The following is a 57,671-nucleotide window of genomic DNA, read 5'->3' on the forward strand; positions in this document are numbered from 1 at the left end:
TCGTAACAAATATAAGATTACTAGAATTAATATCTATTTATATGACAAAATTAAGTGTAAATATCAATAAAATAGCGACGCTTCGAAATGCTCGAGGCGGAAATGTTCCAGATTTATTAAAAGTAGCAACAGATATTCAGCGATTTGGCGGACAAGGAATTACAATTCACCCACGTCCAGATGAGCGTCATATTCGTTATCAGGATGCGCGCGATTTGAAAGCAGTTGTTACAACAGAATATAATATTGAAGGAAATCCGCAGCATAATTTTATTGATTTGGTTTTAGAATGTAAACCAGATCAGGTTACTTTGGTTCCAGATGCAATTGGAGCAATAACTTCGTCTGCAGGTTGGGATACCATCAAAAATCAAGAATATCTGACTGAAGTAATTCAGGAATTTCAAAAAAATGGAATTAGAACTTCGATCTTCGTAGATCCGATTTTAGAGATGATCGAAGGCGCTAAAAAAACAGGAACAGATAGAATCGAATTATACACAGAATCTTTTGCGCACCAATATAGTTTAGGAAACGAAAGAGGAATTGATCCTTATACAAAAGCGGCAATATTGGCAAACGAATTAGGTTTAGGAATCAATGCGGGACATGATTTGAGTTTAGATAATATCAAATTTTTCAAAGAGAATATCCCAAGTTTATTAGAAGTCTCTATAGGCCACGCTTTAATTTCAGAGGCACTTTATCTAGGTTTGGATAATACTGTTAATATGTATTTAAATAAATTGAAATAATATTCAGCTTAAAAACAATTATAACCTATATAATTGGGTTATAATTGTTTATTTTCGCACTTTTCTTATTAAAATTAAGTGTTGAAAATATTTACCTTCTTCTTCTGTTTTATCTGTTTTTCTGGTGTATTTGCGCAATCAAAGGCCACTATTTCGGGTAATATAAAATCTTCTGAAAATGAAAATTTAGTTGGTGCAACTTTAGTTTTTGCAGCAAGCGATTCTCAAGTTTTTTCCACAGCCGATTCTTTTGGCAATTTCTCGGCAACTATTCCTTTAGGGCAAGTAAAAATTAAAATCGATCAAACAGGATATATTCCACAAAACATTCAATTTGAAGTAAAGAAAGACACTTTCATTTCAATTATTTTAGAAAAAGACATAGCGCATTTAAAAGAAGTTGTGATTGCTAACAATAAAAAAAGTGCAATAACAAATCTTTCTAACGGAAAACTTTCTTTTAATGTTAAAGAATTATCGGCTGTTCCAAGTGTTATGGGGACAACGGATATTCTGAAAATTTTGCAGTTAACTCCCGGCGTTCAAAATTCGGGTGACGCAAATGGCTATTTTTATGTGAGAGGAGGAGATCCCGGTCATAATGCAATCTTGTATAACGGAACTCCCATTTATGGAATGTCTCATTTGCTAGGAATTTTTCCTTTTTACAATGCAGATCATATAAAAGATGTGGAGTTTGATAAATCAAGTTCGAATGCAAAATATGGAGGAAGATTAAGCTCTACAACTTTGCTGAATTCAAATAGAAAAATGCCTTCAGAATTTGAAATTCAAGGAAATGTAGGTATTTTGGCTTCTCAATTAAGTCTTGCTGTTCCGTTAAATGATAAAAATGCATTTTATATTTCTGGAAGAAAAACCTATATCGATGAAATTGTTGGGCCGCTATTAAAATCAGGAAAGAACAACGATGTTAAAAATATGAAATATGGTTTTTCTGATGCCAATTTTACTTTTCTCTCTCAATTGTCAAAAAAGAATTTGTTTGTTGTTGAAGCATTTGCAAGTGGCGATGAATTAAAAATAAAAGATGATAATCTGGCACTTAGAACGAGTTTGAAATGGAGTAATTTTACCATATCTCCCTCTTTGAACACCGCAATTTCGCCGAATGTCAGCATGTCAAATGCGGTTTATTTTAGCCAATATTCTAATGATTTAAATATGGAACAGGCTACAATTCAATTTGCAGTTTCTTCCTATGTGAAAGATTTCGGATTTTCAAATTCGGTGAAATATGCAATAAAAAACATTCCTGTAGAATCTGGTCTTCAATATGTTTATCATAATTTACAGCCACAAAGAGTAAATGTTGACAATTTTGCAACAATCGATAATGAGTCTCCAAAAATCATTAATGCTAATGAAGCTGCTGTTTTTACTACATTAAAACCTAAATTATCTGAAAAACTATTTGCAGATTTAGGGCTTAGAATTAATTATTATACATCTGGAGCAGATTCTTATTTGCATTTTCAGCCGCGCGTTGTTTTGAATTATCTGCCAACGGAGAAGTATTCTTTTTATGCTTCTTATAACAAACAGTATCAATATTTAAGTTTGATCACTACCTCGAGTGTGGGAATTCCGACAGATTTTTGGATTGCAAGTTCTGATGGAATAAAACCACAATCTTCAAATGAATTTTCTATCGGTTCAAATCAAAATTTATCAAAAAATTGGTCGTCTTCATTGGGAGGATTTTATCGTTTGATGAAAGATTTACTCGAATATCCTTATGGTGTTACGCAATTTAATGAAGTTACAACTTTCAAGAACGATTTGTATGTTGGAGAAGGAAAGGCTTACGGATTTGAAACGATGGTTAAAAAAAGCAACGGAAGATTTACTGGTTGGTTGAGTTACACGTTAAGTTGGTCTGATCGAAATTTTGACGAATTGAATAATGGTAAGACCTATTTTGCGAAATACGATAGACGTCATAATCTCTCCTTGGTCGGAATGTATGATTTGAATTCAAAATGGAACTTCGGACTTACTCAAGTATTCAGTTCTGGAAATCGATTTACAATGCCTACTTCATGGTATTTCATCAATAATAATCCGGTTAAAGAATATTCAGGATATAATAATGCGCAAATGCCGAATTATATTCGAACAGATATTTCGGCTAATTATTATTTTATAAAAACGGCTAAAAAAGAAAGCGCATTAAACTTTTCAATTTATAACACTTTTAATATTGGAAATCCTGTTTACGTAGTTTTAGACGTTCAAGTAAGTGAAAATAAAGACAAAGTAGTGGTGAAGCAGGAAGAAAAAATATTATACAGAATATTACCTTCAGTTAGCTGGAGATTTAAATTTTAAAACATGAAAAAGCATTTACTCTTTCTATTGGGTTTAGTTTTAGTAAGCTGTTCAAATGATAATTTTAGCAGTGAGAAAAGCTTAGAATCTAAAATTGTTGTGGAAGGCTGGATTGAAGAAGGCGATTTTGCAAATGTTCTTTTGTCAAGCAGTATTCCGGTTACAGATGTAATTGATTCGACAAATGTCTTGAATCGCGTAATCAGGTCTGCAAAAATTACAATTTCTGATGGAGAAACTTCAGAAGTTTTAAGGGTCAAAAACGATAAAAACCGCATTCCGCCATTTGTCTATTTTGGTTCTACAATAAAAGGGCAAGCTGGAAAAGAATATTCGTTAAAAATAGAATATTTAAATCGTGTTGTTACAGCGGTAACGAGAGTTCCAGAAACTGTAACGTTAAAAAGCGCAGAGTATATAAAAACAAATCCTTCTGATACAACAGGCTATGTTTTTGTGAAATTTGATGATCCACCGAGCCAGAAAAACTATTACCAGCTCGCGACAAGACTTGACAAGGAAGAGCCTATTTTTGTGCCTGCTTTTTATGGTAATTTGGATGATAAAAACTTTAAGGAGTCTTCTGTTTCACTTCAAATTAATAGAGGAGTCTTACTTTTTCCTAAAACTAAATTCACACCTTATTTTGCTGATGGAGATTTAATACATGTAAAATTAAGAACTCAAACCAAAGAATCTTTAGACTTCTGGAACAGTTGGCAAAATGAAATTGTAAATAGTCAGAATCCAATTTATCCGGCAAACATCAGTTTAAAATCAAATATAAATGGAGGAATAGGAATTTGGGCAGGCTATGGGCAAAGCACTATAACTGTTAGAACTCCACCTAAAAAAGAAAAGCCGATTTGAATTATTCAAATCGGCTTTTAAATTTATGGTACTTTAAAAGTATTATTTATTGAAAGCTGCAATAAAGTCCTCAAATTTAGCTTCAAATTTATCAAAACCTTCAGAGAAATAAGCGCTCATTTCAACTTCAGTGTTGTCACTGAATTTTAAATAAAGTACGCTGTCATACTCTTGAATTTTTACAGCTGTACCTTTAGGAACCCCACCATTAAAGTCAAATACCCATTTTCCACCGTATTTAGTGTCTGTAGCATCAGCAACCCAATATTCATATTCTTCTGAGTAAAAGCTATATCCAGCTTCTGCATGATATACGATATCAGCAATTTTAGTTCCATCTTTTTTAGAAACTAAAATTAATTTTGCATTTTTATTAGAATTAGCAACACTTGCTTCAACAGTTTTTTTGTTGTAAATGTTTAAATCTGTATAAAACGTTTTTGCTCTACGATCAGGATATGGAGCGCTAGCTTCTGCAGCGGTTTCACCTTTTGCTAATTCAGCAAGATCCGTATCAGCAACAATTACAAAATTGTCCATTAATTGGAATAAACCATTAGCTTTTCCTCTGTATTGAACAAGTTCATCGTTATCAATTAATTTGTCAACTTCAGTAGAGCTACCAGCATTAAATGAAATTAAATTTTTTCCATTGTAAGTAAGTGAAGCTTTTGAAGTGTTTCCAGTTGCTTTTGTACCGCTCATTTCCCAAGTGTATCCATCATTTAAACTCATTTTGTATGAGAATTCAGTAGGCACTTCTTTTCCGTTAGCATATTTTGCAGTTTGAGTAAATACAGCTGCTTCTTTACTGTCAATAGTTAAAGTTGCGTCTGAAGTGTTAGGAAGGAAAAAATAATCGTTTATTTCTACAGATCCGTTTTCTGACCAAGTATAAGTATCATTATATTTTACTTTAATGTCAGAAGAAGTGCTTTTAGAAGAGAAAACAGCGTTATTTGTAGTTTGAGATTCTTTTGCAGGGAAAACAAATTTCAATTCAGTTGTAGAAGCAGTTTTAGCCCATTTTTTTCCAGCGTTATCCCAAGTGTAAACACCGTAAACACCAGATACGTTTAAAATATCTTCAACTTCATTGTCATTTTTTCCGTTAAAAATATCAATGCTGCTTACATCAAGAAGACGGTTTAAGTTTTCTATTGCTTCAATAGCGCTAGAAGATTTAGATTTGTCTAATTGAACTAACATGTCATTAGCTTCTGCTTCTAATTTAATTTTTTGTTCAGCAGGAGTCAATTTTGAATATGGCTGTTTTGCCAAGTTTGCAATTTGCTCTTCAAGAGTTAATTCTTTTTCTGGTTCTGTTGTTGGATCGTCATTGTCACTAGAACAAGAAATAGCTAGTTGTGAAACAACTAATGACATTAAAATAATTTTTTTAATCATGATTTGGTTGTATTAAAAAATTAAGGTTGAAATTTTGGCGAAAATACCGAATGTTTTCTACATAATTTTACGGCTTTCCGTAAAAACTGTAAATTTTTCTTTATTAAATAAAATTTAAAAAGATTTACTTTAGAACTCATACACTTACAGGTTAAAATGGATAAGTTAACTACATTTGTAATCAGAATTTTTTAAAAGTAAATAAATGTTATACTCAAAAATAGAAGGCGAAGGAAAACCATTTGTCATCATGCACGGATTTCTCGGAATGTCTGATAACTGGAAAACACTCGCAGGACAATATGTAGAAGCAGGATTTCAAGTTCATATTTTAGATTTAAGAAACCACGGGCGCAGTTTTCATTCAGATGAGTGGAGTTATGAAGCTATGGTTCAAGATGTGTACGAATACTGTCAGGCAAATAATCTAACTCGAATTGATCTTCTTGGACATTCGATGGGGGGGAAAGTAGCTATGCTTTTTGCAACAACGTACCCAGAAATTGTAGACAAATTAATTGTGGCAGATATCGGGCCGAGATTTTATAAACAACATCATCAAGATATTTTGGCAGGATTAAATGCCGTTGACTTTTCGGTGAAACCAAGCAGAAATGATGTAGAATCAATTTTATCTCAATATGTTTCAGATTTTGGAACGCGTCAGTTTTTGCTAAAAAATCTATATTGGAAAGAACCTGGACAATTGGCTTTTAGATTTTATTTGAATGCTTTTAATAATAACCTAGATGCAATTGGAAAACCTTTGCCAGAAGGTTTAGTTTTTGATAATCCAACATTGTTTATTCGTGGAGGAAATTCTGGCTACATTCAAGACGAAGATCTGGACGCAATTCGTCAGCATTTTCCAAATTTAAAATTAGAAACAATTCCAAATGCAGGCCACTGGCTTCACGCAGAAAACCCTCAAATGTTTTTTGAATTGACTGCGATGTTTTTAAAAGAATAAAACAGTTTTGATGAAAATTTTATTACTTTTAATTAAAATTTAAACCTTAAAAACTATGAAATTATTACTTAGACTTCTTGTTACGGCTGCCTTAGTTTTATTATTGTCTAACATTTTAACTGGGGTTCACGTTGCTAGTTTTGGTACGGCTGTAATTGTTGCAGTAGTTTTAGGATTGCTGAATGTCTTTATTAAACCAATTTTGGTGTTACTAACTCTGCCCGTAACATTTGTTACGCTTGGTTTGTTTTTATTAGTGATAAACGCTGTAATCATTCTGTTGTGTACAAAAATCGTTGGAGGTTTTGTAGTAGATAGCTTCTTAACGGCATTAATATTCAGCGTTATTTTGTCTATACTTCAATCTCTTACTTATAAAATACTAGGAGACGACAAATAAAACAATGGAGCAGATTAAAACTGCTTCAAATACAATAGATTAAAAAGTTGGTTGGGTTGCAAAAATTTTATAATTTTGCAACCCAATTTTATTATGTAAATTAAAGAAGAAGATGGATATTAAAAGAGTAGCAATAGACGCTGTAAACGAGACGATCGTTATGAACGTTGTTCATATGGATTATAAAGGTCAAGTAGCAAAAAGAATTAACGAAAAAATGCCTTTAGCGCAAGTAAAAGGATTTAGAAAAGGGGCAGTGCCTAAAGATCTTGTTGAAAAACAATACGGAAAAGCTATTAAGCAAGAAGAGATCAAAAAAGTAGTTGATTTGGCTTTAGAGCGTTATATTCAATCTGAAAGATTAAATCTTTTAGGAACTCCTCTTGCTAAAGTAAACGAAGATTTTAACTGGGATGCTGAAGAGTTAACTTTTGAATACGAAATTGGTTTAGTGCCAAACTTCGAAATTAATTTAGAAGCTAAAAATGATATCGTAAAATATATCGTTACTGCTGATGATAAATTAATCGACGGACAAGTAGAGCGTATCCAAAAACAATTTGGAAAAGCAATTCCTCAAGATAAAGCTGACGCTGATTCAGATTTAACTGGAACTTTCTCAAGCGAAGAAAACGGAATCAACAATACTACTACAATTGCAGTTAGCGCTTTCAGCAAAAAAGCTGGAAAACAATTCGTAGGTAAAAAAGTTGGAGATGTTGTTACAGTAAGCACAAAAGGTTTATTTGATGACGATCACCAATTAATGGATTACTTAAAAGTTGGTCACGAAGGTGTTCACGGTTTAGATGTTGAAGTAAACTTCACAATCGAAGCAATCAACGGTTCTGAGCCAGCTGAATTAAACCAAGAATTATTCGACAAACTTTTTGGTGAAGGAAATGTAGCTTCTCTAGAAGATTTAAAAGCTAAAATTAAAGAAGATGCTGAAGCACAATTCGCACAGCAATCTGAGCAAAAATTATTATTAGATGTTCAGGATTTCTTAATCGAAAATACAAAATTCGATTTACCAGCTGAATTCTTGAAAAAATGGTTGCAAACTGTTGGAGAGAAAAAATTAACTCCAGAAGAAGCTGAAGTAGAATACGCAAGATCTGAAAAAGGTTTACGTTTCCAATTAATCGAAGGAAAAGCTTTAGCTCAAAGTAATATCCAAGTTACATTTGAAGACTTGAAAGAGTTTACATCAAACGCTATCAGACAGCAAATGGCTCAATTTGGTCAAACAAACCCAACTGAAGAAGAAGTTCAAGGAATCGTGGCTAGAGTTTTATCTAACCAAGACGAAGTGAAAAGACTTTCTGAGCAAGTTGTAGGATCTAAAATGTTAGATATCTTCAAAGAAAAAGCTAACCCAACAACTAAAGAGGTTACTTACGAAGAATTTATCGCTGCATCTTACGGAGAATAAATTTTAGACTGAAAGTAGAAAGTTATAAGGTCGAAAGTTAAGAAATATACTTTTTTAAAAATTAAGATTTTATTACAGAAACTGAAAGATAAAAATAATTATATTTGAACGTCAATGGAAGTTTTTCTTCTATTGACGTTCTTTTTTTGTTTCAAGTTTAAGGTTTCAGGTTTTAAGTTCTCTTTAGTTAACTTGAAACTTTAAACCTGAAACAAAAGAAACTTTTTCAGACAAATTGGCATCCTTTATAAAAAGGTATGAACTTTGTTTTATCCGTTTAAGTCAATTTCTGACTTTAGACTTTTCAACTTTAAACTAAAAATATGAACTACGGTAAAGAATTCAAAAAATTTGCTACAAAGCACCAAGGAGTAAACGCAATGTATTACGATAAAATCGTAGCAGCAATGACTCCAACAAACATGACTCCATATATTATCGAAGAGCGCCAATTGAATATTTCTCAATTAGACGTTTTCTCAAGATTAATGATGGACAGAATCATCTTTTTAGGAACTGGTATTGACGATCAAATCGCTAATATCGTTCAAGCTCAGTTATTATTCTTAGAAAGTGCTGATGCTTCAAAAGATATTCAAATTTACTTAAACTCTCCAGGAGGAAGTGTGTATGCAGGTTTAGGAATTTATGATACTATGCAATACATCAAACCAGATGTAGCAACAATCTGTACAGGAATGGCGGCTTCTATGGGAGCAGTTTTATTATGTGCAGGAGCAGCAGGAAAACGTTCTGCATTGCCTCATTCAAGAGTAATGATTCACCAGCCATCTGGAGGAGCGCAAGGTGTTGCAACAGATATGGAAATCAACTTACGCGAGATGTTGAAATTAAAAGATGAATTATACAATATTATTTCTCACCACTCAGGTCAGACTTTCGAAAGAGTTCACAAAGACAGTGAGCGTGATTACTGGATGAAAGCTGATGAAGCAAAAGAGTACGGAATGATTGATGAAGTATTAAGAAGAGGATAATTCTTAAAGTTAAATTTTGTTTCAGGTTTCAGGTTTCAAGTTAGTTTGATTAACATGAAACCTGAAACTTTAAACTTTAAACAAAAAAATATTAAGCTGTAAAGAGCTAAGTTTTTAAGTTTTAGGTCAAAAAGCTTAGAAACTTAGTATCTTTGCAGCTTAGTAACATAAATAGAATGGCAAAAGTAGTATTAGAATGTTCGTTTTGTGGAAGAAAAAAGCCAGAAACTAATTTATTAATTGCTGGTATCAATGCGCACATTTGTGATAAATGTATTGAACAAGCACACGGAATTGTTTTAGAAGAATTAAAATCTAGCGGAAGCGCAAAATTAGTTGGGGACTTAATTTTAAAGAAACCAAAAGAAATCAGAGCTTTCTTAGATCAATATGTTATTGGTCAAGATCAGACTAAAAAAGTAATGTCAGTTGCGGTTTACAATCACTACAAACGTTTAATGCAACAGCAATTAGACGACGAAGTTGAGATTGAAAAAAGTAACATCATCATGGTTGGTCAAACCGGAACAGGAAAAACATTAGTAGCAAAAACGATTGCTAAAATGTTAGACGTTCCGTTGGCAATTGTTGATGCAACGGTTTTAACTGAAGCTGGTTATGTTGGAGAAGACGTTGAAAGTATTTTGACGCGTTTGCTTCAAGCTGCAGATTATGACGTAGCAAAAGCAGAAAGAGGAATCGTATTTATTGACGAAATTGATAAAATTGCTCGTAAAAGCGATAATCCGTCAATAACTCGTGACGTTTCTGGAGAAGGTGTTCAGCAAGCTTTATTGAAATTATTGGAAGGAACAGTTGTAAACGTACCGCCAAAAGGAGGACGTAAACACCCGGATCAAAAATTTGTTGAGGTTAATACTCAAAACATCTTGTTTATTGCTGGTGGAGCTTTTGATGGTGTAGAGCGTATTATTTCAAAACGTTTAAACCGTCAGGCAGTTGGTTACTCAACTTCTAAAAATGTAGATAATATTGACAAAGACAATTTGTTGCAATATATTATTCCAAAAGATATCAAAGATTTTGGTTTGATTCCTGAAATAATTGGTCGTTTGCCAGTTTTAACGCATATGGATCCTTTGGACAAAGCGACGCTTCGTGCAATTTTGACGCAACCAAAGAATGCATTGATCAAACAATATCAGAAATTATTCGCAATGGATGATGTTGAGTTTACGATTACAGACGAAGCTTTAGATTTTATTGTAGATAAAGCTTTAGAGTATAAACTTGGTGCTCGTGGATTGCGTTCTTTATGCGAGGCAATCTTGACAGATGCAATGTACGAACTGCCTACTTCAGACGATATAACTTTGACAATCGATAAAGAATATGCAGAGCATACGTTAAGTAAAAACTTATTGAAGCGTATGGAAATTGCTTCTTAATGATTAAAAATATATTTTCTAAAAACCTGTTCATTTTTTTGAGCAGGTTTTTTTTATGAATATCTATTCTTAATTTGCAATTTAAAATCGTAATTAAATTTTGAAATTTCATTAAAAAAAATGACAGCTAAATTGCAATACATACTATTTTTTTGTTTTGCTTGTTTTTTGCCTTTTAGCCAAAAAGCACAAATAAAAAAGGATACTCTATTTTTCAGTTTCGATAAATATTACACTATTTTGTCTGATAATGGGACTTCCGACTATTTAAATTGGATTAAAGAAACGAACGAACAGATGAGTCATACCAAAACCAATGGATATGTATATATTAACTCACATAGCGCGCCAGTTAAAAATTTACAGCCTAAAAAAGTGTTGTCTATAAAAGAATATTTGGAGAATAGAAACTTTTACTTTGACGGAAAATATAATAGAATAGTTGAAAGCAGTAAAGTAAAAAGATTCTTAACAGATAAATATTTCATTTTTCTTGTTAGAGGAAATGAATTTATAGAAGCTAAGAATTTAGAATATGCTTCTTATTATCCAAGACGTGATAAAGATTGGAATGTCGTAGAAAATCATGTAAAAGATGCTCTTTTCTTTAAATTAGATACAAGTTATATTTATAAAAGTGAGCATTTTCCGGGACAATATTTTTTGAGAGAAAAAGAAAATGAAGGATCGTTTTTTTTAGAAGAAGTAAAAACACATAAAAATTTAAGACTAGATAATAATATTCTCGATCTTAAAAATTTTATTAGATCCTCTTCACTATATAATAAATCTACTAATCAGTTTAATGTTTACAGATTATGTACATATTTATACGAATACAAAATCATTTTGGTGAGAACAGAGGAGAATGAAGTTCAATATATTGAAGTGAGTGCTGGACAAGCAATAGAATAAAAGTTTTTGAGGTGGATTATTAAGTCCTGAACTATTGTTGTTATGAAAACAATAGTTCTTTTTTAGCCCTGATCGAAACGACATCCTTTTGCTCTGGGGTTCAGAGCAAAAGATATAGTGTAGAGCAGGACAAGAGTTCTTTTGAAAACTAATGTTCTGCTTCTAAAAATTACTGAACTCTAAATTTCTCTCGATATTCAATTGGCTTCATTCCGACCATTTTATAGAATACTTTTCTAAAAGCTTTCGGATCATTATAGCCTGTTTTTTCGATAATTTCCGAAATTGAAAGTTGAGTTTGTTCTAAGTATTTCTTCGAACTTTCGACTCTAATATTTTGCAGATATTCGATTGGCGGAATTCCAGTCACTTGTTTAAAACGACGTGTCATGTTTCTGGCACTTGTTGGAATGTCCTTCGTAATTTCTTCCAGTTTTTCAATCGTATGATACTGACTTTCAATTTTTTGTTGTAACATGGCAACCAAAGTGTCATTGTGTAAATGATTGGGTCTGAAAGTACTAAAATAGCTTTGTTTGTATCGGTTTAAATCGATAGAAAATATTTTTGCGATTTTGACAGCCATTTCGTTGCCACAGAATTTCTGAACCAAAAGAATCAATAAATGAAAAGTTGAGGTTGATCCTCCGCTTGTATACAAACTTCCGTCGGCAGTTAAGGTTTCTTCTGGTTTTAATTTCACCATCGGAAAAGCTTTTGTAAAAGCACTGCAAGCATCAACATGTGTTGTGGCTAATTTTTCGTTTAATAAACCAGAGGCTGCAAATAGAAATGCCCCAGTGCAAAAACTAGCTAGCTCAGCACCAGCTTGATGCTGTTTTTTTAACCACGGAATAAAATTTTTATTCTTCTTAATCATCTCGCCCATATTATCAGTTGTAAAAGCGGGAATTAAAATGAGATCTAATACAATATCAGAAGTCTCAATTTCGTTTGAAGTATAACCAAAAATATTTCCCTGATCCGATTGTTCTTTGGATTGAAAAATCATGATTTCGAATGGTTTTTCTGTTCCTGAACTCAATTTATTGGTCGTTTCAAATACTTCTAAAATTGCCGCAATACTCAATAATTTGTAGTCGTGAGGCACGATTAATCCTAATTTCTTGCTCATGATATTTGTGGTTTTTTTGGAATCTCAATTGATACAAAAATAAGCAAATTGTCTTAAATGCCCCTAAGTTTGACTTTTATTGTCATTTTAAACTAATCTTAAAATTTTACATTTGCTTTGATTAATTTGTAAATTTATAAACATGAAAACAAAGATATTCTTAAATCTTGCGGTAAAAGATTTAAATCGTGCGGTCAAATTTTTTAATGAACTTGGGTTTTCTACGAATCCAAAGTTTACTAATGAACAAGGAGCTTGTATCGTAATTAGTGACGACATTTTTGTGATGCTTTTGGTTGAAGAGTTTTATCAAACTTTTACCAAAAAACAAATTTGTGATTCTACAACAACAAGCGAAGTGCTGATTTCTCTTTCTATGGAATCGCGTGAGAAAGTAGACGAAATAATTGAGAAAGCGGTAAAAGTTGGAGGAACAGATTATCAAGAAGCGAAAGATTATGGTTGGATGTACCAAAGAACGTTTCTAGATTTAGACGGACATCATTGGGAAGTTTTCTTTATGGATGAAAGTCAGATTCCAAGTAATATGTAATAACTAATTTTAAAAAGATATAATGATCACAATAAAAAATACAGTAAAAGCATCTGCAGAGAAAGTTTGGAAATTTTGGAACACGCCAGAACACATTACAAAATGGAGTTTTGCTTCTCCAGATTGGCATACGCCTTACGCTGAAGCGGATTTAAGAGAAGGAGGGAAATTTAAATCGACTATGGCTGCTAAAGACGGAAGCATGAGTTTTGACTTTGAAGGCGAATTTACGTTAGTAAAACCAAATGAAGCGCTTTCTTATATTATGGGAGACGGAAGAAAAGTCGAAATTACTTTTACAGAAATTCCAGACGGTGTAGAAATCGTAGAAAGTTTTGATCCCGAAACTCAAAATCCAGAAGAAATGCAGCGTGCTGGCTGGCAGGCAATTTTGGATAATTTTAAAAATTATGTTGAGACGAACTAGTTTTTAGGTTCAAAGACTCAAAGAGGCAAAGGTTTAAAGGTTACACTTAATTTACTTACGTTACTTATATGGTTTAAAAAGAAGAAAAAAAATATCTAACCCAACAAAAAAAAACAAAAAATGACAAAACAAATATGGTTGAATCTTCCTGTAAAGGACGTAGCAAAAGCGAAAGATTTTTTCTGGAAAATAGGTTTTTCGTTTAATGAACAGCATGACACACCAAGTTCGACGTGTATGATTGTAGGTGAAGGACATTTTGTAGTGATGCTTTTTGAAGAAATGCTTTTTTCTAGTTTCTCTCAAAATAGTCTTACTGATACTAAATCGAGTTCAGAAGTCTTGATTTCGATCGATGCAGAAAGCAGAGAAGAAGTTGATGAACTGGCTGAAAAAGTTAAAGAAGCTGGCGGAACTGTTTTTGCTCCTCCTGCAGAAAGCCAAGGATGGATGTATGGCTGTGGTTTTGCCGATTTGGATGGTCATCGTTGGAATGTTTTATTTATGGACTTTAGTAAATTACCGGATTAATATGGAAAAATTAATTTTTGATATCGATGTAAAGGCTTCCAAAGAAAAGATTTGGAAGGTCTTATGGGACGACGAAACTTACAGAAAGTGGACAAGCTCTTTTTGTGGAGAAAGTTACGTGCAAACAAGTTGGAACGAAGGCGATAAAATTTATTTTTTAGGGTCAGGAGGAGAAGGAATGAATAGCATCATTGAAAGTAAAATTCCAAACGAATATATGGCGTTTAAGCATATGGGAGAACTAAAAGATTTTAAAGAAGTTCCGCCAAATGAAGAAACACAAAAATGGGTTGGAGCAATGGAAACGTATCGTTTAGATCAAAAAGGAGATGTGGTTAATCTTCATGTAGAAGTTGACGTAATCGAAAAACACATAGACTTTTTCAAAGAAGCTTTTCCAAAAGGATTGGATGCGATTAAAGAGTTGTCTGAGAATTAGAGATAAAAGAAAGAAGCAAGAATAAAAACTAGATTTTGAATTGACAATTTATAATTAACAATTAATAATTTAAAAAATGGCAGCAATAAATCCATATTTAATGTTTAACGGAACTTGCGAAGAAGCGTTCCTGTTTTATAAATCAGTTTTTGGAGGAGATTTTCCTTATATCGGAAAATATAAAGACGCTCCAGCAGAAGAAGGAGAGGTGCTTTCTGAAGAAGCATTAAATCGCATTATGCACGTTTCGCTTCCAATTGGGAATACCATTTTAATGGGAAGTGACAGTCATCCTAGATACGGAGATGTAGGTTTTGGAGATAATTTCTCGATTTCTATCAATACAGAAAGTACTGAGGAAGCAGATAGGATTTTCAACGGACTTTCAGCTGGAGGAAAAGTTGAAATGCCAATGGACAATACTTTCTGGGGATCTTATTTCGGAATGTTCAAAGATAAGTTTGGTGTAAACTGGATGGTGAGTTTTGATAAAAATATACCAAACCCATAACCAAAAAGTTACGTTATTTTAATAATAAAACAGAAATGTTAAATTACTTGAAAAAGCACATGAAAATGTGCTTTTTCGTTTCAAAAAAACAAGGATTATTCTTTTTTATCAACGAGAGATTGCCGATTTTTGTCGCTTCAAAATAAGAAAGAAAAATGGCAGCAGAAGATAAAGAGATAATTTTATTAAAAGTTTCTGGACACGATAAAATTGGAGTTACAGCAGGTTTAACAGCTGTTTTAGGAGCATACGATGCTAATATATTAGATATCGGTCAAGCCGATATTCATGACACACTTTCTTTAGGAATTTTGTTCGAAATTGCTGCTGGTTCTTCATCAGCGCCAGTTTTAAAAGATCTTCTTTTCAAAGCTTACGAATTAGAAATCAAAGTAAAATTTATTCCGATTTCTATCGAAGATTACGAAACGTGGGTAAAATCACAATCTAAACAACGCTACATCATCAATATTTTGGGTGAAAAATTGGCGGCTTCTCAATTGGCAGCAGTTACCAAAATCATGTCAGATCAAAACCTGAATATCGATTCTATTATCCGCTTGACGGGAAGAACTTCAATCGTTGAGAAAGAAGAATATCCGCGTTCTTGTATTCAATTGTCTGTAACGGGCGAAATTGTAAACAAGATTATCATGACTGCCAGTTTTATGGAAGTTTCTAGAGCGCTAAATGTCGATATTTCTTTCCAAGAAGATAATATTTATAGAAGAAACCGCCGTCTGGTTTGCTTCGATATGGATTCGACTTTAATCCAAACCGAAGTAATCGACGAATTAGCAGAGTTAAATGGAGTAGGAGATCAAGTTCGCGCCATTACAGAATCGGCTATGAATGGTGAAATCGACTTCAACGAAAGTTTCAAAAAACGTATGGCGCTTTTAGAAGGTCTTAGCGAAGAAGTTTTACAAAACGTTGCCATCAATTTGCCAATTACACAAGGAGCACATCGTTTGATGAAAGCCTTAAAATACTACGGTTACAAAACTGCAATTCTTTCAGGAGGATTTACTTATTTCGGAGAATATCTTCAAAAAGAATTAGGAATAGATTACGTTCACGCCAATCAATTAGAAATAAAAGATGGTAAATTGACAGGTAAATATTTAGGTGATATTGTCGACGGTCAGAAAAAAGCAGAATTCTTAAAAGCAATTGCCGAAAAAGAAGGAATTCACATCAACCAAACTATCGCAGTTGGAGACGGAGCAAACGATTTGCCAATGCTAAACTTAGCAGGTCTAGGAATCGCTTTCCACGCCAAACCAAAAGTAAAAGAAAGCGCTTCAACCTCAATCTCAAGTTTAGGTTTAGACGGTGTTTTATATTTATTAGGATACCACGACAGATATATCGATATGATGTAATTTGCTTTGTCACCCTGAGCGAAGTCAAAGGGCTCAACTCAATTTTTGTCATTTCGACGAAGGAGACCCGAGCGATAGCGAATAGGCGAAGCAAATCTCCGCGAGTAGTCAACAATCAAAATAAAAAAAACAAAACCTCAGTTCTTCAAAAAGAGCTGAGGTTTTTTATATGGGCATGTCCCTCCGGGTCGGGCTATCCGTTACAATCTTTTGTGCCGAACCCCGGCACAAAAGGATTTCCACTTCTATCCCTCATGCGGGTTTAGTGGAATTAACGTTCTATTCACGAGATTCCAATTCTCGTTTAATCTCTTTTAAATTTTTCAGATTTAAGTAAAGAATAGGCAATAAAGCAATCGGAATAATATTCATTGCGCTAAAACCTTTCATAAAAACAATAAATAAGTTAAGAACGAATAACATAAAAAGCACAACACAAAAAATAGTATTCACAGTTTTTAATGTTTTCTGATTCTTAATCAGTTCTTCAGTTGTCATATCGCTGAATTTCGTATCCTTCATTTTATAGTAATTATTTGTAATGAGTAATTTTTAAAACTTTAGCATTCCTTGCGTCAATTATAATTAAAAATGTTCCGCCTTGTTCTCCCACCATTAACGTTCCGTTAATAACATAATGATTATTAACTAGATTTACTTCGTAAGGCTTTTGATGTTTGATTTTATCCTCACCATAAATCTCAAAAAGAATAGGTTCTGCAATTTTGATAGCAGTTTGGCTGTCGTTAATGAGTAATTTTTTGTTATCAACAAAATTGTCCTTACTTGGATTTTCAAGAGCATCCTTTAACTCGAATTCAGCCTGATCACTTCCAAAGTTTGAATGAGAACAGCAACTGAAAATAAGAATTAAAAGAAGACTAATTAAAATTCTAAGATCAATTTCTCTATTAGATAAAACTTTCCTTATCAAATGACTAAGATATAAATTAACACATTTCCTTTAACTGCTCCAAATAATCTCTCTGATTCGATAATCTAGGAATCTTATGCTGACCGCCTAATTTGTCTCTTTCTTTCAACCAATCATAAAAAAGATTCTCGCGAGCAACATTAATCACCAAAGGATTTAAAGTCATATTGTTGTAACGTTTTGCTTCGTAGTCAGAGTTTAAAGTCTGCAACGTTTCGTCTAGAACTTTTTGGAAAAGGCCAACATCAGCAGGATGTTTCTTAAACTCAATCATCCATTCGTGAGCGCCTTTTTCTTTGTCTTGCATAAAAATAGGAGCAACGGTATAATCGATAACTTCAGTTTGTGTAACCTGGCATGCTTTTGCAATTGCTTGATCAGTGTTTTCAACCATCAATTCTTCACCAAAAACATTAATATGATGTTTGGTTCTTCCCGTAACTCTAATTCGATACGGATTTAAAGAGGTAAAACGAACTGTATCGCCAATCAAATAACGCCACAAGCCAGAATTGGTAGTAATAACAATTGCGTAGTTTTTATTCAATTCGACATCTGCCAAACGAATTGCTTTTTGGTTTGGAGTTCCAAAAGTTTCCATCGGAATAAATTCATAGAAAATTCCGTAATCCAGCATTAATAATAAATCATTAGAATTATTTAAATCCTGAATGGCAAAGAAACCTTCAGAGGCATTATAAATTTCGTAGTATCTAAAATCTTTACTTGGAAGAATGTTTTTGTATTGGTCTTTATATGGAGAAAAACTCACGCCGCCGTGAAAGTAAACTTCCAAATTAGGCCAAAGTTCCAATAAGTTTTGTTTGCCTGTATTTTCCAAAACCTTATTCATCAAAACCAACATCCAAGACGGAACTCCAGCAAAACTGGTTACGTTCTCATTTTTGGTTTCGTTGATAATCGCTGCGATTTTGCTTTCCCATTCGCTCATCAACGAAGTTTTACTGCTTGGCGTACTGCTGAATTCTGCCCAAATTGGCATATTTTCAATCAAAATTGCTGATAAATCTCCGAAGAAAGTATTGTTGTTTTCATAAATCTGAGAGCTTCCGCCTAAGCGAAGGCTTTTTCCTAAGAACAATTCAGAATCTTCATTATTATTCAAATAAAGGCATAAAAGATCTTTACTTCCTTTATAATGGCAATCTTCCAAAGCTTCGTTACTTACCGGAATAAATTTACTTTTTGCATTTGTAGTGCCGCTCGATTTGGCAAACCACTTAATTGGTGTTTCCCAAAACACATTTTGTTCGCCCAAACGGGTGCGTTCGATTAGAGGTTGCAATTCTTCGTAAGTGGCAATTGGAACTCTTTCAGCAAAAGTCTGATAGGAATTAATGCTCGAAAATTCATATTTTTTTCCAATAACCGTATTTTCAGATGCCGTCAATAAGTTGTGCAATAATTCTTCCTGAACTTCATTAGGATATTTTAAAAAAAGTTCTATTTGATGAATCCTTTGTTTTAGGACCCAAGATGCAAACGAATTGATAATTGATAAAGGCATGAATCTGGTTTTTGGTTAATTGATTTTAGGTTTTAAATCTCACAATCTGCACAAAACAAAAAACTTAAAATTTGAATTTCGAGAGACAAATAGTAACTTTGTCTTCATATCAAAAATAATATATTTTTGTAAAAAACAATTCGATTTAAGGTAAAGATTCTACCTATTAAGTCGAATTTTAACACAAAAATTTTTAAAACTTTTGATAGATCTAAATCAGCAAATTATAAATAAAAATACGAATGCAATATCAAGGCGTACTGACAAAAATGCAAACAGAACTTGGAAGTCCAATTCAATATTATTTGGTCTTCGAAGATAGTTTCCTAAATGTTAATCAATTAGTAGATAAAGAAATTGAAATCAATTTTGTAGGCTGTCAATGTTTGAATTGCGGTAAAAAGAAAAAAATATACCGACAAGGTTTTTGTTACGAGTGCTTTTATTCAAGCCCTGCAGTTGGAGATTGGATCATGAGGCCAGAATTGAGCACAGCGCATTTAGGAATTGCAGACAGAGATTTAGAATATGAATCAAAAGCGCAGCTACAGCCGCATGTTGTATATTTAGCTTCGGCGTGCGAAATAAAAGTAGGGGTAACTCGTAAATCGCAAGTTCCTACCCGTTGGATCGATCAAGGTGCTTCTCAAGCCATTGCAATTGTTGAGGTTCCAAACCGATATTTGGCAGGAATAACAGAAGTTGCTTTAAAAGATTATTATACAGACAAAACCAATTGGAGAAAAATGCTGCAAAATTCTGTTGAAACTTTTGACTTGATTGCAGAAAAAGCTAAAATTGAAAGTTTGATTCCAGCAGAAGTTAGAGATTATTTTTATGCTGAAAAAAATGATGTTTACGAACTTCAATATCCTGTTTTGAGTTATCCTGCAAAAGTGAATAGTTTAAATTTAGACAAAACACCTTCTTTCAGCGGAAAATTAACTGGAATAAAAGGCCAATATTTGTTGTTTGAAAACGGTACAGTCTTTAATGTCCGCGGTTCGGAAGGTTATGTGGTTACAATAAATGTCTAGGTTTTTTAGGGATTTGTCGATGTTTTTTGTTTGTCGATCTATTAATTTGTTAATTAGTTGATAATTTGTTGTAATTTTAACTCAATTCCAAAAACAGAGAAGTGTAAATAATGATACATTTGATTACAATTTTGTAACAAATGCTTATTGGAAGAATTTATTTTTAGAAAATTAAAGTAGGTAGATTTGAGTCTACCACTATTTCTAAAATTTAATTAAGATTTTAATTTATAAATTATTCCATAAATGAGTGTTTTAAGCAAAATAAATGTACACAGACGTAGCATAATGCGGAATCTGACTAAGAATGTTGGAAAAACAAATATGCAGGACGATTTTATTTTGGTCGATAAAAGCGAAATCAAAAGAGTTCTGATCTGTAGACCAAATGGAAGGCTAGGAAACCTTTTATTGATTACGCCACTTGTTCAGGAAGTGTCTGAAATGTTTCCAAATTGTAAAATTGATTTATTTGTTAAGGGAACATTAGCTCCAATTATTTTTGAAAAATACGATGTTGTTGGCAAAATAATTCATTTGCCTAAAAAACCATTTAAGAGTTTGCTAGCTTATTCAAAAGTTTGGATTTCGTTAAAGAAAACGCCTTATGATTTAGCGATTAATGTAGATCAAAACTCATCTTCAGGCCGATTAGCAGTTCAATTTTCAAATGCCAAATACAAGTTTTTTGGAGATTCAAATGAAGAGGTAGAGCATAAAAGTGATTTTGAACATATTGCAAAGTATCCAGTTTATAATTTTCGAAATTATTTGGCAAAACTGAGAATGCCAACAAACAGCAACAAAATAATTGCTCCTTTAGACCTTAAATTAACTGCCTCTGAAATTGCAGAAGGAAGAAAAATATTAGGAGAACTTACAAATAACGATAAAAAAACGATTTGTATTTTTACCTACGCAACAGGAACAAAATGCCTTTCAGAAGAGTGGTGGGAAAAGTTCTATTCTCAACTTACCGACGAATATAAAGATTATAATATTATTGAGATTTTGCCTGTAGAAAATGTGTCTCAAATTGGATTTAAAGCACCGACATTTTACAGTAAAGATATTCGAGAAATAGGTTCTGTTATTGCAAATGCTGATTTGTTTATTGGTGCCGATAGTGGAATTATGCATTTGTCAAGTGCAGTACACACACCAACGGTTGGACTTTTTTCTGTATCAAATTTGAAAAAATATGAACCTTATGATAATTGCAGTATCGGAGTAGATGTGAATCTGTATACGCCAAAGGAATACATAAAAACGATAAATTCTATTTTGAATAACGGTAGATTAAATAGTTATTCAAAAGCAATATAAAAACAAAAAAAATCCTGTTCGAAAAGAACAGGATTTTTTTTGTTAAGCTTCTAAGCTTCTAAGTTTCTGAGATCCTAAGATTCTAAGCTTTTAAATAACTCAGGATCTTAGAATCTTAGTGTCTCTTTATGGATTTTTCTTCTTAAACAATCCATTCAACAAATCACTAGCTTTTTTAGTTACTTCTTGAGTTTTTTGCTCTTTCTCAGTTTTAGCAGCCTGAGTTGTATCTTTTGCTTTTGTGTTTTTGTTGATCAGATCTGTAAGTGCTGAAGTTCCTTTTTGAGTCAGTTTTTCTTTTTGTTGATTAACCAATTGTGTAGTTAAATTGCTTACAGCAGCTTTCATATCTGTACTGATTTTCGGATTTGAAAAGTTACCAGTCATTAAAGCATTAATTGGGATATTCTCCAATTTTGCAGCATCAGCAGGAGATAATTTTGCAATTAAATTATTGGCTTCAGTTCCTAAATATTTAGCAGGAACATCAAGCTTAATTGTGTAATTCATATTTTGGTCAAAACCGTGAGTTCCGCCAACTGTAGCTTTAATGTCTTGATATTTAATATCGAATGGTTTTACATTTACTTTTCCATTGTCAAAAGTCAATGCCATTTTCAAATCGTTTAGATTCAATTTGTTTAAATCTAAGAACTTAACATTTGAAGTAAGCGAATTTAAAACTGTTGAGTTTTTAGCATTTACTGTAGTCGATAACAATTGCCCTAACAAATCTCCTGAAATTGATTTAAGATCTGGAGTCAATTCTTTTGCATCCAAATTACCATTCAATTTGATAGTCGAATTCAATTTTCCGTTAATGATTCCTGCAATTGGAGCGATTTTTTTCATCATTTCCAATTGCGTGAAAGTCTGTGCAATATAAACTTGATTGAAGCCTAAGTTCATGTCAAAAGTTGGCACTTTTTCTTTAGTAGAAACAGCTCCGTTAAGACCAATTGATCCTCCAAAAATATTTGTTTTAAAGTTTTGAAGAGTTGCTTTTTCGTCCTTAATAATCAATGTTCCAGCAACATCTTGAAGTTTTAAATTATCGTATAAAACTGTCGTTGCTTTAGCATTTAAAGTACAGTTTAAGAAAGCTGGAATTTTCATGGCTTCAGCTGGTTTTGCTTCCGTTTTTGTTTCTGCTTTTGCAGGCTCGCCAGAAGTCATAAAATCATCAACAGCCAATTGTTTTGAGCTCATGTTGAAATTTCCTTTCAGCTCTTGTTTTTTAAACATAAAACCATAGAAATTCTCTAAAACACCATTAATGCTGATGTCACTTTTTCCAGTTGTAGCATCAAATTGTTTTAAGTTGATTCTGCTCGGATTAAATTCAACCAACGCTGTGCTGATGTTCATCGATTTGTTGTTTTCGTCAGTATATTTAAATCCTGACAAACTCATTGTACCAGCGTTTTTGATGTTTTGATATTCGCTTTTTTCTACAGAAGCCATATCAAAATTTGTTGTAACGTCAGCTTTTAAAATACCAGCCAAAGGTTTATCCATTTTAATAGGATATGCTTTTGAAAGATTAGCCAAGTTGATTGTTCCTTTTAAAGCAGCGTCAATAATTGGATTTACGGTTATGTTTTTGATATTCGCTTTAGCGCTAAAAACATCTTGATCAATTCTGAAAGATAACTTATCTAGATTTACATAAGTATCGTTTAAGATTCCAGTTTCGTTGATGATTTTGGTATCAATTACAATATTCTGAACCGATTTTGGAAGGTTAGGATATTGGAAAGAAGAATTGTTTGAAGCAATTTCGATATTGAATTTAGGAACCGTTGTATCTGTCAGTTCCCCTTTTGCAAAACCATTTACCGTAAAATCTCCAGTCGTTTTAACACCTTCTAAACTAGATGCGTATGCCGAAGGAATTAAACCTAAGAAATTGGTAAACGATGAAGTAGGAGTTTTAAATTTTAAATCGTAAATCTGAGCTTTTTCAGTCATTTGAATAAATCCGTCAAACTCCAAAGGCAATTGATTGATTAAAGCTTTGTTTTCTTTGAAAGTATATTTGCTCTTCTCTAAATCAATTCCTAAAACTGCGTCCAAAGTTAGTTTTACATTTTTCATGTAATTCATTTTATCCATGTCCAATGAAACTTTTGCAGTAGATTTTGTTGTCAAATCTAATTTTGAATTGGTAAAATCTCCAGTTCCTTCGTGGTTTAAACTGTCAATTACCATTTTAATTTTAGAACCTTGATCGATGTATCTAAAAGTAAAATTCTCAATTTTATAGTTTTGGATTTTCAACGCAAGTGGTTTGCTTGCTTCATCTTTTTTATCTTCATCTTTCTTGTCTTTTAGAGCAATATCGAAGTTTCCAACACCATCTTTATTGAAAATAATATTAATTAATCCATTTGTAGAACTAATTCCTTGAATGCTTAAAGGCTCTTCTTTTCCTTTGAAAAGTTCTTTCACACTCATTTTTAAATTCAATTCTCCTACCGAAACCAAAGTATCACCTTCAAAAGGAGCTTTGTTGATGATAATCAATTTCTCGATTCCAACCGTTGCGTTCGGAAAATTTTTGAATAAACTTAAATCGGCATCTGCAAAACTTACTTTCGCATCAACACTTTCATTGATGGCTTCGACGATTTTAGCCTTGATTTGGTCTTTAAACAAAAACGGAATGGCAAATAATGCCGCAACAAACACCACAATAACTATGGCACTTATTTTTAGAACTTTTTTTAGCATATATTAATAGATTTGAGGGTTTAAGGTTTAAAAATCGACTATTGCAAAAATAGTTTTTTTTACTAGAGTTTGCAGATAAAGTTTTCTTAATTTTGTAAGAATTTTATTAAACATATTAAATGAAAAAATCCGTTAAGAAATACTTTCAAAACGGATTTTTAACTGAATTTATTTTATTATTTCTGAATAAATAAAACTATTTTCTCAACCAGAGCTTCCGAAATAGGAAGTGTTTCATTACTGTAACTGGCTAAATTAGCCTCTGGATTTCCATCAATAATCTTCATTATATGATTCATCTTGTCAATAATCTGCAAGTCAGCATTTTTATTGGCTTGTTTTAAATTCTCAGCATCTTTAACAGCAATCTGAATATCATTATTTCCTTGCAGTATCAAAACGGGAATGGTCAGCTTTTGGATTTCAGTCTGCGGATTGTATTTGAACCACGAAATCAAATAAGGCTGAATGCTTGGCCTAAAAAGAGAATTCAGCATTGGATCAACTTTTTTAACCTCGAATCCATTTTTCAAACTATCAATAATCGGAAAGGTCAGGTCGTTAAGCTGTTTCATCGATTTTGCACCGATCTGCGTTTTTAAGATTTGATCTGCCGGTTCGCCTGCACCTGCAATAGACACGAATTTGTCTGCTTTTGCACTGGCAACCATTCCAATAAGAGAACCTTCGCTGTGGCCAATGATGATTATTTTAGAAAAGCGTTTGTCTTGTTTCAAGTAATTAATCCAGCTTTTGGCATCTTGAATATAATTTTCAAAAACGAGACTGCTTTCAGATCCGCCTGCGGCTTTGCTTTCTCCAATAGCTCTTTTATCGTATCGTAAAGATGCAATTCCATGTTTAGCCAAAGCTTCTGCCAACATTTTTAATGAATTGTTTTTCATCATCGGATTATTTCCGTTTCTATCCGTTGGACCAGAACCCGCGATGATTAAAGCAACCGGAAATTTTTTAGTCAGATCTGGAGTTGTCAGCGTACCAAAAATCTGATCGTTGTTGATCTTTAATATAGCTGGCGTTTCCTTAAACGTGATTTCTTTTGTAGTTTGAGCATTTATAAAGCTCCAAAACAAAACCGTTAAAAAAAGAATTACTTTATTCATTTTGATTCAATTAATAAATATTGATTCCGTAAGGCAATATCGCTTGCACTCCTTTTTGTTTCTGGAATTTTTTAACCTGTTCGATAAGAAGATAATTTTCTTCACCGATTTCTTCTTTGATGAAAGCTTCTTTAGATTTTGCAAATGGAAGATTTCCAATTAGGTCATTTAGTGTTTTTTCGTATTCAGGATAATTCTGAGTGCTGTATTTTTTTAGTTTAGCAATTTTAGCCGCTTCAGCAATGGCATCATTCAACCCACCGATTTTATCTACTAAACCAATTTTTAAAGCTTCAGTTCCAGACCAAACTCTACCTTGTGCAATCGAATCAACTTGTGCAAAAGTCATTTTACGTCCTTCTGCAACATGAGTCACAAAAGTGTTGTAGATTGTTTCAACTCCTTCTAAAGTAAAAGCTTTGAATTTTTCATCAACAGGTAAAAACGGACTGTAATTTGCAGAATTCTCATGAGTTTTAACCTGCTCTGAATTAATTCCTAATTTGTTAGCCAATGGACTGAAATTTGGCAACATTCCGAAAACTCCAATAGATCCTGTAATAGTATTGTTTTCAGCAAAAATTTTATTAGCGTTGCAAGCAATGTAATAACCGCCAGAAGCTGCGTAATTCCCCATAGAAACTACAACAGGTTTAACTTTTTTGGTAATTTCGATTTCTCTCCAGATTAAATCAGAAGTAAGAGCGCTTCCGCCTGGGCTGTCAATTCTAAGAACGATAGCTTTTACATCGTCATTTTTTCTAGCTTCTTGTAAAGAACGGCGCATAGAACCTTCTCCAATTGTATTCACATCTCCTTCACCGCTTCCAATTTCGCCTTGAGCGTAAATAATAGCAATCTGATCGCTTGAAGTGTCTGCTAAAGCTGTCGTAATATGATTTTGAGTATAATCTGAGATTGAAATTTTGTTGTAATCTTCGTCTTTATCTACTTTAAGAACTCTTCTAATGGCGTCGTGATAAACATCTTCGTACGCCACAATATCAACTAAATGCTGTTGTTTTGCCATTTCTGGAGTTCTTGCTAAAAGACCATTAGCGATTTCATTCAATTTAGGTAACGGAATATTTCTGCTTTTTGAAATATCTGCAGAAACAGTTGCCCAAATAGAATTTAAGAGTGCAGTGATCTGTTCTCTATTAGCGTCGCTCATTTTATTTTCTAAGAAAGGCTCAACGGCACTTTTGTATTTTCCGTGTCGAATTATTTCCATATGAATTCCAGATTTATCTTGAAAATCTTTGAAAAACATTACTTCAGAAGAAAGTCCTTTAAAATCTAAATCTCCAGCTGGATTCAAATAAATAGTATTGGCAACAGAATTTAAATAATATTCTTTTTGCGAATATGTATTGGCATAAGCCCAAATATATTTTCCTGATTTTTTGAAGCTTTCAAGAGCGTTTCTCAAATCTTTATACTGCGCCAAACCAAGAGAAGATTGATCATTTAAGATCGAAATTCCTTTGATGTTGTCGTCTGTTTTTGCCGCTTCAATAGCATTAATTACATCAGTCAAACCAATGCCTTTTTGCTCAGAAAAACGAGTTACCCATGGATCTTTATATTTTCCTGCGTAATCGTTTTTAATTTCTTTTAAATTCAATTCTATAACCGAATCAGATTTAACAGAAACGCTATCGTCTCCGCCAAAAACAACTCCGATAAAGATAACTCCGAAAAAGAAGAGCATGATAAAAACAAAAATACCAATTACTGTGGCAATTACATTTCCTAAAAACTTCATATGTATATTTTTTTAATAAGTAGCGAAAAAGGGCAAAATGTTACAAACTAGACATCTAAATTTAGGATTGGATTTGAGACGTCGTTTCACAAATATATTGGTTAATTCTAAAATAGTTTTAGTTAATTTGCATTAATTATGAAATTACAGCATCAAGTCGTTTTATCGATAGGCAGCAACCAAGGCAGCAGACTAGAAAACATTCAAAATTGTATTGATTTAATACACCAAAATGTTGGGACTGTTATTCAGGTTTCAAAACTTTACGAAACTCCAGCTTGGGGTTTTGAGAGTGATGCTTTTTATAATTGTGCGCTTCTTTTGCACACCAATTCATCTGCACAAAAAATTCTCAGTCAAATTTTAAAAGTTGAAAAGGAACTAGGAAGAATTCGCTTGAATCAAGAAGGATATCAGTCTAGAATTATTGACGTTGATTTGATTGCTTTTGATGATCAAATAATCGATACGGAAAAACTGCAAGTTCCGCATCCGCTAATGCAAAACAGGAATTTTGTTTTACTTCCGATGCAGGATTTAAAGTTAAATTGGAAACATCCGATTTTACAAAAAACAATTTCAGAATTGATTGCCGTTACGCCTGATGATAGTGTATGTACAATTGTACAGAAACTGAAAAGTCCGATTGAAGAAATTTCTTTAAATCAATTTAATTATGTTGCTTTTGAAGGAAATATTGGTGCTGGAAAAACTACTTTAGTGCATAAAATCGCAGAAGATTTTAACGGAAAAACTGTTTTAGAAAGATTTGCAGATAATCCGTTTTTGCCAAAATTTTATAAAGATCAAAATCGATATGCGTTTCCGTTAGAAATGTCTTTTTTAGCCGATCGTTACCAACAATTGGCTGATGATTTGGCACAATTTGATTTGTTTAAAGATTTTATAGTTGCCGATTATCATATTTTTAAATCTTTGATTTTTGCAAAAATAACGCTAGCAGAAGATGAATATCGTTTGTACAGAAATCTGTTTGATATCATTTATAAAGAAATGCCAAAACCAGATTTGTATATTTATTTGTATCAGAATACGGAAAGGCTTTTGCAAAACATTAAAAAACGCGGACGTATTTATGAACAGAATATTGAATCTGCATATTTAGAAAAAATCAATAACGGTTATTTGGAATACATAAAATCTCAAACCGATTTGAATGTTTTAATAATTGACGTTTCTAATCGCGATTTTGTAAAGAAACACGAAGATTATCTTTATATATTGAATGAAATTAAGAAGAAGCTTGGTTAATGTGATAATTAGAAAATGTACCAATTAGATAATTCTCTAAATACATTGTTTAGGATTATCTAAATTATCAAATTGGCACATTCTCTAATTTAAAAAATTATCTTTTTAATGTAAAATGTCCTTTTAAAATAGGCATTGAATCATCTACTTTTAAAGCATACCAATAATCTGAAGCAGGAAGTGGAACTTGATTTAAAGTGCCATCCCAGCTCATTTTGAAACGGCTTAATTGAGCTATTAATTTTCCGTAACGGTCAAAAATAGTGACTACCGCTTGAGGATAATTTTCCATTCCAGTTACTTCCCAAACATCGTTGTAAGTGTCATTGTTTGGAGTGAAAAATGCAGGAAAAACAAGTACTACAAATTGTTTAGCAGTTCCTCCGCACCCGCTTTTTTCTCGTGCATAAGCCGTCTGAAGTCCGCCGGGAACATCATAAAATATGTTAGAATCTTGAAAATTAACACCGTCTACAGAATATTCAAAATAATCTTCTGCTTTTACAGGATAAATAACGGCTCTGGTTCCTTCAACATCAATACGGCCGATCTGTGGAACTTTATGTTCTTCGACAACGATTGTTTTTATGCTTCTGCAATTTTCAGGAGACGGACTTGTAACAGCAACGGTGTAGGTGCCGCCCTTATTGACTGTAATAGTCTGAGTATTTTCGTTGTTATTTGACCATAAATAAGTCATTCCAGGAATTCCTGCGTCTAATGTTATGATTTGAAACTGGCACAAAGATAAAGTCTCATCAGTAACAGCTGGAGGTGTATAAATTTCGATATTTATTGGAGTTCGGGTTGGGTTTAGGCATCCATTATTTGATGCTTCAGCATAATAAGTTGTATTTGATGAGATTGTCGGAGTTGTAAAAGCTGATCCTACATAAAGGCTTGTTCCTCCAGTTGCTGAAGAATACCAGTTGATAGAACCAATATTTGAAGTCGCTTTAATGGTTAAACTTCCAGAACCGCAATTGGTGTAAGTGCTTTTTTCGGCAATAGGAGTTGAAGGAGTTATGTTTACAGTTGCAGTTACAGATTTGCGATTTGATTCGCAGCCAGCATCAACATAATAAGTTGTAGTTGTGCTTAATGTTGTAGTTGTGTAAGTAGGGCCTGTTGCTAATTGATTTCCGCCAACAGCAGCATCAAACCATCTTATTGTTGCTCCAGAAGTCGCAGTTGCATTGAAGGTAAAACTTCCAGAGTCGCAAATTGGATTTGGATTAATAGATGGAGTTGCTACAGGAATTGTGATTTTAGTGCTAGTAGCAATTTCTAGCGGAGCTTCACCAGGCATTCCTCCATATTCAACGATATATCCTTTTGGTTGATAATTACCTGTAAGATCTCCGGTGTTGGATAGGTCATTCCAAGAACCTCTTATTCCAGAACCTGGTTGAGTAATGTGCGCATAATCTTCATCGCCTTGCTGATTTGGTTCGTTTGTATTCCAAAATGCAAAATTTGGAGTCGAGCCATTTGCATTTCCGTTCCAAAAAATAGTTCCTGTTTCTGGGCCAGTGACCCATTTCCAAACGCCTTCTGTTTCGGCATCACTTCCGCCAATCCATCCGGTTCCAGATGCTTGTTCGCCAATTAATTTTGCTTCGTCAGAAGATAAAATAGTAGCTAAATATCCTCTAAGTCCGTAGTAAGTTTGAGCCGCTGCTGCATCTCTCGCTGCTGTCCATGTGATGCCTAAATTGAAAACATATTCATAATAATGCTGTGTTGAAGGCAAATAGTTTGCTTGTCCGATAGTGATAGAAAAAGTTCTTGTACCGCTAGCCGTTGCAGATGAATTCGTAAACACAACATCTTTTACGGCAGAAACAAAGTCAGCATAAGGAATTTCAGAAGTTGAATTTGTTCCTGATAATTTTAGCTTTCCAGAAGTTGCGTCCCAGCTAGTTATTATATTCGAATGTAAAGTCGGATTTATTAATTCTAATTTATCAAAACCGTTTGAATAACCAGATGAAATCTGGATATAAAGTGCTTGCGTACCATTCTCAGCAATATCATGACTAATTGTAAAGTCTGTTACAATTTTAATTGATGTTTGTGGGCAATAAAGCTGATCTCCCTTTGCAATAAGTTTGGGAGGATCAATTACAAAATTGGTTTTCTTTTGTTTTTTTACTTTTTGGTTATGTGGGTTTGAGAAGTATATGTGTTTTTTGTTAAAAGTTTTTGAATTTTCTTTTGCATGAGAAAAATTAAAACTTAAAACTGAAAATAAAAGAGAAATAGCTGTTAAATTGATATTTTTCATTTGCTAAAAATATCAATTAATTAATAATAAAAAAATAAATTTTTATTCAGGCCAATTTATTTTCTGAAACAAATCCCAAACTACAATACCTGCGCTTACAGAAATATTAAGCGAATGCTTGGTTCCCAGCTGAGGAATTTCGATACATCCATCACAGATTGCAACAGCTTCTTGAGATACGCCATAAACTTCATTTCCAAAAACTAAAGCATATTTCTGATCTTTTTCTACTTTAAAATCTTGAAGAAAAACAGAGCTTTCAACTTGCTCAATGGCCATTGTAAGAACATTTTCTTTCTTTAGGTTTTCGATAACTTCCAAAACATTTTCATGATGTTCCCAAGCGACAGTTTCAGTTGCGCCAAGAGCCGTTTTATGAATTTCTTTGTTTGGAGGAGTTGCAGTGATTCCGCATAAAATGATTTTTTCAATCAAAAACGCATCAGCAGTTCTAAAAACAGAACCAATATTGTGAAGACTTCGAATATCGTCTAAAACTAATATTAAAGGTGTTTTCTCCGATTTCTTAAAATCTTCAATTGATTTACGGTCTAGTTCGCTGTTTTCGAGTTTTCTCATTGTTTTTGAATTGTAGTCATAAAAAAAAGCTTCCAAAGATAAGGAAGCTTTTTGATTATTTTAAATGTTTTTCAGATTAGCTTTTTACTGGATCTGGTAAAACAGTACCTTTAATAGTAAGGATTTTTGTTGGTTGTCCTTCTGCGTTAGAAGTTACAGTTACGGTTTTTGTAAAAGCACCAACTCTATCAGTAGCATATTTTACACCAATAACACCTTTAGCTCCTGGAGCGATTGGTTCTTTTGGAGTAGTTGGAACAGTACATCCGCAAGATCCTTGAGTGTTAGTAATGATTAATGGTTTAGTTCCGTTGTTTACAAAAACGAACTCACGTTTTCCATCAGCATTGTGAGCGATAGTTCCGTAATCGATAGTTTCAGTTTCGAAAGCCATTCCAGCTCCTTCGATTTTAGCAACTTTAGCAGCTTTTGCTTTTTTAGTTGTTTGTGCATTAGAAGCTGTAATACCAGCTACAGCTAACATAGCGAATAAGATTATTTTTTTCATCTTTAAGGGTCTTTTTTTAATGATAAACAAAGCTATATAAAATTCTTATACCACAACCTAAAAATATCTTAAAATATTTTAATTTTTGAAGCTTTCCATTTGCCACTAAAAAATCATAAATTCGCTGTCTTAATTTTTCATTTAAAACATTACAATTTGGCAGCTAAAGAGAAAGTGGTGAAAGAAACACCTTTAATGAAACAGTACAACGAGATCAAGGCTAAATATCCTGATGCATGTTTGCTTTTCAGAGTAGGAGATTTTTATGAAACCTTTGGAGAAGACGCCATTAGAGCTTCCAAAATTTTAGGGATAACGTTAACTAAAAGAGGAGCAGGGTCTGATACTGAAACGGCATTGGCTGGGTTTCCGCATCATTCTGTGAATACTTATTTGCCAAAATTGGTAAAAGCGGGACTTCGCGTTGCGATCTGCGATCAGCTGGAAGATCCGAAAATGACTAAAACAATCGTAAAAAGAGGTGTAACGGAACTTGTAACTCCGGGAGTTTCTTTGAATGATGAAGTTTTACAGTCAAAATCAAACAACTTTTTAGCATCAGTTTATTTTGCTAATAAAAATATCGGAATTTCATTTTTAGATGTTTCTACAGGAGAGTTTTTAACGGCTCAAGGAAATGCAGAATACATCGACAAATTATTGCAGAACTTTAATCCAAGTGAGGTTTTGGTTCCGAAGAATAATAAGAATGATTTTAAAACTGCTTTTGGAGAAGATTTTCATAGTTTTTACTTAGAAGATTGGATTTATAAAGAAGATTATGCTTTAGAAACTTTGACGAAGCATTTTCAAACTAATTCTTTAAAAGGATTTGGTGTTGAAGAATTAAAAGAAGGAATTATTGCTTCTGGAGCGATTTTATATTACTTGTCAGAAACACAGCATAATCGTGTACAGCATATTACGGCGATTCAGCGTATTGCAGAAGACGCGTACGTTTGGATGGATCGTTTCACCATTCGAAATTTAGAATTATATCATAGCTATAACCCAAATGCAGTTACGCTTTTGGATGTTATCGATAAAACGCTTTCTCCAATGGGAGGCCGTTTATTGAAGCGTTGGTTGGCATTGCCTTTAAAAGATGCTAACAAAGTAAAAGGACGTCATGAGGTTGTGGCTTATTTGAAATCAAATCCTGAAATTCTGCATAATATTCAATATCAGATTAAACAGATTTCAGATTTAGAACGTTTGATCTCTAAAATCGCAGCGGGAAAAGTTTCTCCAAGAGAAATTATTTATTTGAAAGAATCTCTAGATGCCATTATTCCAATTAAAACATTGGCGCTTGAAAGTCCGCAAGAAGCTGTTAAGGTAATTGGAGACAGTTTGCATGCTTGTGATTTGCTTCGCGAAAAAATCAAAACGACTTTAAATCAAGATGCGCCTGTTGCTATTTCAAAAGGAAATGCGATTGCAAAAGGTATTAATGAAGAGTTAGATGAGTTGCGAGCTATTTCAACTTCTGGAAAAGAATTTTTAGAAGGAATTGAAAAAAGAGAATCGGAAAGAACTGGAATTTCTTCATTGAAAATCTCATTTAATAATGTTTTCGGATATTATATCGAAGTTAGAAATACGCACAAAGATAAAGTTCCGGAAGAATGGATTCGTAAACAGACTTTGGTAAATGCGGAGCGTTATATTACGGAAGAATTAAAAGAATACGAAACTAAAATTTTAGGAGCAGAAGAAAAGATTTATAAAATTGAAAGCGAACTTTTCGAACAATTAGTAGCTTGGATTGGAACTTACATCAAACCAGTTCAAATGAACGCGTATTTAATCGCACAGTTGGATTGTTTATGTTCGTTTACGCAAATGGCTGTCGAAAATCAATATGTGTGTCCGGAGATTGATGATACATTCGAATTGGATATTAAAAACGGTAGGCATCCTGTAATTGAAAAACAATTGCCTGTTGGAACTCCATATATTGCAAACGATGTTTTCTTAGATAGAGAAACGCAACAGATTATTATGATTACCGGACCCAACATGTCGGGTAAGTCGGCAATTTTAAGGCAAACGGCTCTAATCGTGCTTTTGGCTCAAATGGGAAGTTTTGTTCCTGCTGATAGCGTTAGAATGGGAATTGTAGATAAGATTTTTACCAGAGTTGGAGCTTCGGATAATATCTCGATGGGAGAATCTACTTTTATGGTCGAAATGAACGAAACGGCTTCGATCTTGAATAATATTTCAGATAGAAGTTTGGTGTTGTTGGATGAGATCGGAAGAGGAACAAGTACGTATGACGGAATCTCGATTGCTTGGGCAATTGCTGAATTCTTGCACGAACATCCAGGAAGAGCAAAAACGCTTTTCGCAACGCATTATCATGAGTTGAATGAAATGACGGAATCGATGCCGAGAATTCAGAATTTCAATGTGGCGGTAAAAGAATTAAAAGATACCGTTTTATTCGTTAGAAAACTGGTAAAAGGAGGAAGTGCGCATAGTTTCGGAATTCACGTGGCTAAAATGGCTGGAATGCCGCAATTGGTTATTTCGAAAGCACAAAAGCTTTTGAAGAAATTAGAAAAGAATCATTCGAGTGATGCTTTAAACGGAATAAAAGCGGCAAATGATGAAATGCAGATGAGTTTCTTTAATTTGGATGATCCATTGTTGGAAGAAATAAAAGAAGAAATTCTGAATCTCGACATTAATGCAATTACACCAGTAGAAGCCTTGATGAAACTGAATGAGATCAAAAGAATGCTGGTAAAAAAATAAAATATAAAAATTTTCAATTTTAAAGTTTAGGTTATCAGAATGTTATAAAATAAGTCGATTTTTTTTTGAAAAAACGCTTGTGTAATTGAATAAATGTCCTAAATTTGCACTCGCAATACGAAACAAAACAAGTGTTGCAGTTCTAATAAAATTTGAAAATGCGAAAATAGCTCAGTTGGTAGAGCGCGACCTTGCCAAGGTCGAGGTCGCGGGTTCGAGCCCCGTTTTTCGCTCAAAAACCATACAATGCTCGGATGGTGAAATTGGTAGACACGCTGGACTTAAAATCCAGTGAACAGCAATGTTCGTGCGGGTTCAAGTCCCGCTCTGAGTACTAAAGCCTCTTCTTTTGAAGAGGCTTTTTTTATGGGGAAAAATTAAGTTTTAGTGTTTTTTAAGGGAAATTTCAGTATCTTAGAAATATAGTGGCTTAGCGTCTAAAAAAAAATCAACAATCTAAAATCTAAAATTTGTAAATGGGTGCTTTTGTAATTAGCAAGCGATTTAATGATGAATATAAATTTACTTTTACTTCGCGAAGGGGGAAGGTTATTTTTACGAGTTTGAGTTATGAATTGAGGTTTGAGTGTGAAGAGGATATTGAGAAGTTTAAAGCGAATATTGAACTTGCGAAGTTTTTAAAATTTAAAGGCTCTGGAGGGAAGTATTTTTTTAAATTGATGTTGGGGGAAGTGCACTTTGCTACAAGTCGAAAATATAGTACGGAATTGCTTCTGCAGAAAGGAATAAAAGAAATAGTGACTTATTCTTCTAGATCGGAGATTTTGGATTTCTCTTCAAGTGAGTCAATTTTTGGTGATGAAGAGTCTGAAGAAGAATTAGAAGAAGTGGCTGAATAAAAAAAAGCGTTCGCAATTGCGGACGCTTTTTTTTATTTGTGTTTATGGTTAATGTAAAAATTAAGCATAAAAAAAACCATCTAAAAAGATGGTTTTAAAATCGTTAGAACTTAGGTTCTAATTATTTTTTTACTTCTTCTACTTTAGCAGCAGCAGAATCAACTTTAGCAGCAGCAGAATCAACAGTTGCAGCAGCAGAATCAACAACAGCAGCAGCTGAATCAACAGCAACAGCAGTAGAATCTACAGCAGGAGCTTCAGCAGCAGCGTCAGCTTTTTTACAAGATACAACAGTTAAAACAGCAACAACAGCTAAACTTAAAAATACTTTTTTCATCTTACTTTATTATAAAAGGTTAATTATTAATTCGTGGCAAAGATATAAATTTTTTAATATGTAAAATATTTTTTCACTTTTTTTTTAAAATATTTTCCTTACTCACGTTTATCTTATTTATCAAAGAATATGCCAAAACTACAAAATTTTCTTAAATTATCTAATTTCTAGACTAAATAATTTTTTGTTGAATATTCTTTATAAAAATTGGCTATTTTATTTCTCTGATTTATGGTTTATCTTGTTTTTTAAGACTATTTATTCAAGCACTCTGAGGTAAAAAAGACCTCATTTCTGTCTTTTTTTTGAATTTAACGCTTTTTTATTCCTTCAAAGGCTATGAAACGAGCTTTATAATGGTTTCAGTTGCTCCTTTGTTGTCTTGAATAAATGATCTGCAGATTTCGCTTTTTTCTTCTAGAAAGTTTTTGTCGCTCAATAATTTATCCAAAACCTCTTTTAGTTCAGTGTTAGTTGCTATCGGCATGCAACCGCCAATTTCAACCAAAGCAATTGCTTCTGCAAAATTCGAATAATTAGGCCCAATTACAATTGGCATTCCAAAAGTTGCCGGTTCTAAAATGTTATGTATTCCAGGGTTTCCAAATCCACCGCCTACGTATGCAATCGTTCCGTAGCTGTAAATTTTAGTTAGGATTCCGACAATATCAATTATAAAAACACTGTATTCAGATAGATCTTTGTTTTCTTTTTCTGAAAATAAAACTTTTGATTTTGTGATTTTTGATTGAAGATCTGCTATTTGATCTGGTTTTATATTATGAGGCGCAATTATGAATTTTACGTTTTTAGGTGCCTGATTAATATATTCTGCTATCAACGCTTCATCTTTAGGCCATGAACTTCCAATAACAATAGTGGGCTGATTGTTTTTAAAGTTTTCAATATAATCTAAGCGATTGTCTCTTTCTAAAATAGCATTTACTCGGTCAAAACGAGTATCGCCCGAAACAATTACATTTTTGAAGCCAAGACTTTCGACTTTTTCTTTCGATTTTTCATTTTGAAGAAAGAAATAAGTAAAGGCTTTCAATGCTTTTCTGTAAAATCCGCCGTACCATTTAAAGAACATTTGATTGTCTCTGAAAATTCCTGAAATTAAATAGGTAGGGGTTTTACGGTTTTCTAACTCTTTTAAGTAATTCAGCCAAAATTCATACTTAATAAAGAATGCTTGTTCTGGATGAACCAATTTGATGAATTTTTTTGCATTGCTTTTAGTATCCAAAGGAAGGTAAACAGTCACATCGGCCACTGTGTTATTTTTACGCACTTCGTATCCAGATGGTGAAAAAAAGGTTACAATAATTTTATGCGAAGGATATTTCTCTTTGATTTTTTCTATGACAGGAAGTCCCTGTTCATATTCGCCCAATGAAGCAGAATGAAACCAAATAGTCTTGTCTTCGGGCTTTATTTTTTCTTTTAATGTACTGAAAACACTTTTTCGGCCTTCGACAAAAAGCTTAATTTTCGGACTAAACAAGGCTATGATTCTTAAGAAAAATCCTGCGATATATATGGCTAAATTGTATAAAAAAAGCATGTAATTTTTTTTGCAGCTAAATTACATTTCTTTCGACTATTTTCATTGGTTTGAAGGTATTAATAACTATTTTTGTTCCTCCTTTTAGAGATTTCTGTCTAAAAAACAGTGTCTTTGATTTTAAATACATTCAAAAATGAAAAAAATTCAAATGGTTGACTTAAAGAGTCAATACGAAAAAATAAAATCTACTGTAGATGCTTCAATTCAAGAAGTTTTAGATACAAATACTTACATTAACGGGCCTTTAGTTCATCAGTTTCAAAAGAATTTGGAGAACTATTTAGGAGCAAAACACGTTATTCCTTGTGCAAATGGTACAGATGCTTTGCAGATTGCCATGATGGGACTTGGTCTTCAGCCAGGAGATGAGGTTATTACTGCAGATTTTACTTTTGCAGCAACTGTTGAGGTTATTGCTTTATTGCAATTAACGCCAGTTTTAGTTGATGTTGATATGGTAAATATGAATATTGATATTGATGCTGTTAAAAAAGCAATTACTCCAAAAACAAAAGCAATTGTTCCAGTTCATTTATTTGGACGCGCAGCTAATATGGATGCGATTATGGAAATTGCAGCTCAATACAATTTATATGTAATTGAAGATAATGCACAAGCAATTGGTGCAGATTATATTTCTAAATCGGGTTCGAAATCTAAAGTAGGAACAATTGGTCACGTTGCGGCAACCTCTTTCTTTCCATCTAAAAACTTAGGATGCTATGGAGACGGAGGAGCGATTTTCACAAATGATGATGATTTGGCTCACATTATCCGCGGAATCGTAAATCACGGAATGTACGAGCGTTACCACCACGATGTTGTGGGAGTAAATTCACGTTTGGATAGTATTCAGGCTGGAGTTTTAAACGCAAAATTGCCTTTGTTGGATGAATATAACGCAGCACGTCGTTTGGCAGCAACAAAATATAATGCAGCTTTCGCTGGAAATAAACACATTATTACTCCAGATTTTGATGCAAACGAAAATGATCACGTTTTCCACCAATATGTATTAAGAATTATTGATGCTGACAGAAACGCTTTGATGCAACATTTATTGGATAAAGGAATTCCATGTGCAATTTACTATCCAATTCCGCTTCACTCTCAAAAAGCATATTTAGATCCTCGTTATAAAGAAGAGCAATTTCCTGTAACCAATCAATTAGTTCAAGAAGTTATCGCTTTGCCAATGCATACAGAATTGGATGACGAGCAGATTAAATATATTACAGACAGTGTAATTGAATTTTTGAAATAAGACAGCTTAAATATTAGCCACAAAATAACCACAAACAACCACAAAATGAAAGTATTAGTAACGGGAGGTTTAGGATTTATCGGGTCTCACACCGTGGTCGAATTGCAAAATGAAGGCTTCGAAGTAGTGATCATTGATAATCTTTCAAACTCTTCAGAAGATGTTTTAAAAGGAATTACAGCGATTACAGGAAAAACGCCTTTATTCGAAAAATTAGATTTAAGAGAAAAAGCGTCAGTTCAGGATTTCTTTAAAAAACATAGTGATGTTACAGGAGTAATTCATTTTGCAGCTTCAAAAGCAGTGGGAGAAAGTGTTGAACAGCCTTTGTTGTATTACGAAAACAACATTAGCAGTTTGATTTATCTTTTACAGGAATTGCAGCAAAAATCAGAAGCAAGTTTTATTTTCAGTTCTTCTTGTACGGTTTACGGTCAAGCCGAAAAAATGCCAATTACAGAAGATGCGCCAGTTCAAGCCGCAATGTCTCCTTATGGAAATACAAAGCAGATTGGCGAAGAAATCATTACAGATACAGCTAAAGTTACTAATATCAGTGCTATTTTATTGCGTTATTTTAATCCAGTTGGAGCGCACGAATCAGTAGAAATTGGAGAATTGCCTTTGGGAGTTCCTCAAAATTTAGTGCCTTTTATTACGCAGACAGGAGTAGGATTGCGTCAAGAATTATCTGTTTTTGGAAATGATTACCCAACTCCAGACGGAACTGCAGTTCGCGATTACATTCACGTTGTTGATTTAGCAAAAGCGCACGTAATTGCTTTGCAACGTTTATTAAACAAGAAGAATTTAGCGAAAGTTGAAACTTTCAATTTAGGAACTGGAAAAGGAAGTTCTGTTCTTGAAGTGATTCATAGTTTTGAAAAAGTCAGCGATAAAAAATTGCCTTATAAGATGATGCCTCGTCGTGAAGGTGATATTACTGAAGCCTACGCGAATACTGATAAGGCAAATAATGTCTTAGGATGGAAGGCTGAACTAAGTCTAGATGAAGCTATGGCAAGTGCTTGGAAATGGGAACAAAAAGTAAGGAATAAATAGTTTTTTAAATAAAATTATAAATTTTAAAGTCCCAGATTATAGCAATATAGTTTGGGACTTTTCTTTTAACGACATTTAATTTTTATGAAAAAAGATTTAGATTATAAATTGATTTTTGCCCTTACAGCAGTTGGAATTATTTGGGGTACAACGTTTTTAGGAATTAGAGTTGCGGTTGAAACAATTCCGCCTTGGTTTGTAACTTCCATTCGTCAAGGATTGGCGGGAATGATCATGATGGCAATTTTGTTATTTAAAAAAGAAATGAAATGGATTGGCTGGGAAAATTTAAAACATCAGCTTGTTCCTTCTATTTTAATGATTGTAATAGCAAATGGTTTTACAACCGTTGCTGAACAGACCGTGCCAAGCGGACTAGCTTCGGTAATTAGTGCGATGGCTCCGATACTTATTTTTCTGGGCAGTATTTTAGTTAAATTGCAAAAACCAAGTTTAAAAGGATTTGTTGGAGTTATAATAGGATTTTCGGGAGTCGTTTTTATATTTAAAGATGGATTAGGATCTTTTTTAGATGCCGATTACAGAATCGGAATGATGTTTATGGGATTTGCGATTACTGCTTGGACAGCCGGAACGATTTATACCAAACTTCACGGAAATAAATCTAAAAATATAGTTCTTAATTTATTTTACCAGTTTACAATGGCTTCGTGCATTCAAATTGTATTGGCGTTTATTTTTTCGCCTACTATTGATGTGCATTTATGGAGTGCTAAAAGTATTTTAGCGGCATTGTATTTATCGATTTTTGGATCTGTAATTGCTTTTTTTAGTTATAATTATGCGTTGAAGCACGTTACGCCAGTTCAAGTTTCTATTTTAGCGTACATCAATACCATAATTGCCGTATTTTTTGGGTGGCTGATTTTAGATGAAAAAATTACTATTGATTTTATAATTGCAACAATCTTAATTATTTTGGGAGTTTTTATTATTAATTACAAAAAGAAAGAAAAACTTCCTGAAATTGAAAGCAAGTGAAAAATAAAAAATCCTCATAAACTTAAGTCTATGAGGATTTTTTTTATACAGTCAGTAACTGAAAACTGAGACTGCGACTGAAAACTTAAAAATTAAGCATTAGCAGTAACCGCTTCTTTATCGATTTTATTAATCAAACCAGCTAAAACTTTTCCAGGACCAACTTCAGTAAATAAAGTAGCGCCGTCAGCGATCATTTGCTGAACAGACTGAGTCCATTTTACAGGAGCAGTTAATTGAATGATTAAATTCTTTTTAATTTCGTTAGCATCAGAAACCGCATTTGCAGTAACGTTTTGATACACTGGACAAATTGGAGTAGAGAATGTAGTCGCTTCAATTGCAGCTGCTAATTCTTCTCTTGCTGGTTCCATCATTGGCGAGTGAAAAGCACCTCCAACAGGTAAAATTAAAGCACGTTTTGCTCCAGCAGCTTTCATTGCCTCACAAGCTTTTTCAACAGCAGTAGTTTCTCCAGAAATTACCAATTGACCTGGGCAGTTGTAATTTGCAGCAACCACAACACCGTCGATAGAAGCGCAAACTTCTTCCACAATATTATCGGCTAAACCTAAAACCGCAGCCATTGTTGACGGAGTAATTTCGCAAGCTTTTTGCATAGCCAAAGCACGTTGAGAAACTAATTTCAATCCATCTTCAAAAGATAAAACCCCATTTGCAACTAAAGCAGAGAATTCTCCTAAAGAATGTCCTGCAACCATTTCCGGTTTGAAATCTTCTAAAGTTTTAGCTAAAATAACAGAGTGTAAAAATACAGCTGGCTGTGTAACTTTAGTTTCTTTTAGTTCTTCGGCAGTACCTTCAAACATAATATCTGTAATTCTGAAACCTAATATTTCATTAGCTTTTTCGAATAATTCTTTGGCTAAAGCCGAATTTTCATAAAGGTCTTTACCCATTCCTGTGAATTGCGCGCCTTGACCCGGAAATACGTATGCTTTCATTTGTCTAATTTGTTTTTTTATTTTTTTTGAAATTGAAAATTAGCTTCAATTGAAAGGCAAAAATAATACTTTTTTATTTCGTATAATCCTTAAACATGTAAATCCATGCTAATCTGGAAAATCGGAGATTAAAAGAAGTCAATAAAGTAATCACAACAGCGATAATGGGAATGATTCTTAAATCGAAATTTTTCTCAAAGAAAAACTGAGCAATACAATACGTTGCAATTCCCTGAGCCACTGTTAATCCGTAATTTACATACATAGCGCCAAAAAAATAACCAGGTTCTTTTTGGAATTTATAATGACAGTGACTGCAAAATTCATTCATTTTTGGTAAACCAAAATTGAAGAAAATATTTTTGTCTGTAAAAACTTTTCCTTTATGACAAATAGGACATTCGTTGCTTAAAATATGAGTTAATGCGCTTGACATGACTTTGTTATTTTTTGTTTATACAAAGGTAATTCAGAGGTTTATAAAAGTCTTTTTTATATCTTCGCTTATTATAGCACAATAAAGACATTTTTTATGAAAAGGTACCCGATTTATAGTGTTCAGAATTTTAGCTGTAACGATATTCATCGCGATTTTTACGTGAATACTTTTACGGAACATTTAAAAAATCACAGTTTTGTCGAAGAACCGCACCGTCACGACTCGTATTTAATGGTATTTTTTACCAAAGGTTCAGGGTTGCATGAAGTCGATTTTGATCAATTCGAAATCAAAAGAGGAAGTCTTTTTGTGCTACAGCCAGGACAAATGCATCATTGGAATTTATCCGAAGACATCGAAGGTTTTGTAATTATCTTTTCTCAGGAAATGTACAATCTGTATTTCGGGCAAAAAAAGATCAACGATTATAATTTTTACCATTCCATTCATAATCGACCAGAAATGGTTTTTGAAGAAAATGAAATTCCAAAAATCCAACCTTATTTCGATTTGCTGATTCAGGAAAACAGTCAAAACAACAAATATCAATTAGATAAATTACTGAATTTATTAGACTGCATTCACATTGAAGTCGCACGAAAATACAACGAAACCTATTCGCATCAAACGCATTCCTACAACATCAAAATCAATGCATTCGAATCGTTTTTAGAAGAATATTTCAGAACCGAAAAACTACCTTCATTTTATGCTGAAAAACTAAACATCACGCTCAAACATTTGAACAGGATTTGCAACGAAATCCTCCAAAAAACAGCCACAGAAGTAATCACAGATCGTGTTATTCTAGAAATCAAAAGAATGCTGATTGATAAACAATTAGCCGTAAACGAAGTTGCTTTTAAAGTTGGTTACGAAGATTACTCGTACTTTTCCCGATTCTTCAAAAAACAAACGGGACTGTCACCAACAGAATTTAGGAATACTGTACGTTGAGTTTTTTTGTTTGCCACGAATTGCACGAATTTCCACGAATTTCCACGAATTATTTTTTATAGCCACAGATTAAAGGATTATATGGATTAAAAATCTGTGAAAATCTTTTTAATCTGTGGCAAAAATATTTAGCGTTTTTGAAAAAAAATTAGTGGAAATTCGTGCAATTCGTGGCAACATAAAAAAAGCCCTGCGAGTAAACGCAGAGCTTTTAACCAACCAATTAAATCTAATCTAAACCAAAAGATTAAGCTTGTTTTACGAATTGTAATTCGATATTTAATTTTACTTCTTCTCCAACTAAAACTCCACCAGTTTCAAGAGCTGAGTTCCAGTTTAGTCCCCAATCTTTACGATTGATTTTTCCTTCTATGCTTAAACCAACTTTAGTATTTCCCCAAGGGTCAGTCATGATTCCGCTGAATTCTACAGGAAATTTAACAGATTTAGAAACACCTTTGATAGATAAATCTCCAGTTAATTCATAATCTCCGTCATCAACTTTTTTGAAAGCTGAAGCTTTGAAAGTTAATTTTGGATTGTTTTCTGCATCAAAGAAATCAGCACTTCTTAAGTGTCCGTCTCTGTCTGCATTTGCAGTATCGATAGAAGCGATATCGCCAGAAAATTCGATTGCTGCATTTTCGAAATCATTTCCTTCTGTAGTAATTGTAGCGTCGTAAGTTCCAAATTTTCCTGAAACATTAGTAAACATCATGTGTTTTACTTTAAAACCAATTTCTGAGTGAGTTGGGTCAATTGACCATTTTGTAGTTGCCATAATTTTATTTTTTTAAATAATTAATTTGTTTCATTTTGATAGGACAAAGTTACGGTGACAGTTGTCCTGAAGCACTTAACCTAGATTAAGAAATAAAAAATGTGATAAATTTTTTGATTATCACATTTGTATAATTGTTTGTCTCTCTGAGCGATCCCGAGATTTCGGGAGAAGAACTATTTAGAATTATTCATATAAAATGTCAACGCTCCAGACGGACATTTATTTACAGTCGAAATGATTTTGTCAGTTGTTGAATGTTCTGGAGTAATCCACGGTTTTTCTTTCGGGCGAAAAACATCTGGATTGTTTTTGACACAGTTTGCCGAGTGAATGCATTTTCCTGATTGCCAGACAATCGTTACTTCTCCGTTTGTATATTCTTTAGTGAGGTTATTTGGATTCATGGTTTAAAATTTTAAGGATTAGTTTTAATTTTAGTCAGACTAATGTCCTTATTTTTATAAAGTTAGTCTTTCTTGTTTTGATTTTTATCAATTAAAGGTTAAAAAAGAAACGATAATAATCTGATTTACAGATTTATTATCGTTTCAACGTTACAGGTATTTAATTGTTTTTGTTCGAATTAATAATTCATTGGAACATCCATTAATAAAAATTCAGCATCAGTATTAGCAAGAATGTTTAAAGTATCAGTTCCTGAAATTCCAACTGCATCACGAGAGTTTAATTCCTGACCGTTGATGGTTACATTTCCTTTTAAAACGAAAGCGTAAACTCCGTTTCCTTCTTTTTTGATTTTATATTCAGTTGACACGCCTGAGTCAAAATTCCCCATATTGAACCAAGCATCTTGGTGAATCCAAACACCTTCATCATCCGCATTTGGAGATAAAACTTGAGATAATTTATTGTGTCTGTCCACAACATCCAAAGTAATTTGTTGGTAACGTGGCGTAACATTTCTTTTATTAGGAAACAACCAAATCTGCAACAATTTAGTCTGCTGATCTTCATTCGGATTAAACTCACTATGCTGAATACCAGTTCCCGCACTCATCACCTGAATGTCACCATTTTTGATCACTTCAGTATTTCCCATACTGTCTTTGTGAGCCAAATCACCTTCTAGCGGAATCGTAATAATTTCCATATTATCGTGTGGGTGAGTTCCAAATCCCATTCCGGCAGCAATCGTATCGTCGTTCAAAACACGAAGTGCCCCAAACTGAATTCTATCTGGGTTGTACCAGCTCGCAAAACTAAAGCTGTGATAAGCGTTTAACCATCCGTGATTTGCGTTTCCTCTTGTGTCTGCTTTGTGCAATACTATATTTTCCATGACTTTGTCGTTTTGTTATTTTTATAGTACAAAGATACGGTCATGGTAAACGAAAAGCACTTAACCTAGATTAAGAAAGATTCTGAGGTTCAAGTTGCTGAGATTCTAAGGTTTTTTTTAAAGCAGAAATTTCAGTTTTCAAAAGAAGTCTAGTCCCGCTATCTGTTTCAATCTTTTATGCCGAACCCCGGCACAAAAGGATTTTCACATCTATCGGGGCTAATTTAGAAGTTTTTGTTTTTAAAAGAAGATGCGTCTAAATGCAAAGTAAACGTATGGTTTGTCATCTCGACGAAGGAGAGATCTCCACAAGTAACTCTACAAAGATTGGTCATATTGCATGAGGAGTTTCTAACGGAGATTCCTCGTTCCTCGGAATGACAAGATTGTGCGTAAATAAACTATTTTATTCTAATCAATATCCCTTTTCCAGTCGTTGCATTTAGGTAATTAGCATCATTCTTATCATGCATATCAAATTCAATAGTATCTTTTTGAATCTGATCTTTCGAAATTGTAATAATTAAATCAGTATTAATGAAGTTCTCTAGCAGTATTGCATTCCCATAAGAAACCTTTCCTTTTGGCATATACTTATTGTCAAAAACAAAAATACTATCCTTAAAAGTTATTTTATCCTTTTGAATATATTGATTTTCATCTTCGATTAAATAATTATAACGTCCATTAAGTTTGTCTGTTTTCTGGTTGAAGTTAATAGAAATCAGCGCTATTATTAAAGTGAAAAATTTCATGTTATTCTAACTAAATTGATTAATAAACTCCTGAACAACTGCATCTGTTTTCTCATGACGTTTTTTCTTCTCCAAAACAATTGGTGGGGCAGTTCGTTCTAAACAATCTTGTACGGCACAGGTTTCGCAAGTTACACCTACAATTCGTTTTACCAAAGGTTTTCCATCAATGAATTTAAATTTCTTTTTCATTGTCGGATTAATTAAAATTCCAACCGAAATACTTCGGATATAATTTTCAGCAAAAGGATCTTTTGTAGCCGATGAAAAAACCAAATATTCATTTCCGCTGTTGGCATAACTCGAAATCTGAGCATCAAAAAAATGAGGTTTATTTTGTTTGATCGCCTCATCAATGGTTTTTACCGAAACCCATCTTCTGCAATAATGTTCATTCGTTTCATTAGCGTGCGGTTCCTGCTGATGTGTGATGTGAAGTTCTTTGTTGATTTGATAAAAATCGGAGCCAACTCTATGTGATAATCTCAAAAAGAAAAGGTTTTTCAGTTGAAAATCTTTTGGTAATAAATTGGTTAATCGCTGATAAAAAGATTCAGGTGAAACTTCAAAACTTTCAATTAGCGTCACAAATTCTTCCGGTTTTGGATTTTCGTTTTCTAAAAAAGCATTGATTTTGTTTACAACCAATTTTCTTGGTAAAAGCAAAGCACCCGCAAAATAAGAAGCGTAAAAATTATTCAAAACCTGATCAAAATTTTCAAATTTAATCCAGCTGAAAGTCAGAAGGCGATCTGAAATTTTTAAATAATTATAAGCTATTTCTTTGGCTAAAATAAAAGCCTTTTGCGGATCATCTAATTCGGTTGAAAGCAATAAAGTTCTGCTTTTTGGAACATAAATCGAGCGTAAATCGTCTAAAGCTTCCTGATCGGTAAAAGCAATTTCTTTTATGTTGTATTCGTATTCTTCTTTTAAAATCGCTTCCAGTTCTTCAATACTGATTTTGGAATCTAAATTAATTTGAAATGACTTCGAAAAAGCGATTACTTTTTCTTCTAAATCTTCAAAATAATTGCTGTGCGCTTCCTGATATGAACGTAAAGCAGCAAGGAAAAAACTTTCCCGGCTTAAATTATAATGCTGTGCAATTTCAATAATTGTACTAATAAATGCATTGACTTTTGCTGGAGCATTCGCAATAATATCAATTAAATCGGCTTCCTGAATTCCGAAAAGCTCTAACGGAATCTCTTTTAAAATTCCAGATTTCAAGATTTCGCCAATCGGAGCGAGGTTGTTATCGAGTTTTAAAGACACCATTTGGTCATAAGTCACGTCCAAATGTTCGCATAAAAGCAAAATTTTATCTGTTTTGGGATATTTTTTCCCCTTTTCAATCTCGTTTAAATACGATTTTGAAAGATTAGTCAGTTTGGCCAAACCAAAAAGTGACAAGTTTTTTTGTGTACGAACTTGCTTGAGTTTTAGCCCAAAAATCAGCTTTATATAGTCTTTTTCGATATCCATAATGTCAAATATAGACATTCTAAAAACAATCGCAAAATAAATATTTTTTAAATTTAGCGAACGTTCGCTTGTTTTGTAAAAAACTTTTTTATAACATTGTACTATCGAAACGAATTAATTATGAGTTAGTTATGAAATATTTGTTTTGATAAAATGAAAAAGGATTAAGAAGAAAAACTTTTTAACCCAATAAAAATTAAAATCTGCAGCTATGAAAAACCAATTAGAGATTACTGAAGTGGCTTTAGAAATTCTGGCCGACAAAAAGCTTGCTTATCCAAAAATCTGGACCGAAGAAGCGACTGCGTTTATTACCGAATTGCATAAAAAATTCGAATCGCAAAGAAAATTATTGCTTTTGCAAAGAGATCAAAAACAAGTTGCTTTTGATCAGGGCGTCATGCCGGTTTTTACTCCAGAAACAAAAAGCGTCAGAGAAGGTAATTGGACAGCTGGAGAAATCCCGAAAGATTTATTAGACAGAAGAGTGGAGATTACTGGACCTGTTGATCGTAAAATGATTATCAATGCTTTGAATTCGGGCGCGAAAACTTTCATGGCTGATTTTGAAGATAGTACTTCTCCAACTTGGAAAAACCTAATGGATGGACAAGTGAATTTAATAGACGCGGTAAACAAAACCATTACATATACTGATTTGGTGAAACAGAAATCGTATCATTTAAATCAAAAAATCGCAACACTTATCGTGCGTCCGAGAGGTTTGCATCTTCCTGAAAAACATGTTTTAGTTGATGGAAACGAGGTTTCTGGTTCGCTTGTAGATTTTGGTTTGTATGTTTTCCATAACCATAAAAGACTTTTAGAAAATAATTCTGGGCCGTATTTCTACATTCCGAAATTAGAACATTATCTGGAAGCAAGATGGTGGAACAGTATAATTGATTTTACGGAAGATTATTTGAAACTGAAAAGAGGAACGATAAAAGTGACGGTTCTAATTGAAACGATTACAGCAAGTTTTCAGTTGGATGAAATCATTTACGAATTGAAAGAACATATCGTTGGCTTGAACTGCGGACGTTGGGATTATATTTTCTCATACATTAAAAAGTTTAGAAAAAATCCAAAATTCATTGTTCCAGATCGCGATCAGGTAAATATGACTTCGCCTTTTATGAATGCGTATTCAAATTTGGTAATTCAGAGATGTCACAAACGCGGAATTCATGCGATTGGCGGAATGGCAGCTCAAATTCCGATTCGGAATAATGATGAAGCCAATGCGATCGCTTTTGCGAAAGTAAAAACCGATAAAGAGCGTGAAGTTAAAAACGGTCACGACGGAACTTGGGTAGCACATCCAGACTTAGTTGTTTTAGCAAAAGAAATTTTTGATAAAGGAATGCCAACGCCAAACCAGATTCATATTAAAAGAGAACATCGCAAAATAACTGAAGAAGATTTAATTGAACCACCAATTGGATTGATTACTGAAAATGGTGTTCGAAAAAACATCAATGTTGCGGTTTTATACTTGGCTTCATGGCTGAACGGACAAGGTGCTGCTGCTTTGCATAATTTAATGGAAGACGCAGCAACTGCCGAAATTTCAAGATCGCAGTTATGGCAGTGGCTTCAGAATAAAGTGATTTTGGATAACGGCCGAAAATTAGATTTGGCGTATTATCACGAATTGGCTTTGGATGAATTCCAGAAAATCAAAACGGAATTAGGCGAAGAAAAACACGAAGAACAGCAATTTCCATTAGCTGAAAAAGTTTTGGAAAGACTAGTTGTAAATCTAGATTTCGTTGATTTCTTGACGATTCCATGCTATAAGTACTTATAATTTAAAATAAAATCTGCTCAATCTGCGTAATCTGCGAGCTAAAAATTTTCTCTCGCAGATTTTGCAGATCAAGCAGATAAAATGAGAATAAAAAATCTACGCAGATTTTTAAGTCCAGTAAGAAACTGAACACGGAAAACTGCGACTGTAAACTTACTAACAAACCACTTAACTATACTATTTATGAAAACAACAGAAGACAGAATTCAGGAATTGATTAACGATTGGATTACGAACCCGAGATGGAAAGGAGTGGAGCGTCCTTACACTGCGAGTGAAGTAGTGACGCTACAGGGATCGTATAAAATTGAGCATTCTATTGCAAAAATGGGTGCAGAGAAATTATGGAGAAAGTTAAAAAGTCAGGATTATGTAGCGGGTTTGGGGGCTTTAACAGGAAATCAGGCGATTCAGGAAGTGGATGCTGGTTTAGAAGCAATTTATTTGAGCGGATGGCAGGTTGCCGCTGATGCAAATCTGGCGGGCGAAATGTATCCAGATCAGTCGCTGTATCCTGTAAATAGCGTTCCGATGGTGGTAAAAAAGATCAATAATGCTTTATTGCGTGCCGACCAGATTCAGACTGTAAATAAAATTGAAGATAGAAAAGATTATTTAGTTCCAATTGTGGCCGATGCTGAGGCAGGTTTTGGAGGAAACTTAAACGCTTTCGAATTAATGAAATCAATGATTGAGGCCGGAGCTTCTGGAGTTCATTTTGAAGATCAATTAAGTTCTGCTAAAAAATGTGGACACTTAGGCGGAAAAGTTTTGGTTCCGACACAAGAGGCGATTAATAAATTGATTGCTGCTCGACTGGCTTCGGATGTTATGGGAGTTCCAACTTTAATCGTTGCCCGAACAGATGCTGATGCGGCTAATTTGCTGACAAGCGACGCAGATCCAAGAGATCGAAAATTCTTAACAGGAGAAAAAACGGCTGAAGGTTTCTTCTATGTAAACAACGGAATTGACCAAGGAATTGCAAGAGGTTTGAGTTATGCTCCATACGCCGATTTGATTTGGATGGAAACCAGCAATCCCGATTTAGATTACGCTAGAAAATTTGCAAAAGCTATAAAAAAAGAATTTCCAGATAAAATGCTGGCGTACAATTGTTCGCCTTCTTTCAATTGGGCAGCGAAATTATCAGTTGCCGAAATGGAAACCTTCAGAGAAGATTTAGCAGCAATGGGATATAGTTTTCAATTCATCACTTTGGCAGGATTCCACGCTTTGAATACAAGTATGTTCGAATTGTCTAAAGCGTACAAAGAACGTGGCATGGCAGGATATTCTGAATTGCAGGAAAGAGAATTTGCTTTACAAAAAAATGGATTCCGAGCTGTAAAACATCAGGCTTTTGTGGGAACTTCTTATTTTGATGCTGTTCAAAATACGGTTATGATTGGAAGATCCTCAATAACAGCAATGGAACATTCTACGGAGGTTGAGCAATTTTAATTCACAAAAAAAACCTAGTTCAACATTGAACTAGGTTTTAAGCTTTTAACGCGAAGACATTATTGAGATTTACTAAATTTTTCTGTAATAAAAAATCTGTTTATAAAAACTTGGATTTTTAATAACCTATATGTAAATTCTTTTAGGACTTTTAATAGTTCCAGAATTAGTAGCTCTAATTAATATTTTATGATCATATAAAATATCGTCCATTGACATTCTTCCAGTAAAAAAAGTACTGCTGAATTCTTCTATTAGATTTGGAAATGAAACAATAGCATTGACTCTTTTTTCTTCAGGGATAATCTTTTTATCTCTAAAATATTTGACCGTCTCCAAAATTTGATTTATCATACAATTTGGATAATCACGATTCTCTCTAAAGGCAGCTTCTCTATCATTCGCATATTTCATTTCTATAAAAAGTATCCAGTCATTTTGATTGCACTCTTCTGGGAAAAGTACGCATTCACACTGAGAATTGCAAACGCCAGGCTCTTCGAGAGGTAATGCATTATCTTCAAAACCATCGAAATAAATGCCTATAGGTGTCAAGTTTTCAAGTAAAACATATTTAGGATCAGGTTTGGTTTCATGCATTACAATGCCTTCGCCATTTATATTTTTATAATCTACAATATATATGTTTGGAGAATTTGTAAGTTGTAGATTGTGTTCAGGTAATATTTCTTCAATATTATCTCTCATATTTCCAAATAACTTAACATTTTGTAATATTCATCCAATAATTCATTTGTAAACTGATTAAAATAGTTTTTACTTAAAGTTCCTGTTTTTAAGTCTTTAATGTTTTTTAATGTTCCATTTGAAGAATCTATTTCCCATACTGAGACCAAGTCTGGATTAATCCATGATTTAAAACTTTCAAATTCATTTTTTTCCGATTCATCTATCGAATCTTTAATCCTATAGCCCATCATGCAATTATTTAAAGCATACAATATATAAGCACTATGAGTTGTTAAGAGAGCTTTGTGATTTCTGTCAGGATTATTTAAATTTTCAATTAAATAGTATATAAAATCACGTTGAGTTTCTGGGTATAAATTTTGTTCTGGTTCTTCTACAACAAAACTTGAATAATGATATTTACTTCTGGAATTCATTATTTCAGTAAGTTTTCTTGCTTCTATATTTGATAGTTTAATTTGTCGATTGCCCTCGGGAGTTTTTTCAAAATCATGAATTCTGTCAATGTTAAAAATATCTAAAAAATTATTAACTAATATCTTTGCCATTTCATCTTTTTCTGAAACAGAATTAGAAATTCGTTCGCTGAAAAATCCATTACATAGATAGTCAATGATCATAGTTAATGGAATCACTGATTGTAATCCACTTGAAGCATTTTGTAAAGAAATTTCTTTGTTAATTTTATTTAATTGAATTATATCTGAATCAGTATTCTCGGAATGATAATATGAAACTTCTAAATTTAATATTTTTAGAGTATTTTTCTTTTTGTATTTTTTTTTGGTATCATACCAGTCATATAAAAAACTCATTATATTATCATTTGTTTCTTTGTATTTACTTAAATTTGGTATTACAGAAACAAAATTTCTTTCAGCTGGAATATATATATTCTTCGATTTTAAATACTTTGTGCTTTTATTACTTTTTTTAATAGAGAATTTATGTTTTAAGCCTTTATATGAGAATTTTATAAATTCACTTTCATATTCAATTAAGGAACTTTTACTAAAATAGCTATCACTGATTCTGTGGAATTCGATGAATTGTTCTTTAAAATCATAATTAAAATCTCCATCAAGAATATGTCTTTTTTCGACCCATTGGCAATAGCTAATAATTTTCGCAATAGTACTTTTTCCACTACTTTGAGGACCAATAATTATATTAATTTTATTGAGATTAATATTAACTTTACTTATAGGGCCTATATGTTCAATTTTAATTGTAATCATTCTTTAAATATTTATAAAACAAAGATAGTTTATTTTATTAAAAGCCAATTTCTCTCTATTTGCCAAATATCTAGTATGTTAAAATTATAGAGGTAAAATAAAGAATTGTTGCAATATGTTAAAAACTATTTCTTTAAAAGTCTTGCTTTCATTTTGCTGAAAAATTCAGGTGTTACGCCAATGAAAGATGCGATTTGTTTTTGAGGGACTTTATGAACTAATGTTCCGTATTTTTTAGTGAACTTTTCAAAACGTTCTTCGGCAGGTAAGCTTAAGTTGTCCATTAATCGCTGTTGATTGGCAACTAATGAGTTTTCAATTAAAATTCTGAAAAAACGTTCCAATTTAGGTATTTCAAGATATAATTGTTCCTGATTTTCTTTCGATAATGAAACTACTTCTGCTTCTTCTAAAACTTCAATAAAAAGTTGTCCTGGTTTCTGCGAAAAAAAGCTGTACATGTCGCTCATCCACCAGCCTTCGCAGGCAAATGAAAGTACATGTTCGACAATATTATCGTTGATATTGAAACTTCTTAAAATTCCAGAATTTACAAAATACGAATGTTTGCAAACTTCGCCAGCATTCAATAAAAGCGTTTTGGCTTTGTATGTGTTGGTTTCTAATTTAGATAAAAAAAGCGCCTGTTCTTCTGGAGTCAGAGAAACGTGTTTGGCAATGTTTTCAAGTATTAATGCCATTATTTTTTATCATCAATTAAAGTAAATGAAATCGCTTTGAATCTATTGTTTACGATTTCTCCCGTAACTAAAGCTTTGCTGATTGCATTGCAAAAACCTTTTTCTGAATGCGCGTCTCCGTGATCGTGAATCGTTGTTCCGTCAACAAAATAGCTTTTTCCGTCAATGCGGACAGCCAAATCACAGCTTTTGCCTTTCATTCCGAATTGGCATTCTCCGCATGAAGCTTCAACTACTGTTGGTTTATCAAATTTCTTTGTGCTTTGTGCTTGTATAGCGATTCCAATAAAAAGGAAAGTCGCTAATAATATATTTTTCATAGTTAAGAATTTACAGTTATTAATTTCGCGGTTTCTTTTGCGCGCTCTGTTACTTCGTTGATTGGAGTTGAAAGCGTATCGTGACTTAAAACGACTCCCATTCTTCGGTAAGGTCTTGAAGTTGGTTTTCCAAAAATTCTGAAATCGGTTTTAGGTAAAGCGGCTACTTTTTCAATTCCTGTAAAAGTTGGATTTGTAGAATCTTCTGAAGCTAAAATTACAGCGCTTGCTCCCGCTTTTTCTAAAGTAATTTCGAAAATTGGAAGACTTAAAATCGCTCTTAAATGCAATTCGAATTCGTTGAAGTTTTGAGTTCCTGCTAAAGTTACCATTCCGGTATCGTGCGGACGTGGTGAAAGTTCAGAAAAATAAACGCCTTCGTTGGTTAGGAAAAATTCAACACCAAAAAGTCCCGCACCGCCAAGCGCTTCGGTAATTTTTTCGGCCATATCTTGAGCTTCGTATAAATCTTTTTCTGAAACCAAAGCAGGCTGCCAGCTTTCCTGATAATCGCCTCTTTCTTGTCTGTGACCAATTGGCGAGCAGAATAAAGTTGGATTGCTATTTTGAGTAATCGTTAAAAGAGTAATTTCTGAATTGAAATCTACAAAAGCTTCTACAATAACTTCGATAACGTCACCACGTGAACCTGCAACAGCGTATTGCCAAGCTTTTTCGATGTCACTTTCAGATTTGATTGTCGATTGTCCTTTTCCGGAAGAAGACATTAATGGTTTTACTACGCACGGAATTCCGACTTCTTGAACTGCTTTTTGAAGTTCCTCTGCCGATGTTGCGTATTGGTATTTTGCTGTCCGTAATCCGAGTTCTTTTGCTGCTAAATCGCGAATTGCTTTACGATTCATGGTAAAATTGGCCGCTTTCGCTGAAGGAACAACAGTGATTCCTTGCTTTTCGTAATCGTAAAAACGTTCGGTGCGAATGGCTTCTATTTCGGGAACGATGAAATCGGGTTTGTGTTTGGCTACGATTCGATCAAGCGCTTCACCATCAAGCATATTAATGACTTCAAAACCCTGTGCAACCTGCATTGCTGGTGCATTTTCGTAACTATCAACTGCAATTATAGTTTGTCCGATTCGTTGTGCAGCGATGACAAATTCTTTGCCTAATTCGCCTGAACCTAGAAGTAGTATTTTCATTTTGGAGTAGTGTATTGTTGAGTAAACAAAAATAGCTATTTTTAATTATAATTTAATTGAGTTATGGAAATAGAGTATTTACAGAAATTAAAAAATAATCCAAAAAAATATTCTAAGCGGGATGAGTTTAGGTTTGAAATAAAAGGAATTAACATGGATGAAATTCAAGATCTTGAAAAACTTTATAATAATGGGAATCACTTTCCAAAATCCTTAAGAGAATTACTTTTTTTGTCTGGGGAATACTCCTATACTTTCGATCTTGGAATAAATGATAATCAAAAAGAAATGCAAGAAATGTTTCGAGAGCATCTGAAGGAAAAGGCAAGAGTTATTTTTAAACCTTACTATGTTATAGAGGTATATAGTGATCAATTCTTTTTTGTTTATTTAGATGAAGGAGATGATCCGCAAATATATGAAGCTCATCCTTGGAGTTCGTCTGAAGGCTGGATAAGAAGTGTAGATCGAACAATAAAAGAATATGTAGAGTTCGATATTGATTATAGAACTGAATATGGAGATAGTAATTGATTGTAAGGTTTATTTTTTAGATTAAATAAACATAATCTTGTCATTTCGAGGAGCGAGAAATCACACTAGAAACTCAACAAAGATTGGTAATTTACTTTCCGGAATTCCGCGTGTGATTTCTCGCTCCTCGAAATGACAAGATTGTGGGGGATTTTAAAGGATTTAAATTTCTTTTGGAAATGACATTTCTCGTTAACCCGTTTGTGTGAGGGATAGAAGTGGAAAGCCCACAGCCGTGAGGAACGAACAGGCGAGGACTTGAAACGGATAGCCCGACCCGGAGGGGCACGCCCAAATTTAGATGTTTTTATTTATGAATAACGTCTACAGGTATGTGTAGAAAATTCAGGTTAAATTAATTTAGAAATTTCAGATGTAAGCTTTTCTATATTTTTATATTTGCGCGCAAAACAAATATAATCATAAGATGAGAATAAATTTTATTTTAATACTGAGTGCTTTATGCATTACATCTTTAGTTCACTCACAATCTGCTGGAATTACTTTTAAGTTTGGAATGGGAGAACAAAAAGCTAATGCTGTAATTTTTAAAAAAGACCAACAAAAAATTAGCGGAATAGTTAATTTTCCTTCGTTTACGGATAAAAAAGTAAAGATTAAAGTTGGCGAGGAGAATGAAAAGTATGCTAGTGCCGATATAGATTCGATTCAGATTTTGGATGATAATAAAAAACTGTCTTACACTTTTATAAGAACGAAAACAAAGGTTTATAAAAAGAAGGGAACAGAATTTAAGGTTATTGATGAAAATTGGATCTGTAAAATTATGACGGGCAAGGCTTCTCTGTATTTGGGCGGTGAAGAATACGGAATAAAAGAGGTTAAGGTTGAGGATGATAAAACGCAAGAAAAGACTAAAGTAAAGAAAATGCAGGTCGTTTCTAAAGAAATAAATCATTACTTAAAAAGAAGCAATGAAGATTATCCTGTGCTGGTTTCTATGAGTTCTAATGCTCTTTCTGCTGGATATAATGCTTTTTTTAAGGAGTATGGAGTTTATTATTTTAGCGACAATCCTGAAATTGCTAAAAAAATTGAAGATAAAGAATACAAATATGATGATATTGAAAAGGTTGTGAATTTGTATAATGCTAAAAAAGAGAAAAAAGTGGAGTCAAAATCAACACTTAAGGCGACAAAAATAAAGATTACGCCACCAGATCCAAAGGCTAAAACTACAACGACAAAGAAGAAATAAACAAAAAAGCGATACTGAATTCAGTATCGCTTTTTTTATATTAATGAAATTGATCTTCTTCGATTTCAAATTCGGCATCTTTTTCCCAGATTTCCATTTCGCAAGGTTTGCAGTTGAATTTTAGTTTGTATTCTAATTCGCCCTGTTTTAAAACCAATGGTTCTTTGACCTTAACACCAACAATGTCTTTTTGGTGTATCGGACATTTTTTTAATTCGTATTTGATGCAATATTTAGTTGTCATTACACGAGATTTTCCTGGATCCCATTGTAATTCGAATGCTTTTTCGATTTCGGTAACACCGTGACGTTCGTAGAATTTACGAGCTGTTTTGTTCGAAACGTTGTACATGAAATCCAGTTTAGTTTCTGGATAAGGATGTGAAGTTTTTACCAATTGGTGTTCTTCGCGTTTGTAATTAGCCAAACGAATTTCTGATAATTGTTCGAAAACATTTCTTCTCATTTCGTTGATTTTTGAAATAGGAAGGAACCAGTTTTGAGAGAACATTACGTTGATTTCGTCAGCGCTGTAAGGTGTGAAACCTGTTTTTGCCAATTGAACTTTAATGTTTTCTTCGATCGATTCGCCAGTTTTTGTCTGCTCTTTTGCGTGCTCTAATTTTACTGTGCTTACGTTCCCGTCTTCGTCGGTTGCGATTAATTCGAAACCATTTTCGTTTTCGGTAAGTAACAAAGTCGTTCCAATTTTACGGATCGCACTGTCTTCTCTTTCAACAATTTTGATGAAAGCGACATCGTTATTACGGTAAATGAAAGTTCCGTCTTTGATTTCTTTTAGAACGTTTGGATAAACTTTTCCGTTTTCGGCTTTGTTTACATAGATTCCGTCAGCTTCGTTATTTTCATTGATGAAGCAAAGTCCGTCACCGTTGTTTAGTAATTCACCGTTTTCGATTTCGTAAGCGTCTCCAATTGTACGGATTAATTTACCAATATATTGCCCTTTAGATTTTGGACTTTCCCAAGAACCGATACTAGCGTGTCTTTCGTTTACGAAATAATCGGTATAACCACGGTTGAAGGTTTTGTTTAAAGTTGAATCGAAAGTGTATGTACATTTTCCAGAAGAAGCTTTGATGTATTTATCGCTTCCTTCTAAATAACTGTCTAATTTTTGACGTAAGTATGAAACGTTGTTTTTAACGTAAGCAACGTCTTTTAATCTTCCTTCAATTTTGAAAGAAACAATTCCCGCTTCGATCAAATTTGGAATCTGATCTGAAACATCTAAATCTTTAATCGAAAGCAAGTGACTGTTTCTGATTAAAGTATCTCCGTTTCCGTCGATTAAGTTATAAGGTAAACGGCAGTTTTGAGCACAAGAACCACGGTTTGCGCTACGTTCTCCGT

Annotated in this window: 54 protein-coding genes and 2 tRNA genes (1 of these 56 only partly in view); 30 read left to right on the plus strand and 26 right to left on the minus strand. The window is 33.3% G+C overall.

What is annotated here, in order from left to right; genetic code table 11:
* Positions 1 to 41: 41 nt before the first annotated feature.
* The 3 genes from ACE01P_RS14965 to ACE01P_RS14975 all read left to right on the plus strand — a co-directional run bounded on the left by ACE01P_RS14965 (position 42) and on the right by ACE01P_RS14975 (position 3,977).
* Positions 42 to 755: a pyridoxine 5'-phosphate synthase gene (locus ACE01P_RS14965; RefSeq protein WP_379699236.1), complete on the plus strand. Its 714-nt coding sequence runs from the start codon at positions 42 to 44 to the stop codon at positions 753 to 755.
* Positions 756 to 836: 81 nt separating this feature from the next.
* On the plus strand, positions 837 to 3,107 hold the full coding sequence (locus tag ACE01P_RS14970) for a TonB-dependent receptor plug domain-containing protein (protein WP_379699239.1): 2,271 nt from the start codon (positions 837 to 839) through the stop codon (positions 3,105 to 3,107).
* 3 nt (positions 3,108 to 3,110) lie between these two features.
* Positions 3,111 to 3,977: a DUF4249 domain-containing protein gene (locus ACE01P_RS14975; RefSeq protein WP_379699242.1), complete on the plus strand. Its 867-nt coding sequence runs from the start codon at positions 3,111 to 3,113 to the stop codon at positions 3,975 to 3,977.
* Between the two features lie 42 nt (positions 3,978 to 4,019).
* On the opposite strand, the gene ACE01P_RS14980 is transcribed toward ACE01P_RS14975, so the two are convergent.
* Entirely contained in the window at positions 4,020 to 5,384 is a 1,365-nt protein-coding gene (locus tag ACE01P_RS14980; RefSeq protein ID WP_379699245.1) for a hypothetical protein, read from the minus strand.
* A 205-nt stretch (positions 5,385 to 5,589) separates the two neighbouring features.
* Between ACE01P_RS14980 and ACE01P_RS14985 the strand changes: the two genes are divergently transcribed.
* The 6 genes from ACE01P_RS14985 (at position 5,590) to ACE01P_RS15010 (ending at position 11,511) form a co-directional block, all read left to right on the plus strand.
* Entirely contained in the window at positions 5,590 to 6,354 is a 765-nt protein-coding gene (locus ACE01P_RS14985) for an alpha/beta fold hydrolase (RefSeq protein WP_379699248.1), read from the plus strand.
* 55 nt (positions 6,355 to 6,409) lie between these two features.
* Positions 6,410 to 6,754: a phage holin family protein gene (locus ACE01P_RS14990; protein ID WP_379699251.1), complete on the plus strand. Its 345-nt coding sequence runs from the start codon at positions 6,410 to 6,412 to the stop codon at positions 6,752 to 6,754.
* Positions 6,755 to 6,866: 112 nt separating this feature from the next.
* Positions 6,867 to 8,189, plus strand: coding sequence for a trigger factor (locus ACE01P_RS14995; protein ID WP_379699253.1), 1,323 nt, complete (start codon positions 6,867 to 6,869; stop codon positions 8,187 to 8,189).
* A gap of 323 nt (positions 8,190 to 8,512) precedes the next feature.
* Positions 8,513 to 9,187, plus strand: a complete 675-nt coding sequence (gene clpP, locus ACE01P_RS15000; RefSeq protein WP_008467307.1) for an ATP-dependent Clp endopeptidase proteolytic subunit ClpP — start codon at positions 8,513 to 8,515, stop codon at positions 9,185 to 9,187.
* 176 nt (positions 9,188 to 9,363) lie between these two features.
* Positions 9,364 to 10,596 (plus strand): ATP-dependent Clp protease ATP-binding subunit ClpX, encoded by a 1,233-nt coding sequence (clpX, locus tag ACE01P_RS15005; RefSeq protein ID WP_379699257.1) that lies wholly within the window; start codon positions 9,364 to 9,366, stop codon positions 10,594 to 10,596.
* 297 nt (positions 10,597 to 10,893) lie between these two features.
* The gene (locus ACE01P_RS15010; protein WP_379699260.1) at positions 10,894 to 11,511 is read left to right on the plus strand and encodes a hypothetical protein; all 618 of its coding nucleotides are present in this window, start codon (positions 10,894 to 10,896) and stop codon (positions 11,509 to 11,511) included.
* A 169-nt stretch (positions 11,512 to 11,680) separates the two neighbouring features.
* Here the strand turns inward: ACE01P_RS15010 and ACE01P_RS15015 are convergent, their stop codons facing one another.
* On the minus strand, positions 11,681 to 12,646 hold the full coding sequence (locus tag ACE01P_RS15015; protein ID WP_379699262.1) for a GlxA family transcriptional regulator: 966 nt from the start codon (positions 12,644 to 12,646) through the stop codon (positions 11,681 to 11,683).
* A gap of 142 nt (positions 12,647 to 12,788) precedes the next feature.
* Here ACE01P_RS15015 and ACE01P_RS15020 point away from each other — a divergent pair, with 142 nt between their 5' ends.
* From ACE01P_RS15020 to serB, 6 genes are all read left to right on the plus strand, one after another.
* A complete protein-coding gene (locus ACE01P_RS15020; protein ID WP_379699264.1) occupies positions 12,789 to 13,199 on the plus strand; it encodes a VOC family protein in 411 nt (136 codons plus the stop codon).
* Positions 13,200 to 13,221: 22 nt separating this feature from the next.
* Positions 13,222 to 13,626 carry an SRPBCC family protein gene (locus ACE01P_RS15025; protein ID WP_379699266.1) on the plus strand — a complete coding sequence of 135 codons (405 nt, stop codon included), beginning with the start codon at positions 13,222 to 13,224 and terminating at the stop codon, positions 13,624 to 13,626.
* Positions 13,627 to 13,746: 120 nt separating this feature from the next.
* Positions 13,747 to 14,157: a VOC family protein gene (locus ACE01P_RS15030; protein ID WP_379699268.1), complete on the plus strand. Its 411-nt coding sequence runs from the start codon at positions 13,747 to 13,749 to the stop codon at positions 14,155 to 14,157.
* A 1-nt stretch (position 14,158) separates the two neighbouring features.
* Positions 14,159 to 14,596, plus strand: coding sequence for an SRPBCC domain-containing protein (locus ACE01P_RS15035; RefSeq protein WP_379699271.1), 438 nt, complete (start codon positions 14,159 to 14,161; stop codon positions 14,594 to 14,596).
* 76 nt (positions 14,597 to 14,672) lie between these two features.
* Complete coding sequence (locus ACE01P_RS15040) at positions 14,673 to 15,107, plus strand: VOC family protein (protein ID WP_379699274.1); 435 nt, start codon at positions 14,673 to 14,675, stop codon at positions 15,105 to 15,107.
* 155 nt (positions 15,108 to 15,262) lie between these two features.
* Complete coding sequence (gene serB, locus ACE01P_RS15045) at positions 15,263 to 16,492, plus strand: phosphoserine phosphatase SerB (RefSeq protein ID WP_379699277.1); 1,230 nt, start codon at positions 15,263 to 15,265, stop codon at positions 16,490 to 16,492.
* 279 nt (positions 16,493 to 16,771) lie between these two features.
* Here the strand turns inward: serB and ACE01P_RS15050 are convergent, their stop codons facing one another.
* Genes ACE01P_RS15050 through ACE01P_RS15060 form a run of 3 tightly spaced genes read right to left on the minus strand, consistent with a single transcriptional unit; the run spans position 16,772 to position 18,954 of the window.
* Positions 16,772 to 17,014, minus strand: a complete 243-nt coding sequence (locus ACE01P_RS15050; protein WP_379699279.1) for a redox-active disulfide protein 2 — start codon at positions 17,012 to 17,014, stop codon at positions 16,772 to 16,774.
* Positions 17,015 to 17,024: 10 nt separating this feature from the next.
* Positions 17,025 to 17,426 carry a YbbC/YhhH family protein gene (locus ACE01P_RS15055; protein WP_379699282.1) on the minus strand — a complete coding sequence of 134 codons (402 nt, stop codon included), beginning with the start codon at positions 17,424 to 17,426 and terminating at the stop codon, positions 17,025 to 17,027.
* Positions 17,427 to 17,442: 16 nt separating this feature from the next.
* Positions 17,443 to 18,954, minus strand: coding sequence for a GH3 auxin-responsive promoter family protein (locus ACE01P_RS15060; protein WP_379699285.1), 1,512 nt, complete (start codon positions 18,952 to 18,954; stop codon positions 17,443 to 17,445).
* Positions 18,955 to 19,196: 242 nt separating this feature from the next.
* Here ACE01P_RS15060 and ACE01P_RS15065 point away from each other — a divergent pair, with 242 nt between their 5' ends.
* Both ACE01P_RS15065 and ACE01P_RS15070 read left to right on the plus strand, forming a co-directional pair.
* Entirely contained in the window at positions 19,197 to 19,991 is a 795-nt protein-coding gene (locus ACE01P_RS15065; RefSeq protein WP_379699288.1) for a DUF2797 domain-containing protein, read from the plus strand.
* Between the two features lie 246 nt (positions 19,992 to 20,237).
* Entirely contained in the window at positions 20,238 to 21,317 is a 1,080-nt protein-coding gene (locus ACE01P_RS15070; protein ID WP_379699290.1) for a glycosyltransferase family 9 protein, read from the plus strand.
* Positions 21,318 to 21,443: 126 nt separating this feature from the next.
* Here the strand turns inward: ACE01P_RS15070 and ACE01P_RS15075 are convergent, their stop codons facing one another.
* The 3 genes from ACE01P_RS15075 to sppA all read right to left on the minus strand — a co-directional run bounded on the left by ACE01P_RS15075 (position 21,444) and on the right by sppA (position 26,942).
* A complete protein-coding gene (locus tag ACE01P_RS15075) occupies positions 21,444 to 24,050 on the minus strand; it encodes an AsmA-like C-terminal region-containing protein (RefSeq protein WP_379699293.1) in 2,607 nt (868 codons plus the stop codon).
* Between the two features lie 176 nt (positions 24,051 to 24,226).
* Positions 24,227 to 25,174, minus strand: coding sequence for an alpha/beta hydrolase family protein (locus ACE01P_RS15080; RefSeq protein ID WP_379699296.1), 948 nt, complete (start codon positions 25,172 to 25,174; stop codon positions 24,227 to 24,229).
* Positions 25,175 to 25,184: 10 nt separating this feature from the next.
* Positions 25,185 to 26,942: a signal peptide peptidase SppA gene (gene sppA / locus ACE01P_RS15085; RefSeq protein ID WP_379699299.1), complete on the minus strand. Its 1,758-nt coding sequence runs from the start codon at positions 26,940 to 26,942 to the stop codon at positions 25,185 to 25,187.
* Between the two features lie 138 nt (positions 26,943 to 27,080).
* Between sppA and folK the strand changes: the two genes are divergently transcribed.
* Positions 27,081 to 28,214, plus strand: a complete 1,134-nt coding sequence (folK, locus tag ACE01P_RS15090; RefSeq protein ID WP_379699302.1) for a 2-amino-4-hydroxy-6-hydroxymethyldihydropteridine diphosphokinase — start codon at positions 27,081 to 27,083, stop codon at positions 28,212 to 28,214.
* Between the two features lie 97 nt (positions 28,215 to 28,311).
* On the opposite strand, the gene ACE01P_RS15095 is transcribed toward folK, so the two are convergent.
* The 3 genes from ACE01P_RS15095 to ACE01P_RS15105 form a co-directional block, all read right to left on the minus strand.
* Complete coding sequence (locus ACE01P_RS15095) at positions 28,312 to 30,501, minus strand: T9SS type B sorting domain-containing protein (RefSeq protein ID WP_379699305.1); 2,190 nt, start codon at positions 30,499 to 30,501, stop codon at positions 28,312 to 28,314.
* Positions 30,502 to 30,543: 42 nt separating this feature from the next.
* Positions 30,544 to 31,080, minus strand: coding sequence for an RNA methyltransferase (locus ACE01P_RS15100; protein ID WP_379699308.1), 537 nt, complete (start codon positions 31,078 to 31,080; stop codon positions 30,544 to 30,546).
* Between the two features lie 76 nt (positions 31,081 to 31,156).
* Positions 31,157 to 31,588, minus strand: coding sequence for a DUF1573 domain-containing protein (locus ACE01P_RS15105; protein ID WP_379699310.1), 432 nt, complete (start codon positions 31,586 to 31,588; stop codon positions 31,157 to 31,159).
* Positions 31,589 to 31,744: 156 nt separating this feature from the next.
* Here ACE01P_RS15105 and mutS point away from each other — a divergent pair, with 156 nt between their 5' ends.
* The 4 genes from mutS to ACE01P_RS15125 all read left to right on the plus strand — a co-directional run bounded on the left by mutS (position 31,745) and on the right by ACE01P_RS15125 (position 35,211).
* On the plus strand, positions 31,745 to 34,351 hold the full coding sequence (gene mutS / locus ACE01P_RS15110) for a DNA mismatch repair protein MutS (RefSeq protein ID WP_379699313.1): 2,607 nt from the start codon (positions 31,745 to 31,747) through the stop codon (positions 34,349 to 34,351).
* Between the two features lie 160 nt (positions 34,352 to 34,511).
* A tRNA-Gly gene (locus ACE01P_RS15115) sits at positions 34,512 to 34,584 on the plus strand.
* 15 nt (positions 34,585 to 34,599) lie between these two features.
* Positions 34,600 to 34,685 (plus strand) — tRNA-Leu (locus ACE01P_RS15120).
* Between the two features lie 142 nt (positions 34,686 to 34,827).
* Entirely contained in the window at positions 34,828 to 35,211 is a 384-nt protein-coding gene (locus tag ACE01P_RS15125) for a DUF1508 domain-containing protein (protein ID WP_379699316.1), read from the plus strand.
* Between the two features lie 121 nt (positions 35,212 to 35,332).
* Here ACE01P_RS15125 and ACE01P_RS15130 read toward each other — a convergent pair whose 3' ends face one another.
* Positions 35,333 to 35,548 carry a hypothetical protein gene (locus ACE01P_RS15130; protein WP_008467260.1) on the minus strand — a complete coding sequence of 72 codons (216 nt, stop codon included), beginning with the start codon at positions 35,546 to 35,548 and terminating at the stop codon, positions 35,333 to 35,335.
* Between the two features lie 337 nt (positions 35,549 to 35,885).
* Entirely contained in the window at positions 35,886 to 37,115 is a 1,230-nt protein-coding gene (locus ACE01P_RS15135; RefSeq protein ID WP_379699319.1) for a 3-deoxy-D-manno-octulosonic acid transferase, read from the minus strand.
* A 136-nt stretch (positions 37,116 to 37,251) separates the two neighbouring features.
* Here ACE01P_RS15135 and ACE01P_RS15140 point away from each other — a divergent pair, with 136 nt between their 5' ends.
* From ACE01P_RS15140 to ACE01P_RS15150, 3 genes are all read left to right on the plus strand, one after another.
* The gene (locus ACE01P_RS15140; protein WP_379699322.1) at positions 37,252 to 38,382 is read left to right on the plus strand and encodes a DegT/DnrJ/EryC1/StrS family aminotransferase; all 1,131 of its coding nucleotides are present in this window, start codon (positions 37,252 to 37,254) and stop codon (positions 38,380 to 38,382) included.
* A 45-nt stretch (positions 38,383 to 38,427) separates the two neighbouring features.
* Positions 38,428 to 39,444: a UDP-glucose 4-epimerase GalE gene (gene galE / locus ACE01P_RS15145; RefSeq protein ID WP_379699324.1), complete on the plus strand. Its 1,017-nt coding sequence runs from the start codon at positions 38,428 to 38,430 to the stop codon at positions 39,442 to 39,444.
* An 84-nt stretch (positions 39,445 to 39,528) separates the two neighbouring features.
* Positions 39,529 to 40,446 carry a DMT family transporter gene (locus tag ACE01P_RS15150; RefSeq protein ID WP_379699327.1) on the plus strand — a complete coding sequence of 306 codons (918 nt, stop codon included), beginning with the start codon at positions 39,529 to 39,531 and terminating at the stop codon, positions 40,444 to 40,446.
* Between the two features lie 92 nt (positions 40,447 to 40,538).
* Here the strand turns inward: ACE01P_RS15150 and fabD are convergent, their stop codons facing one another.
* Positions 40,539 to 41,411, minus strand: coding sequence for an ACP S-malonyltransferase (gene fabD, locus ACE01P_RS15155; RefSeq protein ID WP_379699329.1), 873 nt, complete (start codon positions 41,409 to 41,411; stop codon positions 40,539 to 40,541).
* 73 nt (positions 41,412 to 41,484) lie between these two features.
* Positions 41,485 to 41,847 carry a DUF983 domain-containing protein gene (locus ACE01P_RS15160; protein ID WP_379699331.1) on the minus strand — a complete coding sequence of 121 codons (363 nt, stop codon included), beginning with the start codon at positions 41,845 to 41,847 and terminating at the stop codon, positions 41,485 to 41,487.
* A gap of 96 nt (positions 41,848 to 41,943) precedes the next feature.
* Between ACE01P_RS15160 and ACE01P_RS15165 the strand changes: the two genes are divergently transcribed.
* Positions 41,944 to 42,807: a helix-turn-helix domain-containing protein gene (locus ACE01P_RS15165; RefSeq protein ID WP_379699333.1), complete on the plus strand. Its 864-nt coding sequence runs from the start codon at positions 41,944 to 41,946 to the stop codon at positions 42,805 to 42,807.
* 247 nt (positions 42,808 to 43,054) lie between these two features.
* Here ACE01P_RS15165 and ACE01P_RS15170 read toward each other — a convergent pair whose 3' ends face one another.
* The 5 genes from ACE01P_RS15170 to ACE01P_RS15190 all read right to left on the minus strand — a co-directional run bounded on the left by ACE01P_RS15170 (position 43,055) and on the right by ACE01P_RS15190 (position 47,134).
* Positions 43,055 to 43,588: a YceI family protein gene (locus tag ACE01P_RS15170; protein WP_379699335.1), complete on the minus strand. Its 534-nt coding sequence runs from the start codon at positions 43,586 to 43,588 to the stop codon at positions 43,055 to 43,057.
* A gap of 176 nt (positions 43,589 to 43,764) precedes the next feature.
* Positions 43,765 to 43,995, minus strand: coding sequence for a (4Fe-4S)-binding protein (locus tag ACE01P_RS15175; RefSeq protein ID WP_379699337.1), 231 nt, complete (start codon positions 43,993 to 43,995; stop codon positions 43,765 to 43,767).
* Positions 43,996 to 44,174: 179 nt separating this feature from the next.
* On the minus strand, positions 44,175 to 44,891 hold the full coding sequence (locus tag ACE01P_RS15180) for a pirin family protein (RefSeq protein WP_379699339.1): 717 nt from the start codon (positions 44,889 to 44,891) through the stop codon (positions 44,175 to 44,177).
* A 401-nt stretch (positions 44,892 to 45,292) separates the two neighbouring features.
* On the minus strand, positions 45,293 to 45,646 hold the full coding sequence (locus ACE01P_RS15185) for a hypothetical protein (RefSeq protein WP_379699341.1): 354 nt from the start codon (positions 45,644 to 45,646) through the stop codon (positions 45,293 to 45,295).
* Positions 45,647 to 45,652: 6 nt separating this feature from the next.
* Positions 45,653 to 47,134, minus strand: a complete 1,482-nt coding sequence (locus ACE01P_RS15190) for a helix-turn-helix domain-containing protein (RefSeq protein WP_379699405.1) — start codon at positions 47,132 to 47,134, stop codon at positions 45,653 to 45,655.
* 211 nt (positions 47,135 to 47,345) lie between these two features.
* On the opposite strand from ACE01P_RS15190, the gene aceB reads away from it, so the two are divergent.
* Positions 47,346 to 48,947 (plus strand): malate synthase A, encoded by a 1,602-nt coding sequence (aceB, locus tag ACE01P_RS15195; RefSeq protein ID WP_379699344.1) that lies wholly within the window; start codon positions 47,346 to 47,348, stop codon positions 48,945 to 48,947.
* Positions 48,948 to 49,130: 183 nt separating this feature from the next.
* Complete coding sequence (aceA, locus tag ACE01P_RS15200) at positions 49,131 to 50,411, plus strand: isocitrate lyase (protein WP_379699347.1); 1,281 nt, start codon at positions 49,131 to 49,133, stop codon at positions 50,409 to 50,411.
* A 126-nt stretch (positions 50,412 to 50,537) separates the two neighbouring features.
* Here aceA and ACE01P_RS15205 read toward each other — a convergent pair whose 3' ends face one another.
* From ACE01P_RS15205 to purT, 5 genes are all read right to left on the minus strand, one after another.
* Positions 50,538 to 51,119: a hypothetical protein gene (locus tag ACE01P_RS15205; RefSeq protein ID WP_379699349.1), complete on the minus strand. Its 582-nt coding sequence runs from the start codon at positions 51,117 to 51,119 to the stop codon at positions 50,538 to 50,540.
* Positions 51,116 to 52,360 (minus strand): AAA family ATPase, encoded by a 1,245-nt coding sequence (locus ACE01P_RS15210; RefSeq protein ID WP_379699351.1) that lies wholly within the window; start codon positions 52,358 to 52,360, stop codon positions 51,116 to 51,118. Before ACE01P_RS15210 ends, ACE01P_RS15205 begins: the two co-directional genes overlap by 4 nt.
* Before the next feature lie 125 nt (positions 52,361 to 52,485).
* Positions 52,486 to 53,061 carry a Crp/Fnr family transcriptional regulator gene (locus ACE01P_RS15215; RefSeq protein ID WP_073407828.1) on the minus strand — a complete coding sequence of 192 codons (576 nt, stop codon included), beginning with the start codon at positions 53,059 to 53,061 and terminating at the stop codon, positions 52,486 to 52,488.
* On the minus strand, positions 53,061 to 53,381 hold the full coding sequence (locus ACE01P_RS15220) for a DUF6370 family protein (RefSeq protein WP_379699353.1): 321 nt from the start codon (positions 53,379 to 53,381) through the stop codon (positions 53,061 to 53,063). The genes ACE01P_RS15215 and ACE01P_RS15220 overlap by 1 nt, the downstream gene beginning before the upstream one ends.
* A gap of 2 nt (positions 53,382 to 53,383) precedes the next feature.
* Positions 53,384 to 54,544: a formate-dependent phosphoribosylglycinamide formyltransferase gene (purT, locus tag ACE01P_RS15225; protein WP_379699355.1), complete on the minus strand. Its 1,161-nt coding sequence runs from the start codon at positions 54,542 to 54,544 to the stop codon at positions 53,384 to 53,386.
* A gap of 63 nt (positions 54,545 to 54,607) precedes the next feature.
* Between purT and ACE01P_RS15230 the strand changes: the two genes are divergently transcribed.
* Both ACE01P_RS15230 and ACE01P_RS15235 read left to right on the plus strand, forming a co-directional pair.
* Positions 54,608 to 55,078 (plus strand): hypothetical protein, encoded by a 471-nt coding sequence (locus ACE01P_RS15230; protein WP_379699358.1) that lies wholly within the window; start codon positions 54,608 to 54,610, stop codon positions 55,076 to 55,078.
* Positions 55,079 to 55,505: 427 nt separating this feature from the next.
* Positions 55,506 to 56,297, plus strand: a complete 792-nt coding sequence (locus ACE01P_RS15235; RefSeq protein ID WP_379699360.1) for a hypothetical protein — start codon at positions 55,506 to 55,508, stop codon at positions 56,295 to 56,297.
* Positions 56,298 to 56,337: 40 nt separating this feature from the next.
* Here ACE01P_RS15235 and ACE01P_RS15240 read toward each other — a convergent pair whose 3' ends face one another.
* Positions 56,338 to 57,671, minus strand: the 3' portion of a protein-coding gene (locus ACE01P_RS15240) for a U32 family peptidase (protein ID WP_379699362.1). 535 nt of this gene lie beyond the right edge of the window; 1,334 of the gene's 1,869 nt are visible here — the last part of the coding sequence; its start codon lies off the right edge, out of view — the gene reads right to left on this strand; the stop codon is at positions 56,338 to 56,340.

The organism is Flavobacterium sp. HJSW_4, from assembly GCF_042436695.1.
Lineage (GTDB): Bacteria > Bacteroidota > Bacteroidia > Flavobacteriales > Flavobacteriaceae > Flavobacterium.

What these genes read in the sequence shown, in the direction of transcription:
- ACE01P_RS14965 (WP_379699236.1), top strand. Translation starts at nt 42, where the DNA reads ATGACAAAATTAAGTGTAAATATCAATAAAATAGCGACGCTTCGAAAT.
- ACE01P_RS14975 (WP_379699242.1), top strand. Translation starts at nt 3,111, where the DNA reads ATGAAAAAGCATTTACTCTTTCTATTGGGTTTAGTTTTAGTAAGCTGT.
- ACE01P_RS14980 (WP_379699245.1), bottom strand. Translation starts at nt 5,384, where the DNA reads ATGATTAAAAAAATTATTTTAATGTCATTAGTTGTTTCACAACTAGCT.
- ACE01P_RS14985 (WP_379699248.1), top strand. Translation starts at nt 5,590, where the DNA reads ATGTTATACTCAAAAATAGAAGGCGAAGGAAAACCATTTGTCATCATG.
- ACE01P_RS14990 (WP_379699251.1), top strand. Translation starts at nt 6,410, where the DNA reads ATGAAATTATTACTTAGACTTCTTGTTACGGCTGCCTTAGTTTTATTA.
- ACE01P_RS14995 (WP_379699253.1), top strand. Translation starts at nt 6,867, where the DNA reads ATGGATATTAAAAGAGTAGCAATAGACGCTGTAAACGAGACGATCGTT.
- clpP (WP_008467307.1), top strand. Translation starts at nt 8,513, where the DNA reads ATGAACTACGGTAAAGAATTCAAAAAATTTGCTACAAAGCACCAAGGA.
- clpX (WP_379699257.1), top strand. Translation starts at nt 9,364, where the DNA reads ATGGCAAAAGTAGTATTAGAATGTTCGTTTTGTGGAAGAAAAAAGCCA.
- ACE01P_RS15010 (WP_379699260.1), top strand. Translation starts at nt 10,894, where the DNA reads ATGAGTCATACCAAAACCAATGGATATGTATATATTAACTCACATAGC.
- ACE01P_RS15015 (WP_379699262.1), bottom strand. Translation starts at nt 12,646, where the DNA reads ATGAGCAAGAAATTAGGATTAATCGTGCCTCACGACTACAAATTATTG.
- ACE01P_RS15020 (WP_379699264.1), top strand. Translation starts at nt 12,789, where the DNA reads ATGAAAACAAAGATATTCTTAAATCTTGCGGTAAAAGATTTAAATCGT.
- ACE01P_RS15025 (WP_379699266.1), top strand. Translation starts at nt 13,222, where the DNA reads ATGATCACAATAAAAAATACAGTAAAAGCATCTGCAGAGAAAGTTTGG.
- ACE01P_RS15030 (WP_379699268.1), top strand. Translation starts at nt 13,747, where the DNA reads ATGACAAAACAAATATGGTTGAATCTTCCTGTAAAGGACGTAGCAAAA.
- ACE01P_RS15035 (WP_379699271.1), top strand. Translation starts at nt 14,159, where the DNA reads ATGGAAAAATTAATTTTTGATATCGATGTAAAGGCTTCCAAAGAAAAG.
- ACE01P_RS15040 (WP_379699274.1), top strand. Translation starts at nt 14,673, where the DNA reads ATGGCAGCAATAAATCCATATTTAATGTTTAACGGAACTTGCGAAGAA.
- serB (WP_379699277.1), top strand. Translation starts at nt 15,263, where the DNA reads ATGGCAGCAGAAGATAAAGAGATAATTTTATTAAAAGTTTCTGGACAC.
- ACE01P_RS15050 (WP_379699279.1), bottom strand. Translation starts at nt 17,014, where the DNA reads ATGAAGGATACGAAATTCAGCGATATGACAACTGAAGAACTGATTAAG.
- ACE01P_RS15060 (WP_379699285.1), bottom strand. Translation starts at nt 18,954, where the DNA reads ATGCCTTTATCAATTATCAATTCGTTTGCATCTTGGGTCCTAAAACAA.
- ACE01P_RS15065 (WP_379699288.1), top strand. Translation starts at nt 19,197, where the DNA reads ATGCAATATCAAGGCGTACTGACAAAAATGCAAACAGAACTTGGAAGT.
- ACE01P_RS15070 (WP_379699290.1), top strand. Translation starts at nt 20,238, where the DNA reads ATGAGTGTTTTAAGCAAAATAAATGTACACAGACGTAGCATAATGCGG.
- ACE01P_RS15075 (WP_379699293.1), bottom strand. Translation starts at nt 24,050, where the DNA reads ATGCTAAAAAAAGTTCTAAAAATAAGTGCCATAGTTATTGTGGTGTTT.
- ACE01P_RS15080 (WP_379699296.1), bottom strand. Translation starts at nt 25,174, where the DNA reads ATGAATAAAGTAATTCTTTTTTTAACGGTTTTGTTTTGGAGCTTTATA.
- sppA (WP_379699299.1), bottom strand. Translation starts at nt 26,942, where the DNA reads ATGAAGTTTTTAGGAAATGTAATTGCCACAGTAATTGGTATTTTTGTT.
- folK (WP_379699302.1), top strand. Translation starts at nt 27,081, where the DNA reads ATGAAATTACAGCATCAAGTCGTTTTATCGATAGGCAGCAACCAAGGC.
- ACE01P_RS15095 (WP_379699305.1), bottom strand. Translation starts at nt 30,501, where the DNA reads ATGAAAAATATCAATTTAACAGCTATTTCTCTTTTATTTTCAGTTTTA.
- ACE01P_RS15100 (WP_379699308.1), bottom strand. Translation starts at nt 31,080, where the DNA reads ATGAGAAAACTCGAAAACAGCGAACTAGACCGTAAATCAATTGAAGAT.
- ACE01P_RS15105 (WP_379699310.1), bottom strand. Translation starts at nt 31,588, where the DNA reads ATGAAAAAAATAATCTTATTCGCTATGTTAGCTGTAGCTGGTATTACA.
- ACE01P_RS15125 (WP_379699316.1), top strand. Translation starts at nt 34,828, where the DNA reads ATGGGTGCTTTTGTAATTAGCAAGCGATTTAATGATGAATATAAATTT.
- ACE01P_RS15130 (WP_008467260.1), bottom strand. Translation starts at nt 35,548, where the DNA reads ATGAAAAAAGTATTTTTAAGTTTAGCTGTTGTTGCTGTTTTAACTGTT.
- ACE01P_RS15135 (WP_379699319.1), bottom strand. Translation starts at nt 37,115, where the DNA reads ATGCTTTTTTTATACAATTTAGCCATATATATCGCAGGATTTTTCTTA.
- ACE01P_RS15140 (WP_379699322.1), top strand. Translation starts at nt 37,252, where the DNA reads ATGAAAAAAATTCAAATGGTTGACTTAAAGAGTCAATACGAAAAAATA.
- galE (WP_379699324.1), top strand. Translation starts at nt 38,428, where the DNA reads ATGAAAGTATTAGTAACGGGAGGTTTAGGATTTATCGGGTCTCACACC.
- ACE01P_RS15150 (WP_379699327.1), top strand. Translation starts at nt 39,529, where the DNA reads ATGAAAAAAGATTTAGATTATAAATTGATTTTTGCCCTTACAGCAGTT.
- fabD (WP_379699329.1), bottom strand. Translation starts at nt 41,411, where the DNA reads ATGAAAGCATACGTATTTCCGGGTCAAGGCGCGCAATTCACAGGAATG.
- ACE01P_RS15160 (WP_379699331.1), bottom strand. Translation starts at nt 41,847, where the DNA reads ATGTCAAGCGCATTAACTCATATTTTAAGCAACGAATGTCCTATTTGT.
- ACE01P_RS15165 (WP_379699333.1), top strand. Translation starts at nt 41,944, where the DNA reads ATGAAAAGGTACCCGATTTATAGTGTTCAGAATTTTAGCTGTAACGAT.
- ACE01P_RS15170 (WP_379699335.1), bottom strand. Translation starts at nt 43,588, where the DNA reads ATGGCAACTACAAAATGGTCAATTGACCCAACTCACTCAGAAATTGGT.
- ACE01P_RS15175 (WP_379699337.1), bottom strand. Translation starts at nt 43,995, where the DNA reads ATGAATCCAAATAACCTCACTAAAGAATATACAAACGGAGAAGTAACG.
- ACE01P_RS15180 (WP_379699339.1), bottom strand. Translation starts at nt 44,891, where the DNA reads ATGGAAAATATAGTATTGCACAAAGCAGACACAAGAGGAAACGCAAAT.
- ACE01P_RS15185 (WP_379699341.1), bottom strand. Translation starts at nt 45,646, where the DNA reads ATGAAATTTTTCACTTTAATAATAGCGCTGATTTCTATTAACTTCAAC.
- ACE01P_RS15190 (WP_379699405.1), bottom strand. Translation starts at nt 47,134, where the DNA reads ATGGATATCGAAAAAGACTATATAAAGCTGATTTTTGGGCTAAAACTC.
- aceB (WP_379699344.1), top strand. Translation starts at nt 47,346, where the DNA reads ATGAAAAACCAATTAGAGATTACTGAAGTGGCTTTAGAAATTCTGGCC.
- aceA (WP_379699347.1), top strand. Translation starts at nt 49,131, where the DNA reads ATGAAAACAACAGAAGACAGAATTCAGGAATTGATTAACGATTGGATT.
- ACE01P_RS15205 (WP_379699349.1), bottom strand. Translation starts at nt 51,119, where the DNA reads ATGAGAGATAATATTGAAGAAATATTACCTGAACACAATCTACAACTT.
- ACE01P_RS15210 (WP_379699351.1), bottom strand. Translation starts at nt 52,360, where the DNA reads ATGATTACAATTAAAATTGAACATATAGGCCCTATAAGTAAAGTTAAT.
- ACE01P_RS15215 (WP_073407828.1), bottom strand. Translation starts at nt 53,061, where the DNA reads ATGGCATTAATACTTGAAAACATTGCCAAACACGTTTCTCTGACTCCA.
- ACE01P_RS15220 (WP_379699353.1), bottom strand. Translation starts at nt 53,381, where the DNA reads ATGAAAAATATATTATTAGCGACTTTCCTTTTTATTGGAATCGCTATA.
- purT (WP_379699355.1), bottom strand. Translation starts at nt 54,544, where the DNA reads ATGAAAATACTACTTCTAGGTTCAGGCGAATTAGGCAAAGAATTTGTC.
- ACE01P_RS15230 (WP_379699358.1), top strand. Translation starts at nt 54,608, where the DNA reads ATGGAAATAGAGTATTTACAGAAATTAAAAAATAATCCAAAAAAATAT.
- ACE01P_RS15235 (WP_379699360.1), top strand. Translation starts at nt 55,506, where the DNA reads ATGAGAATAAATTTTATTTTAATACTGAGTGCTTTATGCATTACATCT.